This window comes from Actinokineospora sp. (assembly GCF_052390155.1).
Taxonomy (GTDB): domain Bacteria; phylum Actinomycetota; class Actinomycetes; order Mycobacteriales; family Pseudonocardiaceae; genus Actinokineospora.
The window spans coordinates 1-54,797 of the sequence record NZ_JBQTHF010000053.1 but is presented as its reverse complement, the minus strand read 5'-3'; the positions used below and the strand labels follow the sequence as shown (position 1 = coordinate 54,797).

Annotated in this window: 57 protein-coding genes and 2 pseudogenes; 31 read left to right on the top strand and 28 right to left on the bottom strand. The window is 70.3% G+C overall.

What is annotated here, in order from left to right:
- Together ACT4N7_RS18465 and ACT4N7_RS18460 are read right to left on the bottom strand one after the other, a co-directional pair.
- Positions 1-274, bottom strand: a pseudogene (locus tag ACT4N7_RS18465) (hypothetical protein); the annotation flags it as partial.
- Between the two features lie 441 nt (positions 275-715).
- Positions 716-1,009: a hypothetical protein gene (locus tag ACT4N7_RS18460; protein WP_444830005.1), complete on the bottom strand. Its 294-nt coding sequence runs from the start codon at positions 1,007-1,009 to the stop codon at positions 716-718.
- A gap of 362 nt (positions 1,010-1,371) precedes the next feature.
- Between ACT4N7_RS18460 and ACT4N7_RS18455 the strand changes: the two genes are divergently transcribed.
- Together ACT4N7_RS18455 and ACT4N7_RS18450 are read left to right on the top strand one after the other, a co-directional pair.
- A complete protein-coding gene (locus ACT4N7_RS18455) occupies positions 1,372-2,226 on the top strand; it encodes a helix-turn-helix domain-containing protein (RefSeq protein ID WP_444830004.1) in 855 nt (284 codons plus the stop codon).
- Between the two features lie 9 nt (positions 2,227-2,235).
- Positions 2,236-2,442: a DUF397 domain-containing protein gene (locus tag ACT4N7_RS18450; protein WP_444830003.1), complete on the top strand. Its 207-nt coding sequence runs from the start codon at positions 2,236-2,238 to the stop codon at positions 2,440-2,442.
- A gap of 20 nt (positions 2,443-2,462) precedes the next feature.
- Here ACT4N7_RS18450 and ACT4N7_RS18445 read toward each other — a convergent pair whose 3' ends face one another.
- From ACT4N7_RS18445 to ACT4N7_RS18435, 3 genes are all read right to left on the bottom strand, one after another.
- Complete coding sequence (locus ACT4N7_RS18445; protein WP_444830002.1) at positions 2,463-3,350, bottom strand: glycosyltransferase family 2 protein; 888 nt, start codon at positions 3,348-3,350, stop codon at positions 2,463-2,465.
- A 70-nt stretch (positions 3,351-3,420) separates the two neighbouring features.
- The gene (locus tag ACT4N7_RS18440; protein ID WP_444830001.1) at positions 3,421-3,777 is read right to left on the bottom strand and encodes a DUF2304 domain-containing protein; all 357 of its coding nucleotides are present in this window, start codon (positions 3,775-3,777) and stop codon (positions 3,421-3,423) included.
- Position 3,778: 1 nt separating this feature from the next.
- Complete coding sequence (locus tag ACT4N7_RS18435; protein ID WP_444830000.1) at positions 3,779-4,468, bottom strand: glycosyltransferase family 2 protein; 690 nt, start codon at positions 4,466-4,468, stop codon at positions 3,779-3,781.
- Positions 4,469-4,634: 166 nt separating this feature from the next.
- Between ACT4N7_RS18435 and ACT4N7_RS18430 the strand changes: the two genes are divergently transcribed.
- The 8 genes from ACT4N7_RS18430 to lhgO are packed head-to-tail and all read left to right on the top strand — an operon-like array spanning position 4,635 to position 13,379.
- Positions 4,635-5,657 carry a Gfo/Idh/MocA family protein gene (locus ACT4N7_RS18430; protein ID WP_444829999.1) on the top strand — a complete coding sequence of 341 codons (1,023 nt, stop codon included), beginning with the start codon at positions 4,635-4,637 and terminating at the stop codon, positions 5,655-5,657.
- Positions 5,657-6,619: an NAD-dependent epimerase/dehydratase family protein gene (locus tag ACT4N7_RS18425; RefSeq protein WP_444829998.1), complete on the top strand. Its 963-nt coding sequence runs from the start codon at positions 5,657-5,659 to the stop codon at positions 6,617-6,619. The genes ACT4N7_RS18430 and ACT4N7_RS18425 overlap by 1 nt, the downstream gene beginning before the upstream one ends.
- Positions 6,601-7,749 carry a DegT/DnrJ/EryC1/StrS family aminotransferase gene (locus ACT4N7_RS18420; protein WP_444829997.1) on the top strand — a complete coding sequence of 383 codons (1,149 nt, stop codon included), beginning with the start codon at positions 6,601-6,603 and terminating at the stop codon, positions 7,747-7,749. Before ACT4N7_RS18425 ends, ACT4N7_RS18420 begins: the two co-directional genes overlap by 19 nt.
- Entirely contained in the window at positions 7,746-8,432 is a 687-nt protein-coding gene (locus ACT4N7_RS18415; RefSeq protein WP_444829996.1) for an acetyltransferase, read from the top strand. Before ACT4N7_RS18420 ends, ACT4N7_RS18415 begins: the two co-directional genes overlap by 4 nt.
- Positions 8,432-9,547, top strand: coding sequence for a DegT/DnrJ/EryC1/StrS family aminotransferase (locus ACT4N7_RS18410; RefSeq protein ID WP_444829995.1), 1,116 nt, complete (start codon positions 8,432-8,434; stop codon positions 9,545-9,547). Before ACT4N7_RS18415 ends, ACT4N7_RS18410 begins: the two co-directional genes overlap by 1 nt.
- Positions 9,544-10,125: an acyltransferase gene (locus ACT4N7_RS18405; RefSeq protein ID WP_444829994.1), complete on the top strand. Its 582-nt coding sequence runs from the start codon at positions 9,544-9,546 to the stop codon at positions 10,123-10,125. The genes ACT4N7_RS18410 and ACT4N7_RS18405 overlap by 4 nt, the downstream gene beginning before the upstream one ends.
- On the top strand, positions 10,100-12,172 hold the full coding sequence (locus ACT4N7_RS18400; RefSeq protein ID WP_444829993.1) for a DUF6541 family protein: 2,073 nt from the start codon (positions 10,100-10,102) through the stop codon (positions 12,170-12,172). The genes ACT4N7_RS18405 and ACT4N7_RS18400 overlap by 26 nt, the downstream gene beginning before the upstream one ends.
- Positions 12,173-12,197: 25 nt before the next feature.
- A complete protein-coding gene (lhgO, locus tag ACT4N7_RS18395; protein ID WP_444829992.1) occupies positions 12,198-13,379 on the top strand; it encodes an L-2-hydroxyglutarate oxidase in 1,182 nt (393 codons plus the stop codon).
- Positions 13,380-13,551: 172 nt separating this feature from the next.
- Here lhgO and ACT4N7_RS18390 read toward each other — a convergent pair whose 3' ends face one another.
- The 5 genes from ACT4N7_RS18390 to ACT4N7_RS18370 form a co-directional block, all read right to left on the bottom strand.
- Positions 13,552-14,700: a Fic family protein gene (locus ACT4N7_RS18390; RefSeq protein WP_444829991.1), complete on the bottom strand. Its 1,149-nt coding sequence runs from the start codon at positions 14,698-14,700 to the stop codon at positions 13,552-13,554.
- Between the two features lie 75 nt (positions 14,701-14,775).
- Positions 14,776-16,035, bottom strand: a complete 1,260-nt coding sequence (gene serS, locus ACT4N7_RS18385; RefSeq protein ID WP_444829990.1) for a serine--tRNA ligase — start codon at positions 16,033-16,035, stop codon at positions 14,776-14,778.
- Between the two features lie 50 nt (positions 16,036-16,085).
- Positions 16,086-16,556 (bottom strand): DUF350 domain-containing protein, encoded by a 471-nt coding sequence (locus ACT4N7_RS18380; protein ID WP_444829989.1) that lies wholly within the window; start codon positions 16,554-16,556, stop codon positions 16,086-16,088.
- Between the two features lie 37 nt (positions 16,557-16,593).
- The gene (locus ACT4N7_RS18375; RefSeq protein WP_444829988.1) at positions 16,594-17,760 is read right to left on the bottom strand and encodes a glutathionylspermidine synthase family protein; all 1,167 of its coding nucleotides are present in this window, start codon (positions 17,758-17,760) and stop codon (positions 16,594-16,596) included.
- Complete coding sequence (locus tag ACT4N7_RS18370; RefSeq protein WP_444829987.1) at positions 17,761-18,465, bottom strand: hypothetical protein; 705 nt, start codon at positions 18,463-18,465, stop codon at positions 17,761-17,763.
- Between the two features lie 136 nt (positions 18,466-18,601).
- On the opposite strand from ACT4N7_RS18370, the gene ACT4N7_RS18365 reads away from it, so the two are divergent.
- Both ACT4N7_RS18365 and ACT4N7_RS18360 read left to right on the top strand, forming a co-directional pair.
- Positions 18,602-19,570, top strand: coding sequence for a septum formation family protein (locus ACT4N7_RS18365; RefSeq protein WP_444829986.1), 969 nt, complete (start codon positions 18,602-18,604; stop codon positions 19,568-19,570).
- 4 nt (positions 19,571-19,574) lie between these two features.
- Positions 19,575-19,925 (top strand): metallopeptidase family protein, encoded by a 351-nt coding sequence (locus ACT4N7_RS18360; RefSeq protein WP_444829985.1) that lies wholly within the window; start codon positions 19,575-19,577, stop codon positions 19,923-19,925.
- 44 nt (positions 19,926-19,969) lie between these two features.
- Here ACT4N7_RS18360 and ACT4N7_RS18355 read toward each other — a convergent pair whose 3' ends face one another.
- Both ACT4N7_RS18355 and ACT4N7_RS18350 read right to left on the bottom strand, forming a co-directional pair.
- Positions 19,970-21,148 (bottom strand): RtcB family protein, encoded by a 1,179-nt coding sequence (locus tag ACT4N7_RS18355; protein ID WP_444829984.1) that lies wholly within the window; start codon positions 21,146-21,148, stop codon positions 19,970-19,972.
- A 47-nt stretch (positions 21,149-21,195) separates the two neighbouring features.
- The gene (locus ACT4N7_RS18350; protein ID WP_444829983.1) at positions 21,196-22,095 is read right to left on the bottom strand and encodes an AurF N-oxygenase family protein; all 900 of its coding nucleotides are present in this window, start codon (positions 22,093-22,095) and stop codon (positions 21,196-21,198) included.
- 128 nt (positions 22,096-22,223) lie between these two features.
- Here ACT4N7_RS18350 and ACT4N7_RS18345 point away from each other — a divergent pair, with 128 nt between their 5' ends.
- From ACT4N7_RS18345 to ACT4N7_RS18335, 3 genes are all read left to right on the top strand, one after another.
- On the top strand, positions 22,224-23,186 hold the full coding sequence (locus ACT4N7_RS18345; protein WP_444829982.1) for an SDR family NAD(P)-dependent oxidoreductase: 963 nt from the start codon (positions 22,224-22,226) through the stop codon (positions 23,184-23,186).
- Positions 23,187-23,257: 71 nt separating this feature from the next.
- The gene (locus ACT4N7_RS18340) at positions 23,258-23,836 is read left to right on the top strand and encodes a glucosaminidase domain-containing protein (RefSeq protein ID WP_444829981.1); all 579 of its coding nucleotides are present in this window, start codon (positions 23,258-23,260) and stop codon (positions 23,834-23,836) included.
- A gap of 136 nt (positions 23,837-23,972) precedes the next feature.
- Complete coding sequence (locus ACT4N7_RS18335; protein WP_444829980.1) at positions 23,973-24,632, top strand: sigma-70 family RNA polymerase sigma factor; 660 nt, start codon at positions 23,973-23,975, stop codon at positions 24,630-24,632.
- A gap of 68 nt (positions 24,633-24,700) precedes the next feature.
- Here the strand turns inward: ACT4N7_RS18335 and ACT4N7_RS18330 are convergent, their stop codons facing one another.
- The 4 genes from ACT4N7_RS18330 to ACT4N7_RS18315 all read right to left on the bottom strand — a co-directional run bounded on the left by ACT4N7_RS18330 (position 24,701) and on the right by ACT4N7_RS18315 (position 27,289).
- Positions 24,701-25,492, bottom strand: coding sequence for a hypothetical protein (locus ACT4N7_RS18330; protein ID WP_444829979.1), 792 nt, complete (start codon positions 25,490-25,492; stop codon positions 24,701-24,703).
- A 2-nt stretch (positions 25,493-25,494) separates the two neighbouring features.
- On the bottom strand, positions 25,495-26,472 hold the full coding sequence (locus tag ACT4N7_RS18325) for a DNA-processing protein DprA (RefSeq protein WP_444829978.1): 978 nt from the start codon (positions 26,470-26,472) through the stop codon (positions 25,495-25,497).
- Between the two features lie 174 nt (positions 26,473-26,646).
- A complete protein-coding gene (locus ACT4N7_RS18320) occupies positions 26,647-27,006 on the bottom strand; it encodes a nucleotide pyrophosphohydrolase (protein ID WP_444830010.1) in 360 nt (119 codons plus the stop codon).
- A gap of 79 nt (positions 27,007-27,085) precedes the next feature.
- Entirely contained in the window at positions 27,086-27,289 is a 204-nt protein-coding gene (locus ACT4N7_RS18315; RefSeq protein ID WP_444829977.1) for a hypothetical protein, read from the bottom strand.
- A 192-nt stretch (positions 27,290-27,481) separates the two neighbouring features.
- On the opposite strand from ACT4N7_RS18315, the gene ACT4N7_RS18310 reads away from it, so the two are divergent.
- Entirely contained in the window at positions 27,482-29,194 is a 1,713-nt protein-coding gene (locus tag ACT4N7_RS18310; RefSeq protein ID WP_444829976.1) for a sensor histidine kinase, read from the top strand.
- Positions 29,191-29,826 (top strand): response regulator, encoded by a 636-nt coding sequence (locus ACT4N7_RS18305; protein WP_444829975.1) that lies wholly within the window; start codon positions 29,191-29,193, stop codon positions 29,824-29,826. The genes ACT4N7_RS18310 and ACT4N7_RS18305 overlap by 4 nt, the downstream gene beginning before the upstream one ends.
- Positions 29,827-29,842: 16 nt before the next feature.
- On the opposite strand, the gene ACT4N7_RS18300 is transcribed toward ACT4N7_RS18305, so the two are convergent.
- Positions 29,843-30,490, bottom strand: coding sequence for a DUF4232 domain-containing protein (locus ACT4N7_RS18300; RefSeq protein WP_444829974.1), 648 nt, complete (start codon positions 30,488-30,490; stop codon positions 29,843-29,845).
- A gap of 276 nt (positions 30,491-30,766) precedes the next feature.
- Here ACT4N7_RS18300 and ACT4N7_RS18295 point away from each other — a divergent pair, with 276 nt between their 5' ends.
- The gene (locus ACT4N7_RS18295) at positions 30,767-32,014 is read left to right on the top strand and encodes an MFS transporter (protein WP_444829973.1); all 1,248 of its coding nucleotides are present in this window, start codon (positions 30,767-30,769) and stop codon (positions 32,012-32,014) included.
- Positions 32,015-32,126: 112 nt separating this feature from the next.
- Here the strand turns inward: ACT4N7_RS18295 and ACT4N7_RS18290 are convergent, their stop codons facing one another.
- From ACT4N7_RS18290 to pheA, 4 genes are all read right to left on the bottom strand, one after another.
- Positions 32,127-32,933: an ABC transporter permease gene (locus tag ACT4N7_RS18290; RefSeq protein WP_444829972.1), complete on the bottom strand. Its 807-nt coding sequence runs from the start codon at positions 32,931-32,933 to the stop codon at positions 32,127-32,129.
- Complete coding sequence (locus tag ACT4N7_RS18285; protein ID WP_444829971.1) at positions 32,930-33,943, bottom strand: ATP-binding cassette domain-containing protein; 1,014 nt, start codon at positions 33,941-33,943, stop codon at positions 32,930-32,932. Before ACT4N7_RS18285 ends, ACT4N7_RS18290 begins: the two co-directional genes overlap by 4 nt.
- 90 nt (positions 33,944-34,033) lie before the next feature.
- On the bottom strand, positions 34,034-34,636 hold the full coding sequence (locus ACT4N7_RS18280; RefSeq protein ID WP_444830009.1) for a histidine phosphatase family protein: 603 nt from the start codon (positions 34,634-34,636) through the stop codon (positions 34,034-34,036).
- A gap of 5 nt (positions 34,637-34,641) precedes the next feature.
- Positions 34,642-35,556, bottom strand: coding sequence for a prephenate dehydratase (pheA, locus tag ACT4N7_RS18275; protein WP_444829970.1), 915 nt, complete (start codon positions 35,554-35,556; stop codon positions 34,642-34,644).
- 121 nt (positions 35,557-35,677) lie between these two features.
- Between pheA and ACT4N7_RS18270 the strand changes: the two genes are divergently transcribed.
- Together ACT4N7_RS18270 and coaA are read left to right on the top strand one after the other, a co-directional pair.
- Positions 35,678-36,280, top strand: a complete 603-nt coding sequence (locus ACT4N7_RS18270) for a macro domain-containing protein (protein WP_444829969.1) — start codon at positions 35,678-35,680, stop codon at positions 36,278-36,280.
- A 164-nt stretch (positions 36,281-36,444) separates the two neighbouring features.
- Positions 36,445-37,380, top strand: coding sequence for a type I pantothenate kinase (gene coaA / locus ACT4N7_RS18265; protein ID WP_444829968.1), 936 nt, complete (start codon positions 36,445-36,447; stop codon positions 37,378-37,380).
- A gap of 48 nt (positions 37,381-37,428) precedes the next feature.
- On the opposite strand, the pseudogene ACT4N7_RS18260 reads toward coaA, so the two are convergent.
- Positions 37,429-37,503, bottom strand: a pseudogene (locus ACT4N7_RS18260) (cytochrome ubiquinol oxidase subunit I); the annotation flags it as partial.
- Positions 37,504-37,630: 127 nt separating this feature from the next.
- On the opposite strand from ACT4N7_RS18260, the gene ACT4N7_RS18255 reads away from it, so the two are divergent.
- The gene (locus tag ACT4N7_RS18255; protein WP_444830008.1) at positions 37,631-38,215 is read left to right on the top strand and encodes a TMEM165/GDT1 family protein; all 585 of its coding nucleotides are present in this window, start codon (positions 37,631-37,633) and stop codon (positions 38,213-38,215) included.
- Positions 38,216-38,217: 2 nt separating this feature from the next.
- On the opposite strand, the gene ACT4N7_RS18250 is transcribed toward ACT4N7_RS18255, so the two are convergent.
- Genes ACT4N7_RS18250 through ACT4N7_RS18240 form a run of 3 tightly spaced genes read right to left on the bottom strand, consistent with a single transcriptional unit; the run spans position 38,218 to position 40,947 of the window.
- Entirely contained in the window at positions 38,218-38,892 is a 675-nt protein-coding gene (locus ACT4N7_RS18250; RefSeq protein WP_444829967.1) for a helix-turn-helix domain-containing protein, read from the bottom strand.
- 1 nt (position 38,893) lies between these two features.
- Positions 38,894-40,084, bottom strand: a complete 1,191-nt coding sequence (fahA, locus tag ACT4N7_RS18245) for a fumarylacetoacetase (protein ID WP_444829966.1) — start codon at positions 40,082-40,084, stop codon at positions 38,894-38,896.
- Positions 40,081-40,947 carry a hypothetical protein gene (locus ACT4N7_RS18240; protein WP_444830007.1) on the bottom strand — a complete coding sequence of 289 codons (867 nt, stop codon included), beginning with the start codon at positions 40,945-40,947 and terminating at the stop codon, positions 40,081-40,083. The genes fahA and ACT4N7_RS18240 overlap by 4 nt, the downstream gene beginning before the upstream one ends.
- Positions 40,948-41,015: 68 nt before the next feature.
- Between ACT4N7_RS18240 and ACT4N7_RS18235 the strand changes: the two genes are divergently transcribed.
- Positions 41,016-42,197, top strand: coding sequence for a homogentisate 1,2-dioxygenase (locus ACT4N7_RS18235; RefSeq protein WP_444829965.1), 1,182 nt, complete (start codon positions 41,016-41,018; stop codon positions 42,195-42,197).
- Positions 42,198-42,201: 4 nt separating this feature from the next.
- On the opposite strand, the gene ACT4N7_RS18230 is transcribed toward ACT4N7_RS18235, so the two are convergent.
- Complete coding sequence (locus ACT4N7_RS18230) at positions 42,202-43,116, bottom strand: hypothetical protein (protein WP_444829964.1); 915 nt, start codon at positions 43,114-43,116, stop codon at positions 42,202-42,204.
- 175 nt (positions 43,117-43,291) lie between these two features.
- Here ACT4N7_RS18230 and ACT4N7_RS18225 point away from each other — a divergent pair, with 175 nt between their 5' ends.
- Entirely contained in the window at positions 43,292-45,106 is a 1,815-nt protein-coding gene (locus tag ACT4N7_RS18225) for a substrate-binding and VWA domain-containing protein (protein WP_444829963.1), read from the top strand.
- A 10-nt stretch (positions 45,107-45,116) separates the two neighbouring features.
- Entirely contained in the window at positions 45,117-45,857 is a 741-nt protein-coding gene (locus ACT4N7_RS18220) for a hypothetical protein (RefSeq protein WP_444829962.1), read from the top strand.
- A gap of 15 nt (positions 45,858-45,872) precedes the next feature.
- Here the strand turns inward: ACT4N7_RS18220 and ACT4N7_RS18215 are convergent, their stop codons facing one another.
- Positions 45,873-46,982, bottom strand: a complete 1,110-nt coding sequence (locus ACT4N7_RS18215) for a hypothetical protein (protein ID WP_444829961.1) — start codon at positions 46,980-46,982, stop codon at positions 45,873-45,875.
- A 167-nt stretch (positions 46,983-47,149) separates the two neighbouring features.
- Here ACT4N7_RS18215 and ACT4N7_RS18210 point away from each other — a divergent pair, with 167 nt between their 5' ends.
- From ACT4N7_RS18210 to ligD (ACT4N7_RS18195), 4 genes are all read left to right on the top strand, one after another.
- Complete coding sequence (locus ACT4N7_RS18210) at positions 47,150-47,932, top strand: DUF2470 domain-containing protein (RefSeq protein ID WP_444829960.1); 783 nt, start codon at positions 47,150-47,152, stop codon at positions 47,930-47,932.
- A gap of 11 nt (positions 47,933-47,943) precedes the next feature.
- Positions 47,944-48,750: a CPBP family intramembrane glutamic endopeptidase gene (locus tag ACT4N7_RS18205; RefSeq protein WP_444829959.1), complete on the top strand. Its 807-nt coding sequence runs from the start codon at positions 47,944-47,946 to the stop codon at positions 48,748-48,750.
- Between the two features lie 71 nt (positions 48,751-48,821).
- A complete protein-coding gene (ligD, locus tag ACT4N7_RS18200) occupies positions 48,822-50,276 on the top strand; it encodes a non-homologous end-joining DNA ligase (protein ID WP_444829958.1) in 1,455 nt (484 codons plus the stop codon).
- Complete coding sequence (gene ligD, locus ACT4N7_RS18195) at positions 50,245-51,180, top strand: non-homologous end-joining DNA ligase (RefSeq protein WP_444829957.1); 936 nt, start codon at positions 50,245-50,247, stop codon at positions 51,178-51,180. The genes ligD (ACT4N7_RS18200) and ligD (ACT4N7_RS18195) overlap by 32 nt, the downstream gene beginning before the upstream one ends.
- Here ligD (ACT4N7_RS18195) and ACT4N7_RS18190 read toward each other — a convergent pair.
- Positions 51,177-51,773, bottom strand: coding sequence for a DM13 domain-containing protein (locus ACT4N7_RS18190; RefSeq protein WP_444829956.1), 597 nt, complete (start codon positions 51,771-51,773; stop codon positions 51,177-51,179). The genes ligD (ACT4N7_RS18195) and ACT4N7_RS18190 overlap by 4 nt on opposite strands.
- A gap of 198 nt (positions 51,774-51,971) precedes the next feature.
- Here ACT4N7_RS18190 and ACT4N7_RS18185 point away from each other — a divergent pair, with 198 nt between their 5' ends.
- From ACT4N7_RS18185 to ACT4N7_RS18175, 3 genes are all read left to right on the top strand, one after another.
- Positions 51,972-53,156, top strand: a complete 1,185-nt coding sequence (locus ACT4N7_RS18185) for an arginine deiminase (RefSeq protein ID WP_444830006.1) — start codon at positions 51,972-51,974, stop codon at positions 53,154-53,156.
- A 92-nt stretch (positions 53,157-53,248) separates the two neighbouring features.
- On the top strand, positions 53,249-53,797 hold the full coding sequence (locus ACT4N7_RS18180) for a hypothetical protein (protein WP_444829955.1): 549 nt from the start codon (positions 53,249-53,251) through the stop codon (positions 53,795-53,797).
- Positions 53,798-54,150: 353 nt separating this feature from the next.
- Positions 54,151-54,681: a ferritin gene (locus tag ACT4N7_RS18175; protein ID WP_444829954.1), complete on the top strand. Its 531-nt coding sequence runs from the start codon at positions 54,151-54,153 to the stop codon at positions 54,679-54,681.
- Positions 54,682-54,797 lie beyond the last annotated feature (116 nt).

The following is a 54,797-nucleotide window of genomic DNA, read 5'->3' as shown; positions in this document are numbered from 1 at the left end:
CCCGCGCCTGGGCAGGTGTGAACAACGCCGTCTCCGCCGGCGGAGCCACCAGCACCACCCGACCACTGGTCGGAGCCGCCCACAACCCGACAGAGCGCTCCCGGTCGAACCCATCGGTACAGGGGATGCGGGACTTGTGGGGGTGATAGATGTTCGGTGCATGAGTCACGATGCAACGCTCCCGGTGGTTGGTTGGTTGGTCGGTGGTCGCTTCGCGACGTTGGAACCCCAGAGCGGCGAACCCGGGCGCTGTCCGGGTGATCCATTCGGACATGAAACGCCACGGGTTCGTCGCAGCCGCTGGGTTGCCGATCTGACCGTCATGGTGGGCTGTGGTGTGTCCGCTGGCGCGCCAAGACCGTGCGCGGCCACCGGGAGATCGAGCAGAACCCGCAGGTCGCACCATCCATAGTGGACGCCGAAGTTTTGAACGCTCCCGGTTCCCGGTGACTGGCAAGGGCCGTGACGGTGGAACGGCGAACCGCCGCCCAACCTCGTCGCGGTCCCGGAGTTCCCGGCTCGCCCAGCGGACCGGGCCGGCCGACACCACAGAACTGTCGTCCTTTGTGGACGTTGCGAGACAGCAGGACCGGTCGCGAGAGCGGACCCCGTCCCCTGATGCCTGCGGTACTCGTCGCCGCCATCGGACGAGCAGGGCCCCGTCTGGGTTTTGGTCGATGGACAGCGGGACCCCGGATGCCGGGAGTGGAGGGTGTCACCTCGGGTCGCCTCCCCAGGGAAACGTCGGGCGGTCCGAGGGCTGCGGCGCGAGCGGTCCGGTCGGGTACGCGGCTGTGGGGTGTGGGGTGGTGCCGGGAAACGCCGCACGCATGTAGGCCAGGGCGCATTCGGGGCAGATCAACGGCCGGTCGGGGCGTTGCGAGTACACCTGCGCGACCGGGATTCCGCACAGGCCGGTCGGGTCGGGCCCGTCGACCACGTGCGCGCGGCCCGGGTAGACCTGGCTGATACCCCACCGCACACCGTCCACTTCGGACTCGAATGTCATGGTCGCTCTCGATTCCTAGCGCCCGGAGGGTCGACGACACGCCGCGGCGGCTCCGGGTGGACGCGCGTCGCACGCGGCCGGTCCGGGGTTCGCCTGGCTCGTGACGTGGAAAGTCTCACGCACCACGTCAGGCGCGGCCTCCGAGTCACTCGGCATGTCCCGTGATGTGCCAGGTGAATCCAATTCAAACACCTCCTGTAGCGCCAGATGAATCCCCTACCCGATGCTCTACAACGACCCTAGCGTAGGGACCTACACTTAGCCATACACCGTTGGGGTGGCGCGGCTGTCGTGGATCTCCTGCATGTCGCTACCGTTCTTCCGAACGGGCACAGCTCGGGCATCGGAAGATGGAGGCAGCAGTGGCGAGCAGGGATGCTCCTTCGGCGTTGCAGTGGCTGATCGGCGTCGAGCTGAAGCGCTACCGTGATCGCAGTGGGCTGACCCAGCCCCAGGTGGTGAAGGCTGTGGGCGCGGGGCTGACCGTCGGGAAGCTCGGCCACCTGGAGACCGGCGAACGACGCCAGTACCCCGAGGACATCGCGCGGGTGATGGCGGCGTGTGGTGCCGAGCGTCACGAGATCGGCAGGTTGACCTCGCTGGCCGAACTGGCGGACTCGTCAACCTGGTGGGGTAGCTGGAGCGACGTCGTGCCGGACTGGTTCGGCACCTTCGTGGGACTGGAACGCCTTGCTGCCGGCGAGTTCACCTTCGAGCCGCTCGTGATACCCGGCCTGGTCCAGACCCCCGCCTACGCCCAGTCGCTGACGATGCGCGGGCGCCGGGTACGGCCCGACCACAGCAACCGACTTGTCGAACTGCGCATGCAGCGAGCCAGGCGGCTCACCGACCCGGACAATCCACTGACCCTGCACTTCGCACTGACCGATCACGCCCTCGGCCTGCATGTCGGGGCACCGGAGGTCATGGTCGAGCAGTACAACCACCTGATCACCCTTGCCAAGCTACCCAACATCACGATGCAGGTCGTCGTGCCGGAAAGAGGACCCCACGACGCCCCGACCGGGCAGTTCACGGTCTTGGACTTCGAGCACGCTCGATCGATCGCATACGTCGAACTTCAAGACGGCGCGATCTACGCCGCCGGGGCCGGCGAGGTGGACACTTATCGTGAGTCGACTCGAAGCCTGGCGGATGTCGCCCTTCCACCAGAAGACTCTATCGACTTCGTCATCGAGTTGATCAAGAATGTCTGAGGAGGCGCCGTGCCCACCCCGCAACAACCCGTAACCTTGACCTGGCGCAAGAGCAGCCGCAGCGCCCAGAACGGCGCCTGCGTCGAAATCGCACAGACGGACCGGACGCACATCCGCGACTCCAAGAACATCGCAGGCGGGCAGCTCGCATTGCCGCCAGGCCAGTGGTGCACGTTCCTCAGCGCGGTCAAAACGAACGCTGACCATCGCCCGTAGTCGGGCGCGTTTCGGATCGATCAGACGCGGCGCAGGCTGCGGCCGATGAGCGACGACGCCAGCTTCAGGTCGCGCGAGACCAGGGCGTCCAGCGCGGACCGGGTGGCGTGCAGCCGACAGAGCGGGTGCAGCCGGGCCGCGCGGGCGGCCTTGCGCCAGCCGTGTTCGCTGAGTTGGACGGCGGCGGCGCCGTAGTAGCGCTGCTCCTCGTCGAACCGGGCCACGTCTTTGGCGCCGATCGAGGAGTGGCTGCCCTGGTGCCTGCGGTAGCGGAACGCGGGCGTCGGGTCGAGCGCCATGGTGCCGCCGCCGAGCAGCATGTCGATCACCCAGCCGAGGTCGGCGATCGAGCCGAACTCGCCGAGCCGCTGGACCCTGGGCACCACGTCCGTGCGGAAGCACATCGCGGGCACGTAGAGCCAGTTGCCCTTCATCAGGCTGCGCGCGGCGGTCGGGCCGTCGAGTTCGCCCCGGCGCCACGCCGAGCGGCTGGCCATCCGCTTGACCCGGTCGGCCAGGCTGTCGGTGGGGACGCTGTCGTCGTCGACGACAGTGACGCCCGGGTGCACCATGATCGCGTCGGGGTGTCGCGCGAAGGCGTCGAGCACCACCTCGACGTAGTTGGGCTCCAGGGCATCGTCGGCGCCCATGACCGTGATGTAGTCCTCTTGGCCCATGGTCATGCACTGGCACACGTTGCCGGTGGCGCCGAGGTTCTTCGCGTTGCGGACGTGCTCGATGCGCGGGTCGCCGAGTGCGGCGATGTGGTCCGCGGCGGCGGTGCCGGGGTACTGGTCGTCGACGATGGTCAGCCGCCAGTCGTCCCTGGTCTGCTTGCGGACGCTGTCGATCAGCTCGAACAGGTACCGCGGGTCGATGTAGAACGGGACGACGAAGTGGATGCTCATGACTTCCCCTCGCAGGCTCCGTGCTGCCCTTCGCGCACGCCCTGTGACAGTGACTCGCTCGCAAACTCGCTCATGACTTCCCAGGTGACGACGGGTCGGCGGGCTGCTCCGCGTTGCGCAGGGCGATGGCCCTGGCCAGCCGCGCGTAGCGCAGCTCAAGCTCCTTGAACCGCAGGTACGCGTTGACGGTGGCGAAGGTGAACACGACGACCACCGCGTAGAGCAACAGGTCGGTGCCGCGGCCGACGCCGAGCCAGCCCGCGACGACCTGCACGTCGCCGGGGCGGAGCACCGCGTAGGCGCCGAACAGCACGAACACGACGAACGCGAGCTTGGTGCCCGCCGCGGTCTGCGCGCTGCCCCGCTTGCGCAGGAACAACGTCAGCAGCAGGACCGAGGCGACGAGCAGGACGTACTGGATCAACATGTCAGTGCCCCGCCCGACTCTTCAACATGGTGTCGAAGACGATGTTGACGCCGTTGATCACCGACTGCCCCTTGGACATCGAATACTCGGTGTACAGAATCGTCACCGGTTCTTCGATCACGCGCCATTTCCGGCGGTCGATCATCTCCACGATTTCCGAGGCGTGGCTCATCCCGTTGAGGGTGATGTTCATCTGCTCGGCGACAGTTCGGTTGAATACCCGAAGGCCGTTGTGCGCGTCGGTCAATCCGAGCCTGCGGGTGCGCGGGCTCAGCATCACCACGGTCTTGAGGATGACGCGCTTGAGCCACGGAATGTGCGTCGTGTCACCGTGGAAACGAGTGCCGACGACGATATCGACGTCTTCGGCGCGCAGCCGCTCCAGCATCGCCAGCACGTCCTCGACCTGGTGCTGCCCATCGGCGTCGAACGTCACGAAGTAGCTGGCACCGGGCTGTGACCTGGCGTACTGGACACCGGTCTGGATGGCCGCGCCCTGGCCGAGATTCACCGGATGTTGCACCAGGTGCGCGCCCGCCGCGCGGATGTGCGCGGCCGAATCGTCGCGACTTCCGTCGTCCACGCAGACGATGTTGGGAAATGTCTGCCGAGCTGCCTTGACGACCTCGCCGATGACCGGACCCTCGTTGTATACCGGGATGATCAGCCACACATCGGGCCAGTCGGTCATCAGGTCTCCGGGTGGCGTTTCGGGTGGACAAGACGGCCTGAGCGTAGTACAGCCGGGGGCGTCTACGATGCCGTGGGTACCTTCGCGCCCGTCACCCGCTGTGCGCTCGACCGAGCCGCGCGGCGGAGTGCGCAATGCGATCTGTTGATCTCTGGAGAGGATCTAGATGGTTGGCGTAGCCGTCATCGGAGCGGGCTACTGGGGCCCGAATCTGGTGCGCAACATCCAGGCGACTCCGCAGCTTCGGCTCACGTCGGTCTGCGACATGAACCTGGCGCGGGCCGAGGCGGTGCTCGGGCGCTACAGCACGGTCCGCGCGACCTCCTCGCTCCAGGAAGTGCTGGCCGACCCCGAGGTCGACGCGGTCGCGATCGCGACCCCGGCCGCGACCCACCTCGAAGTGGCGATGGCCGCGCTGGAGGCGGGCAAGCACGTCCTGGTCGAGAAGCCGCTGGCGTCGAGCTACGTCGACGGCCACAAGCTGGTCACCACGGCCGAGGAGCGCGGCCTGGTTCTGATGCTCGACCACACTTTCTGCTACACCCCGGTCGTGCAGCGGCTGCGCGAGTTGGTCCGCGGCGGCGAGCTGGGCGATGTGCAGTACGTCGACTCGGTGCGCATCAACCTCGGCCTCGTGCAGCCAGACATCGACGTGCTGTGGGACCTCGCGCCGCACGATCTGTCCATTTTGGACTCGGTGCTGCCCGATGACGTGACGCCGGTCGCGGTCGCCGCGCACGGCTCGGACCCGGCGGGCCTCGGCCGCGCCTGTGTGGCCTACCTGTCGGTGCAGCTTTCCAGCGGCGCGATCGCGCACGCGCATGTGAATTGGCTCTCCCCCACCAAGATCCGCACCACGATCATCGGCGGCTCGCGGCGCACCGCGGTCTGGAACGACCTCGACCCGATCCAGCCGCTCGCCCTGTACGACCGGGGTGTCGACTGGCCCGACGGCACCGAGGACCGGCGCGTGTCCTACCGCATCGGCGACATGGTCGCCCCCGCCCTGCCGACCGGCGAGGCGCTGCGGGCGGTAATGGCGGAGTTCGCCGCCGCGATCACCGAAGGGCGCCCCGCGCTCACCGACGGCCGGTCCGGCCTGCGGGTGCTGGCCCAGCTCGAAGCCGCGTCGGCGAGCCTGGCCGCGGGCGGCGTCTTCGTGCCCGTCGAGAACGGAAGGACCGCCTGATGGACCTGACCGACCGCCAGATCCTGGTCACCGGGGGTGCGGGCACCATCGGCTCGCACGTGGTCGACCAGGCGCTCGACGCGGGCGCCGCGCACGTCGTCGTGGTGGACGACATGACTCGCGGCCAGCTGGGCAACCTCGCGACGGCCCTGGAGCGCGCCCCCGAGCGCGTCGAGGTCGTCGAGGGCGACATCCGCGACATCGCGCTGATGCACAAGCTCGCCGCGGGCAAGGACGTGGTGTTCCACCTGGCCGCGCTGCGGATCACCCAGTGCGCCGCGGAACCCCGCACCGCGCTGGAAGTGCTGGTGGACGGCACCTTCAACGTGATCGAGGCGGCCGTGCAGGCCGACGTCGCCAAGGTCGTGCTGTCCTCCTCGGCGTCGGTCTACGGCCTGGCCGACGAGTTCCCGACGACCGAGAGCCAGCACCCGTACCACAACGACACCTTCTACGGCGCCGCGAAGGCGTTCAACGAGGGGATGCTGCGCAGCTTCCACGCCATGCACGGCCTGGACTACGTGGCGATGCGGTACTTCAACGTGTACGGCCCGCGGATGGACGCGCACGGCAAGTACACCGAGGTGCTGATCCGCTGGATGGAGCGGATCGAGGCCGGTGAGCCGCCGCTGGTGCTCGGCGACGGCCAGGCCACGATGGACTTCGTGCACGTCGCCGACATCGCCAGGGCGAACATCCTCGCCGCGCAGGCCGACGTGACCGACCGGGTCTACAACATCGCCACCGGCACGGAGACTTCGCTGCTGCAGCTCGCCCAGGCGCTGCAGGAGGTCATGGGCTCGACCCTGCCGCCGGAGTTCGGCCCGGCCCGCTCGGTGAACAGCGTCACCCGCAGGCTCGCCGACATCAGCGCCGCCGAGCGCGACCTGGGCTGGCAGCCGTCGATCACCCTGCACGACGGCCTGGCCGACCTGGTGACCTGGTGGAGGGCGCAGCGATGATCCCGGTGATCCGGCCGTGGCTCGGCGAGGAAGAGGCCGCCGCGGCGGCCGAAGTGGTGCGCTCGGGCTGGGTGGCCCAGGGTCCCCGGGTGGCCGAGTTCGAGGCCGCGTTCGCCGCCTCGGTGGGCGCCGCGCACGGCGTCGCGGTCTCGTCCTGCACGACGGGCCTGCACCTGGCGCTGCACCTGCTGGGCGTCGGGCCCGGTGACGACGTCGTGGTCCCGTCGTTCTCGTTCATCGCCTCGGCGAACGCGGTGCGCTACGTCGGCGCGAACCCGGTGTTCGCCGACGTCGACCCGCTGACCGGCAACCTCACCCCGGCCACCGTGGAGGCCGTGCGCACGGCGAACACGGTCGCGGTGATGGGCGTGCACCAGGGCGGTGTCCCGTTCGACGTGGACGCCCTCGCGGCGCTGTGCGCGCGGCACGGGCTGGCGCTGGTGGAGGACGCGGCGTGTGCAGCGGGCTCGACCTACCGCGGCGGGTCCGTCGGCGCGGGCGCCTATCTCGCGGCCTGGTCTTTCCACCCGCGCAAGCTGCTGACCTGCGGCGAAGGCGGGATGATCACCACCAACGACCCGCAGGCGGCGGCCCGGCTCCGCAAGCTCCGCGAGCACGGCATGAGCATGTCCGCCGCCGACCGGCACGCCGCGGGCGGCGTCGTGCTGGAGACCTACGACGAGGTCGGCTTCAACTTCCGAATGACCGACCTGCAGGCCGCGATCGGGCGCATCCAGCTCGACAAGCTGCCCACGGTGATCACTCGGCGCCGCGAGTTCGCCGAGCGGTACCACAAGCTGCTCGCCGAGGTCGACGGTCTGCGCGTGGTGACCGACCCGGACTACGGGACGACCAACTACCAGTCGTTCTGGGTCGTCCTGCCCGAGGACTACGCGGGCACGGTGGCCGACGTCCTCGCCGGGCTGTCCGCGCGGGGCGTCTCCGCGCGGCGCGGCATCATGGCCGCGCACCTGGAGCCCGCCTACCCGGGCGAGCACCCCGCGCTGCCGGTGACCGAGCACCTGACCCGGCGCTCGCTGATCCTGCCGCTGTTCCACCAGATGACCGAGGCCGAGCAGGACACGGTCGCCGGGGGGCTCATCGAGATCCTGCGGGAGACCCCGCGGTGACAACGCGTCCCCTGCTGCTCGTCGGGGCGGGCGGGCTGGCACGGGAGGTGCTCGCCGCGGTCCGGGCGGCGAACTCGGTTCGTCCACAGTGGACTGTTCTGGGGTTCGTCGACGACAACCCGGCCCGGTACGGCACCCGGATCGACGACGTGCCGGTGCTCGGCCCGTCCGACCTGGTCGCCGACCACCCGGACGCGGCCGTCGTCATCTGCACGGCGAGCACAAGGGACCAGGCGAGCCGCAGGCGGATCAGCGCGCGGCTCGCCATCCCGGCGGACCGCTACGCGACCGTGATCCACCCGTCCACCAGCATCGCGCCCGGCACCGACATCGGTGCCGGGTCGGTGCTGCTGGCCTTCGTCGCGGTCACCGCGCCGCAGGCGATCGGCGCGCACGTGGTGGTCATGCCGCACACCACGATCACCCATGACGACGAGATCGCCGACCACGTCACCTTCGCCGCCCGCGTGGCCCTGGCGGGCGGCGTGTCCGTCGGCGAGGCCGCCTACCTGGGCAGCGGCGCCCTGGTCCGCGAGGGCCTGTCGATCGGTGCGGGCGCACTGATCGGCATGGGAGCCGTGGTGCTCGACCACGTACCGCCCTTCGAGGTCTGGGCGGGCACCCCCGCCCGACGCCTCCGCACGCTGAATCCGACCAACCACGTCACCGCGAGGACTATCTGATGAGCAGGCCAGCGCCGATCCCACCCGTCGACCTGAAGTTCCAGCACGCCGAGGTGGCCGAGGAGGTCGCCGCGGGCTGGGCGGCGGTCCTGGGCAAGACGGCGTTCGTCGGCGGCCCGCAGGTCACCGAGTTCGAGGCCGCCTACGCGGCGTACAGCGGCGTCGCGCACTGCGTCGGCGTCGCCAACGGCACCGACGCGCTGGAGCTGGCGCTGCGCGCGGTCGGCGTCGGCCCCGGCGACGAGTGCGTCCTGCCGACCAACTCGTTCATCGCCACCGCGGAGGCGGTCGCGCGCGCGGGCGCCAAGTCGGTGTTCGTCGACTGCGACCCGGACAGCTTCCTGATCGACACCAAGGCCGCGCTCGGCGCGATCACCGAGCGGACCAAGGCGATCCTGCCGGTGCACCTCTACGGGCAGATCGCGCCGGTCGAGGAGCTGCTGACGGTCGCGGGCGAGCACGGCATCGCCGTGGTCGAGGACGCTGCCCAGTCCCAGGGCGCCAAGCGCAACGGCGCGGTGTCCGGCTCGATCGGGCACATCGCGGGCACCAGCTTCTACCCCGGCAAGAACCTCGGCGCCTACGGCGACGCGGGCGCCGTCACCACCGGCGACGCCGACCTCGCGGCCAAGGTGCGGCTGCTGAGCCAGCACGGCTCGGTGGAGAAGTACGTGCACAGCGCGCTCGGGTTCAACAGCAGGCTCGACACGCTCCAGGCGGTCGTGCTGCAGGCCAAGCTGGCCCGGCTCACCGACTGGAACGCCGCCCGCGTAGCCGCCGCCGACTACTACGCCGAACTGCTGGCGGGCGTCGCGGGCGTCACCGTGCCGGGCACCCTGTCGGGCAACGAGCACGTGTGGCACCTGTACGTGATCCGGGTCGCCGAGCGCGACCGGATCGTGGCGCACCTGCGCGACAACGGCGTCGGCGCGGCCATCCACTACCCCACCCCGATCCACCTGACGGCCCCGTTCGCCGACCCGGCGTTCGGCCCCGGCTCGTTCCCCAACGCCGAGCTGGTCGCGGGCGAGATCCTGAGCCTGCCGATGTACCCGGGCATCACCCGGGCGCAGCAGGAGCGCGTGGTCGAGGTGCTGACCGAGGCGCTCGCGTGACCGTCGCCGCGAACGTGTTCGTCCACCCCAACGGCCTGTGCGAGAGCGACGAGGTGGGCGCGGGCACCCGGGTGTGGGCGTTCGCGCACGTCCTGCCGGGCGCGCGCGTCGGGCGCGCCTGCAACATCTGCGACGGCGCGTTCGTGGAAAACGAGGTCGTGCTCGGCGACAACGTCACGGTGAAGAACAACGTTCTCCTCTACAACGGCGTGACCTGCGAGAACAACGTCTTCCTCGGCCCGAACGCGGTGTTCACCAACGACCTGCGCCCGCGCGCGCACCGCAAGCTCGTCGGCGACGCGCTGCGGCCCACGCTGGTCCGCGAGGGCGCCACGCTCGGCGCGGGCGTCGTGGTCGTGTGCGGCACCACGGTGGGCAGCAACGCGTTCATCGGGGCGGGTGCCGTGGTGACCAAGGACGTCCCGGCGCACGCGTTCCTCGTCGGCAACCCGGCGCGGCAGAAGGGTTGGGTCTGCCGCTGCGGAGCCCCACTCGACGAGTCGCTACGGTGCGCGGAGTGCGGCACGGGGCACCGCCTGGTGTCCGCGGCCGATGGTCTGGAAGCTGTCGCGGGCTGATCGGCTCGACGTCACGAGTGAGGTGGACAAGTCGATGACCTGGTTCGAGGCCGCGCCGTCCGCGCTCGCCGCGCTCGCCTGGCTGCTGGCCCTCGGCCTGCCGGTCACCTACGCGCTCGGGCTGCGCGGGATCGCCGCCTGGGCGTTCGCCCCGGTGATCAGCGTCCTGGTGGTGGCGGGCACCGCGGTCGCCGCGGGCATGCTGGGGATCGACTGGTCGGCGCTGCTGCCGATCGCGGTCAGCGCCACGACGGCGGTGGTCGTCGGCGGCGCGGCGTTCCTGCTGCGCAAGCGGCGGCAGGTCGTGTGCGAACGGGACCCGCGCGGGGTGCGGATCGCGGCCGCGGCCGGGCTGCTGCCCGCGGCGGTGCTCGCGGCGATCACGATCGTGCGCGGCTTCGGTCGTCCCGACAACCTCTCGCAGACCTACGACGCGCTGTTCCACTACAACGCCGTCGCGCTGATCCTGGACGTGCGCAACGCGTCGTCGCTGTCGATCTCGTCGTTCGGCAACACGAGCGCGGGCAACTTCTACCCGGCGGCCTGGCACGACCTCGTGTCGCTGATCGTGCTGACCACCGGCGCGGAAATCCCGGTGGCGACGAACGTGCTCGCCGGGGCGGTCGCGGCGGTGGTGTGGCCGCTGTCGTGCGTGTTCCTCGCGCGGCAACTCTTCGGCCGCTCGCCAGCCGCGATGGTCATCACCGGTCTGCTGAGCATCGGGTTCAGCGCGAACCCCTGGGGCCTGCTCGGCTTCGGCGTGCTGTGGCCCAACGCGCTGGGGATGGCGATCGCCCCGGTCGGGCTGGCGCTCATCGTGTCGCTGTCCGGGCTGGCCAAGGACGACGTGATCGGCCGGGGCCGGGCGTGGCTGCTGCTGCCGGTGACGATGGTGGCCGCGGTGTTCGCGCACCCCGGGGTGCTGTTCAGCCTCGTGGTGTTCTCGCTGTTCCCGGTCGGGCAGGCGCTGATCCGGCGGACGCTGCGGCTGCACCGGGCCGGGCAGACGCGGCGCGGTCTGGCCGAGGCGCTCGGGGTGACGGTCGCCCTCGGGGCTGTCTGGTACTGGACGGCCACGACGTCGAACCCGGCGTTCGCCAGCGTCCGCGAGATCGTGTGGACACCGTTCGAGACCCCCTCGCGGGCCGTCGGCGAGGTGCTGCTCAACGCGACCAACGGCCGTGAGGCGCTGTGGCTGCTGTCGGCGCTGGTCATCGTCGGCTTCGTGTCCTCGCTGCGCACCCCCGCGCACCGCTGGCTGCCCGCCGCGCACGTGGCGACCGGCGTGCTCTACCTGTTCACCGCGTCGCTGAACCGGCCGGACACGATCCTGTTCACCGGCTACTGGTACAACGACTCGTTCCGGCTCGCCGCGATGCTGCCGGTCACCGCGGTCCCGCTGGCTGTCGCGGGTGTCCTGTTCCTCACCGACAAGATCACCGCACGGGTCGCGGCGGCCGAGACCGGGCCGCTCAAGCGGGTGGCGGACAACCGGTTCGCGGTGTCCACCACGGCCGTCGCGGGTCTGCTCGTGGTGCTGCTCGCCGTCGTGACGCAGGGCATGCACGCGCCCGACCGGTACGACCGCCTCGCGGGCCCGTACCTGAGCCCGCCGCCGACGAACCTGCTGACCTCCCCCGGCCAGCGCGGCTTCTTCGAGCGCGTCAAGCAGCGGATTCCCGAGGACGCGGTCGTCGCGAACAACCCGTGGGACGGCAGCGGCATGCTGTGGGCGCTGGAGGACCGGCGGACCCTGTTCCCGCACTTCACCGCGCCCGCGACAGCCGACCAGCTCTTCCTCGCCAGGAGCCTGTCCGACGTGACGAGGAACCCGCGCGTGTGCCAGGTCGCGAACTCGCTGCGCGTGGAATACCTGCTCATCGGCGACGCGAAGTTCTGGCCGTGGGACCAGCGCACCCGCGACTACCCGGGGCTCAAGGACCCGCAGAGCAGCGGCGGCTTCGAGCTGGTCGAGTCCGAGGGCGGCAGCAAGCTCTACCGAATCAGCGCGTGCGCTAGCGGTCAACTCCAGTCCGGCGACCGCTAGCGGCCAAGGAGACAAGGATCAGCTCGTGCGGCATGTGATCGTGATCGGCGGGGGCATCCTCGGGCTCGCGACGGCCCGGGACCTGGTGCGGCGCGGCCACCAGGTGACGGTGCTGGAGAAGGAAGCGGGCTGGGCGGCCCACCAGACCGGCCACAACTCCAACGTGGTGCACGCCGGGCTCTACTACGCGCCGGGCTCGTTCAAGGCGCGGATGTCGGTCGCGGGCAACCGCTCGATCGTCGAGTTCGCCCGCGAGCACGGCGTGCCGGTCGATGTGTGCGGCAAGCTCGTCGTCGCCACCAGCGAGAGCGAGTTGCCCGCCCTCCAGGTGCTGGCAGAGCGGGCCGAGGCCAACGGCGTCCCGGCGAAGCTCATCTCCCAGGCGGAGGCGCGGGACTACGAGCCCGAGGTGGCCTGCGTGTCGGCGCTGCGAGTGGAGTCCACCGGCATCATCGACTTCCCCGCGGTGTGCGCGGCCCTGGTCCGGCTGCTCACCGCCGCGGGCGCGGACCTGCGGCTGTCCACTCCCGCGCTCGGCATCCGCCCCGGCCGCCCGGGCGGCGTCGAGGTGGCGACCGGCACCGAGGTGCTGCGCGCGGGCGCGCTGGTCAACTGCGCGGGCCTGCACAGCGACCGGATCGCCCGGATGGCCGGGCTCACCCCCCAGGCCCGCATCGTCCCCTTCCGCGGCGAGTACTACGAGCTCAAACCGGAGCGCGCGCACCTCGTCCGCGGCCTGATCTACCCCGTCCCCGACGCGTCGCTGCCGTTCCTCGGCGTCCACCTGACCCGCATGCTCGACGGCAGTGTGCACGCGGGCCCCAACGCCGTGCTGGCACTGCGCCGCGAGGGCTACCGCTGGCGCGACATCTCGGCCGCGGACCTGCTCGACACCGCCCGCTACCCCGGCGCCTGGCGCCTGGCCCGCAAATACGCCTACCCGATCGGCCTCGACGAAGTACGACGCTCACTGTCCAAGCGCCGCTTTGCCGCGAGCCTGGCGAAGCTGGTACCCGCGGTCGGCCCGGACGACATCGTGCGCTCGGGTGCCGGTGTGCGGGCGCAGGCGCTGCTGCCGAACGGGTCGATGGTGCAGGACTTCGTGATCGAGACCGCGCCGAACCAGGTGCACGTGCTCAATGCCCCGTCACCGGCCGCCACCTGCGCGCTGGAGATCGGCAAGCACGTCGCCGACCAGGTCGGCTAGACCAGAATCTCAGCCCGTCAACCCTCCAACGATGCACCCCATAACGTTGGAACGTTGTACCGACGCTCCAACGACACTTGGATGCGCCCGTCAACGCTCCAACGATGCACCGGTTTGATCGCTGACACAGTGCTCCATGGATCTTGAACCCTTACGACTGCGATCAAACGCCTCACGACACCGCCGCAAAGATCTCGTCTGCCACCCAGAAAATTCTTCCCCCGCGACCGACTTGACCGAGCCTTGAGACGAATCCTCGCTTCTCTAGCGAATCAATCAGATTTCGAGCACCCTGATTTGTCATCCGCAAGGCGTTCTCGACTCTACGGACATTGACAAACGGGTTCGCAAAGAGTAGGTCGACGACTTCACTTGCCCGACTCTTGCTACCCCGGAGTTCGGCTCGAAATCTCTCTCGAATCGCGATAATCTTTCCTGCGCGAGTTTCAGCGTCCACAGCTTGCCGCTGAACAGCAGTCAGGAAGAATTGGAGCCACTCCTGAAGTTCGCCACGTTCTCGAACGGACTGGAGTCGAGAATAGTACTCTTGTCGGTTGTCTTCCATATACGCACTTACGTACAACAATGGAAGTTCAAGGACTTTCTGCTCAAGCAGCATCAACATTATCAAGAGGCGTCCGATGCGGCCGTTACCGTCCAAGAATGGATGGATGGTCTCGAACTGGTAGTGCATGATGGCGCACTTGATCAGCACGGGCATCCTGACATCCTCGTTGACGAAGGATTCCCAGTCTTTCAGGTGCTCTTGCAACGTGCCAGGCAGCGGAGGCACGTACGCAGCCGTTTCCGGCGAGTCAGTTGGTGAGCCGATCCACACCGGCCTGTTTCGAAACTCTCCCGGAAACTTGTCTTCGCCTCGAACCCCGGACAACAGCGCCGCATGAACTTGTCGGACCAACCCGAGCGACACCGGCAACTCCTCCAGCAGGCTCATGCCTACCCGCAGAGCCCGCTGATAGTTCATGACCTCCATGATGTCTTCGTTCTCGGTAGGCGCTTCCGAGGCTTCAGCCTGAAATACGTCGGAAAGGGATGCCTCCGTTCCCTCTATCCGCGAGCTAGCCACAGCTTCGCGAGTCAGGTACGGCTGCACCAGGATTGCGGGGTTGGGAATAAGCCTGCCAACTCCGGTGAGCCTGCCGAGCGCGACATCGGCTTTCGACAAAGCAATCAACGTGTCCGGCGAAACAACGACCTCACGAGAGAGCGCTGCAGGCTCGAAGTGCGGAAAACTCCATCCACTGATTGGGGTGGTAGTCACGACACCAAAGGCAGGTGCAGTGAAACGAGACAGATCCATGACGGCATGCTACAACGGAAATGGCACTTCTGTTGGAAGTTACACAGAGCGGCCGTCCAAGTGCGCTGTGTTCGGCTAGACCGGTTCCAGGACGTCGCGGCCGAGGAACGGGCGCAGGGCTTGCGGGACCACCACGGAGCCGTCGGCCTGCTGGTGGTTCTCCAGGATGGCCACGATCCACCGCGTGGTCGCCAGGGTGCCGTTGAGTGTGGCGGCGACCTGCGGTTTGTTGTGCTCGTCGCGGTAGCGGACGGTCAGGCGGCGGGCCTGGAAGGTGGTGCAGTTCGACGTCGAGGACAGTTCGCGGTAGGCGCGCTGGGTGGGAATCCATGCCTCGCAGTCGAACTTGCGGGCGGCGCTGGTGCCCAGGTCGCCGGTGGCCGTGTCGATGATCCGGTACGGCACCTCGATCTTGGCCAGCATCTCCTGCTCCCAGCCGAGCAGGCGCTGGTGCTCGGCCTCGGCGTCCTCCGGCTTGCAGTAGGAGAACATCTCGACCTTGTCGAACTGGTGCACGCGGATGATGCCGCGGGTGTCCTTCCCATACGACCCGGCCTCGCGCCGGAAGCAGCTCGACCAGCCCGCGTAGCGCTTCGGGCCCGCGGACAGGTCGAGGATCTCGTCGGCGTGGTAACCCGCCAGGGCCACCTCGGACGTGCCGACCAGGTACAGGTCGTCGTCGCGCAGGCGGTAGATCTCGCTCGCGTGGGCGCCGAGGAAGCCGGTGCCGGCCATGATCTCCGGCCGCACCAGCACCGGGGTGATCATCAGGGTGAACCCGGCGGCCGCGGCCTGGGCCGCGGCCATGTTCAGCAGCGCCAACTGCAACTGCGCGCCGATGCCGGTGAGGAAGTAGAACCGCGAGCCGGACACCTTGGCGCCGCGCTCCATGTCGAGCGCGCCCAGGCGCGTCCCGAGATCCAGGTGGTCGAGCGGCTCGAAGTCGAACTCGCGCGGCTCGCCGACGTGTTCCAGCACGGCGTAGTCGTCCTCGCCGCCGACCGGGGCGGCCGGGTGGACCACATTCGGCACCGCCCGGTGCAGCTCGACGAACGCCGACTCGGCCTCGGTCTGCTCGACTTCGGCTGCCTTGACCTCGGCCGACAGCTCCTTGCCCTTGGCCAGCAGCGCCTCGCGCTCCTCGCCGCGCGCCTTGCCGACCTGCTTGCCGAACTGCTTCTGCTCGGCCCGCAGGGTGTCCGCGCGGGAGATCGCGGAACGGCGCCGCTCGTCGGCGGACAGCAGTGCGTCGACCGTCGTCGGGTCTTCGCCGCGGGCGCGCTGCGATGCGCGCACGGTCTCCGGGTCTTCGCGCAGAACCTTGAGGTCAATCACGGTGTGTGAGAGTAGTCCGCACCCGTGATCGACCTCGACCGGTATCCGCCCTACGAGATGGCGACCGCGACGATCAGACCCAGCGCGATGTGCACCGCGGCGACCACGACGCTGGCCGGGGCGAACTTCTCCTGCTCGATGGTGCCGCCGACGTCGAGCTTGGTGACCCACTCCAGCGTCCGCACGGCGAGCACCTGCACGATGATGCCGATCAGGCCGTAGACGACCGAGGTGATCAGGCCCGCCGTCAGGTCGCTGGCGGAGAAGAAGATCGCCACCACGATGATCAGCGCCATGCTGAGCATGCCGGACGCGGTCACGATCACCGCGTTCGGCTTGCCGGTGCGAACCAGGTCCGAGAGCTTGCCCGGGGTGGTCCAGTCGATGGCGTAGAAGCCGATCAGCATCAGGATCAGGCCGACGACCGCGTACAGCACGATCGCGCCGATGCCCTTGCCGAGATCGGCGCCGAAGCCTGCGGGCAGCGCGAGGTTCGACACCGCGGCGAGATGACTGGTCACACGTCCTCCATGAGCTTGCTGGTCTTGCCGGTGGAAATCATGCCTGCGGTATCCGGTGGGGCACGAACGCCGCGCCGTCGTCGGTCACCAGTCCGGCGGTCTCCCGGATGCCGAGGCCCGCTGCGTGGTCCCCGACGATCCAGGCGCCGAGGGCCGGACGATAGCCGTCGAAGTCCGGCAGCGGGTCGAACGCCTGGTAGACGAACCCCTCCTGGCCGTAGACGCCGCTGGTCTGGGTCTCGTAGCCGGGGGCCACGATCTGGATGTTGGCGCCCTCGCGCCCGAGCCGCGGCTTGCGCACGTACTCGGTGAGCAGGCCGGGATCGTCGAGGAACGCGGGCAGCAGGTTCGGGTGGCCGGGGTACATCTCCCAGAGCACCGCGAGGATGGCCTTGTTGGACAGCAGCATCTTCCACAACGGCTCGACCCACAGTGTGCGGGGCAGCGACTCGATCACCCGCTTGCCGAACTCCTCGTCGACGACCCACTCCCACGGGTAGAGCTTCATCACCGTGTTCAGCGGCGCCTCGGCGAGGTCTACGAACCGGTTGAGCACCGGGTCCCAGCCGATCTCCTCGATGGCCAGACCGATGGTGTTGAGGCCGGACTCGGCCGCGGTCTCCTGCAGGTACGCGGTCGTGATGTGGTCCTCACCGCTGGGGTCGGCCTGTGACCAGGTGAAATACACCTCGCTCGACGGGAGCAGGTCGGCCACCTCGGCCCAGCGCTCGACCAGCTTCTCGTGGATGGAGTTCCACTGGTCGTCGTCGGGGTAGACCTCGGTCTTCCAGTACCACTGCACGACGGCCGCCTCCAGCAGGGAGGTCGGGGTGTCGGCGTTGTACTCCAGCAGCCGGGCCGGGCCGGAGCCGTCGAAGCGCAGGTCGAACCGGCCGTAGATGTGCGGGTCGTGCCGCTTCCAGGACTCGCCGACGTGTGGCCACACCCACTCGGGGATGCCGAAGTCGCGGTAACGCTCGGTCAGCACGATGTGGTCGACGGCGTCGAGGCACATCGAGTGCAGCAGTTCGACGTCGGCCTCGATGGAGAGAACCTCGTCCATGTCGAACACGTAGTGCACCGACTCGTCCCAGTACGGGCGGGTGCCGCCGGTGCCGGTGCGCGCGGGTGTGCCGAAGACCAGCCCCTGGGATTCGATCTTCTTGCGCCAGTCGGCGCGGGGCTCGGAGCGCTCACGGCGCACTCAGCTACCCCCGCTCTTTCCGCCGCTGCTGCTGTTGACGCCGAGGCCGCCGCGCTGCACGGACTTGCCCGAGGCCGTCTTGACGTTGGTGTTGCCCGACGGCGCGATGGACGAGCCGCCGGACACCCGCTGGCCGGGAACGCCCGAGCCGCCGTAGTTGTATCCGTACTGCCGGTATCCGCCGCCGCCGATCGGGATGAAGAAGAACCCGCCGCTGGAGTAGCCGCCCTGGCTGCGCACGTAGTTCTCGTCGCAGAGGTTCTCGTCGGACTGGATCACCTGGTCGTCGTTGGCGACGCACTGGGCGGTGACCTCGTCTGGGGTGACCGCGGCGTAGATGACCGCGACAACCGCGACCACGCCGACGGTGACGCCGCTGCCGATGAGGATGCGCTTGCGCAGCTTCTTCTTGCGCGCCGCCTCGCGTTCGATGGCGTACTGGGCTTCGCGCTCGTCGTCCAGCGCCTTGCGGCGGGCTCGGCGTTCGGCGAGCGTCGGCTCCCGCGCGGTGGTGGACTCGTCCTGGTAGGAGACGGTGCCGCGCGTGCGCTGTGGCTCGGCGGCGCGTTCCTGCCAGTCGACGACCTCGGGGTCGGTGGCTCCCGGGGTCTCGGCCTTGGGTTCGATCGTGCCCTCGGTGACCTCGAAGTCCTTCGGCTCCCGGGTGGAGTCGCCGGAGTTCGTCGGCTTGTCGTTGTCAGTCATGCACCCCTCCCGGCGCGAACAGTACCGACACCGGACGGGTGACGTCGGCTGATTGTCCTGATCGCAATCTGAACCTTCCCCTCGATCGCCGCCCCGCCGGGCACGTCCCGGGTCGGGACACGGCATCATGGAGTGGATGTCTGGCAGCGGCGACTGGTTCCGGTCGAACGACAATACGGCGAAGACCCGGCTGATGATGGTCGGGGCGTTCGCCGGTTCGCTGCTGCTCCTGGTCCTGAGCATGCTGTTCTCCTGGCCGATCGCGGTCGGCGGCGGCGCGCAGACGCCCGAGGACGCGCGGGCACAGGCGTTCGACTCACCCACCGGGAGCTGCCTGAACTGGACCCCGCCGGAGGGCACCGACGTGCGCCGGGTCGACTGCGCGCAGCCGCACCTGTTCGAGGTCACCAGCAACGTCGACATCTCCGCCGAACACCCGGACGACGCGCCGCCGCCCGAGCTGGCCCGCTGGCAGGAGATCGCGCTGGCCAAGTGCACCCCCGGCGCGGTCACCTACCTCGGCGGCAAGCTCGACCCGTTCGGTCGCTTCACCGTCAACGCCCTCAAGCCGAGCGACGCCCAGTGGCGCGCAGGCGACCGCAAGCTGCGCTGCGGCCTGCAGCGCGCCGCGCCGTCCGGGGCCCTGCTGACGACCGCGGGCTCGGCGGCCAACCAGGACCAGTCCAACGTCAACGAGCCCGGCATCTGTCTGGCGCTCGACGAACAGGACATCGGCGACCCGGTCGACTGCGCGCGGCCGCACGCGTTCGAGATCGTCGGCAGCGTCGACCTGTCGACGGCCTTCCCCGGCGAGTACCCGACCGAGGAGGCGCAGACCGAGAAGGCGATCGAGCTGTGCGCCGAGGTCACGGGTGCCTATACCGGCGGCGCCGACCTCACGGCGAAGGGGCTTACCCCGTATCCAGACACGCTCAAGGCGGAGAGCTGGGCGGTCGGGTCGCGCAAGGTCGACTGCAAGGTCGGCGCGAAGCTGCCCGACGGCCTGGGCCTCGCCCCGATCACCGGCAGCGTCCGCGCGACGGCCGCGCCCACCACGACGGCCGCGCCCACCTCGACGGCGCCGCCCACCACGTCCGGCGGGTGAGCCGGTGGCCGTGGAGATGACCCGGCAGCGGTTCGACGAACTGGTGGCCGACGCGCTCGACCTGATCCCGGCGGAGATAGCGACCGCGATGAACAACGTGGTGGTGCTGGTCGAGGACCGCGACCCGGAGGAGCCGACCCTGCTCGGGCTCTACCACGGCATCGCCCTGACCGAGCGCACGTCGATGTACGGGGGCGAACTGCCCGACCGGATCTTCATCTACCGCGAGGCCCTGTTGGACTTCTGCGACACGGAGGAAGACGTGGTGGAGGAGGTCGCGATCACCGTGGTGCACGAGATAGCCCACCACTTCGGCATCGACGACGCCCGCCTGCACGAACTCGGCTGGGGCTGACAACGGCCCGCTCACCCGACTTGCCGGGTGAGCGGGCCATTTGCCTAGCCCTTGATGCAGATGACCTGCTTGAGCTTCGCCACGATCTCCACGAGGTCGTCCTGGTCACGCAGAACCTGGTCGATGTCCTTGTAGGCGGCCGGGATCTCGTCCACGACGCCGGTGTCCTTACGGCACTCGACGCCGCGGGTCTGGTCGGCCAGATCCTGGCGGGTGAAGCGCTTGCGGGCCTTGGTGCGCGACATCCGGCGGCCCGCGCCATGCGAGGCAGACTCGAACGAGTCCGGGTTGCCGAGGCCGCGCACGACGTAGGACCCGGTGCCCATCGACCCCGGGATGATGCCGAGGTCGCCGCGGCCCGCGCGGATCGCGCCCTTGCGGGTGACCAGCACCTCCTCGCCGAAATGCACCTCCTCGGCGACGTAGTTGTGGTGCACCGAGATCGGCTCGTCGAACTCGATGAACTCGAACTCGGCGCGCAGCACGTCGCAGATCAGGCGGAGCATGACGGCGCGGTTGCGCCGCGCGTACTCCTGCGCCCAGTACAGGTCGTGCCGGTACGCGGCCATCTGCGGCGTACCCGCGAGGAACACCGCGAGGTCGCGGTCGGGCAACTCCGCGTTGTGCGCGAGCCCACGCGCCACCTCGATGTGGTGCTGCGCCAACAGGTTTCCGATTCCGCGGGATCCTGAGTGGAGCATCACCCACACCCGCTTGCTGGTGTCCAAGCAGATCTCGATGAAGTGGTTGCCGCCGCCGAGGGTGCCCATCTGCTGCAAAGCCTTGGCGCTGTTGGCCTTCACCACCGGGGTCAGGTTCTCGAACGCCTTCCAGAACACGTCCCAGTCGGCGGCGTCGCGGTCGGTGAACGCGGTGCCCTTGTGCGCGCCGAAGCCGACCGGTACCACGGCCTCCAGCTTCGAGCGCAGCTTGCCCAGCCCGGCGGGCAGGTCGTTCGCCGCGAGCGAGGTGCGCACCGCGGACATGCCGCAGCCGATGTCCACCCCGACCGCCGCGGGCGAGACGGCGTCGCGCATCGCGATCACCGAGCCGACCGTGGCGCCCTTGCCGTAGTGCACATCGGGCATGACGGCGACGTGCTTGAAGGTCCACGGCAGCGCGGCGATGTTCTGCAGCTGCCGCATCGCCTGGTCCTCGACCGTGTCCGGTCGAGTCCACAGTCGAATGTCGACGTTGGTTCCCGTGATCGTGGTCGCTGCCATGGCGCCAGGTTAGGACGTGATCACCTCGGCGCACCAACGAATTCCGGCTAGCCGAGCAACTTCGCGCGCCGCCAGACAGTCCTCGACGGACCGCCGATCATGCCGACCTCGGCGAGGAACTCGACGACCTTCTCGACCATCCAGCGCCGGGTCTCGCGGAAGTGCGGGTTGGCCAGCGCCGCCGCCCGGCCCACCCGCGGGGCGATGCCGACCGACCGGTAGACGCGCGGATCGACCAGCGAGTCGATCACCGCGAACGACGTGACCGCGGTGGCCAGCCGGTGCAGTTCCAACTGCGCGCGGTTGAGCTTGGGCACGCCGCGCACCACCGCCTCCCGCGCGTAGCGGACGTGCCGGGCCTCTTCGATCACGTGGATGCGGTTGACCATCCTGATCAGCGGCTGCATGTTCGTGTCGTCCATTGTGCTGCGCTGCAATCGATCCGTGGCTTCCTCGGCCACGAGCACGGCGGCGAACATCGACGGGCCGCCCGCGACCGCCTTGAACACGCGGCCGAGTTCGTGCAGCAGCCGCGACGGGCCGTAGGCAGGCACCTCGAAGCGCTCGATGGCCTTGGCGAACATGATCGTGTGCCGGGTCTCGTCGCCCACCTCGGTGAGCGCGTACTGGGTGTGCGGGCTGCGCGGGTCGCGGTCGTAGGCGTAGCGGACGAGCAACTGCATCAGGATGATCTCGAACCACAGCCCGACGCTCGCGATGCTGGCCATCTCGTGCTTGGACAACTCGGTGCGCTGCTCGGGGCTGAGCCCGCGCCACAGGTCGGTGCCGTAGAGGGACACCCGTTCGAGCGGCATGTACGCCTTGCCCTCGACCGGCGGCGCGCTCCAGTCGATGTCCAGGTGGGGGTCGTAGGTGTTGCGCACCGACGCGTCGAGGAGTCGGGAACCGACCTGGTCGGCGTCTCTGGACTGCCGGGCACGCGCCATGTCCTCCACCCTTCGAGCATGTTACGACAAGTAACAGTTACTTCAGGTTGCGCGATTCGGGCCCTCTTGTCAAGCTTGTCCACTGTGGACATTCAGCGGGCGGCCCGCGCCGCGACTAGCGTCGAGCCATGAGCGTGGGCACGAACATCCTGGACACGGTGCTGGACCGGGCGATCGTGCCCGGGTACACCAAGATCGGCTACGCGATGCGCAGCCGGTTCTGGCCCGCCGACGCCCGCCCGGACGCGCTCGACGGGTGCACGGTCCTGGTGTCCGGGGCGAACTCGGGCCTGGGCAAGGCCGCGGTCACCGGACTCGCGCGGCTCGGGGCCACGGTGCACCTGCTGGTCCGCGACGCGGCGAAGGGCGAGCGCGCCCGGCGCGAGGTTGCCGAGCAGGTACCCGGCGCGCACCTCGAACTGTGGACGTGTGACGTGGCGAACCTGGCGAGCGTGCGGGAATTCGCCGCGAAGTTCCTCGCCGCGCACGGCAGCCTCGACGGGCTCGTGCACAACGCGGGCACGCTCCCGCCGCGGCGGGAGGAGACCGCCGAGGGCAACGAGGTCACCCTCGCCACGCACGTGCTCGGCCCGTTCCTGCTCACCGGCCTGCTGCGGCCCGCGCTGGCGCACGCGCGCGGTCGGGTGACCTTCGTGACCTCCGGCGGGATGTACACCAGCCCGCTGCGCACCGACGACCCGCAGTACACCCGCGGCGAGTACGCGGGCGGCAAGGCGTACGCGCGGACCAAGCGCATGCAGGTGGTGCTGGCCGAGCAGTGGGCCAAGCGGCTCGCCGACGACGGTGTGATCGTGCACAGCACGCACCCCGGCTGGGCGGACACCCCGGGCGTCAGCGCGTCGCTGCCGGGGTTCACCAAGGTCATGGGTCCGCTGCTGCGCAGCCCGGAGCAGGGCGCCGACACCATCGTGTGGCTGGCAGGCGCGGTCGAGCCGGGCCGGGTCAGCGGCAAGTTCTGGCACGACCGGCGGGTGCGGCCCACGCATTACCTGCCCTGGCAGCACGACGACCCGCAGACCCGCAAGGAACTGTGGGACCTGTGCGTACAGCGCACCGGGCTGGTCGTCTGACTCGACCGGGTGACGTCGGGTTGCGGCTCCGGTCGACGCCGTCAACGCTCGGATCGACGAGCGGAGGCACGATGCGCATCTGGCTGACCATGGTCGGGGTTCTCGCCGCGCTGCTGGTGGCGCCGGGAACGGCCGCGGCCACGATCGACCAGGACCGGGTGCGCGCCGAAGCGCTGCGCGGCACCGACGACGAATACCTGGCCATTGCCGGTCCCGCCGCCCAGGCGGTCGCCGCCGAGTACGGCATCCCGGCGTCGGTCACCGCCGGACAGTCCATTCTGGAGTCGGCGTGGGGCCGCAGCAGGCTCGCGCTCAACGACCTGAACTTCTTCGGCTTCAAGTGCACCGCCGCGGGCCCCGGCCCGATCGCCGTCGGCTGCCACGACTACCCGACCATCGAGTGCACCCCGGACTGCCACCCCGCGCAGGCGCTGTTCCGGGTCTACACCTCGATGACGGACTCGTTCCGCGACTACGGCCGGTTGATCACCAAGAGCCAGTACTACGTCGCCGCGCTGCCGCTGGCCGCCGACCCGGACGCGTTCGTCACCGAGGTCGCGAAACGGTACGCGACCGACCCCGAATACGCGGCGAAGGTCATTCGGATCATGCGGGAAAACGACCTCTACCAATTGGACCGCCCAGTGTGATCAGATGTACGCGGTGTGCAACGGGACCGAGAAAGACGCCGTAGCGCCGAAATAGAGGCTTCCGACCTGTATTTCGGCGAACCTCCCGCGCTCTGTTAGGGGTGAGAGTCACCGCCCTTGGCGCAGGAGGTACCCGATGTTGTGCACGGTGGAGCTGGACGAAGAGCTCGCGGCGCTCGAAGCCTCGCTGAAGGACATCGCGAAGCCCGTCCGGTTCGGCCCGCGCCCCGTTGTCCGCGTCGAGCGGGACAACCTCGATGTCGTCGTGTCCGCCGCGATCGCCGGGGACGCCACGGCGGTCGACCAGTTGCTGGTGTTCCTGCGCCCGCTGGTCGTGCGGTACTGCCGGGCCAAGCTCGGCCGCATGCCGCGCTCGTTCAGCAGCGCCGACGACGTCGCCCAGGAGGTGTGTGTCGCGGTGTTCCGCGCGCTGCCGGGCTACCAGCAGCTCGGGCGCCCGTTCCTGTCGTTCGTCTACGGCATCGCCGCCCACAAGATCGCCGACGTGCACCGCGCCAACGCCCGCGACAAGTCCGACCCCACCGCCGAGGCCCCCGACGTGATGAGCCTGGAGGACGGCCCGGAGCAGATCACCCTGCGCCACGAACTGGTCGAGCAGACCGGCACGCTGCTGCGCGCTCTCACCCCCCGCCAGCGCGACATCCTCATCATGCGCATCGTGATGGGCATGTCCGCCCAGGAAACCGCCGACGTCGTCGGCACCACCCCCGAAGCCGTCCGCGTCGCGCAGCACCGCGCGCTGAACCGCCTGCGCAAGACGGTCACGCGCGGCTGAGACTCCCGCACAGGGGAGCCGCCGGTCGTGTCCCGCCCGGGGAGGGACGGGACACGACCACCGCGGCCTCAGGCCAAGCAGTCGCCACCCGCGACTGGACAGACCATCGCGTCATACGGGTCGGCACAGCGATCGAGCAGGAGCTTGTGATCTTCCCAGTCGTCCCGGCACCACCGAGCGACACAAAGCACCGTCACCCACTTGGCCCCAGCGTCGTGCAGCGTCACGGCAGCCGACTGCGCCTTCGCTCCAGATGTCCAGGTGTCCTCGACCAGCAGGACATGGCGGTCACGGACGCGGTCGGCGTACTCGGCGGGAACGACGAATCTGTCCTCGCGAACGGTTCGGTCGGGCATGGCGGCGAAACCCGGACCGATACCCAACAGAAGGCGATTGCGACTCTCGTTGTTCGTTTGGATCTGACGAGCCAATGCCGCCAACGGATGCGTGGCTCCCGGGCGTTTGTCCGACGGCACGAAGGTCACCGCTGACCACGGCTCTCCTGCGGCCCTGGCAATGCATCGGCCGTGCAGAGCCTCGGCAACGCCGATCATCATCGCCATGTCTTTCGCGCACTTCGGTGCCGGCTGAGGTTGCTGCCGCTTGTAGGTTACAACCGTGTGGGCGGACTGATGTATCGATCCGACTGTCCGCCCACGGACGTAAGTCAGGATGACGACCACGTCGGCTAATCGGTCAGCGAACCCGGCGGCGTGCTCTCGACATTTCGGACACAATGCTCCGGCGGCAGGCCCCGTGCACACAGCACAGGTCTCGCCGTCGACCCGGATGGTGTTGCGAAAGAATGCGCCAACCCGCTGCCGCAGCATCTGTTGGAGCTGGACCGCCACCGTGTTCATGACTACCCGCGCGCCGATGCCAGTAGGCGAGCGAACTCCTGGTCGTGCCGAATAATCGAGTCGACATGGCCCACTACGTCCGCCGGTGTCGATGCAACCAGCACACCCGGCTGCCCGTGCAAAGCTCGTCCCCATTGGGTGCCCAAGGCGACGGAGTCCATCAGGATAACCGGCCTCCCGTGTGCGACTGCTGTTCGGGCTTGGATCCGGGCACCGCTCTTCTCGCCTGCCTCGACAATTACCGTCGCTCGCCCGTACGCGCTCATCGTGGCGTTCCGCATCGGGAAACTCGACTTCGTCGGCGGCGCATCCGGCCAGAACTGGGAGAGGACAAGTCCATTCGTCGCAATTCGATTCTGCAGGTCACGGTTCGCGGCCGGATAGTGCCGCTCGATTCCGGTGCCGATGACGGCGACCGTCCGTCCGCCGTGGTCCAGTGCCGACACATGCGCCGCTGTGTCGAGCCCGGCAGCCAAACCCGAGATGACCGTGAGGTCCCGCTCGACGAGCAATCGCGCGATCTGCGCGGCGTTCGACAATCCAGTGGACGAGGCCGTGCGTGCGCCCACGACGCAGACGCCGACATCATCGGCACGCAAAGTCCCACGCGCGAAGATGACCGGCGGAAACTGGTGGACTTCGCGCAACTGCACCGGGTAGTCGTGATCAGCAAAGGTGAGGAACCGATAGTCCCCGTCATTCCACGCGATGATGTCGCGTCGCGCTTGGACTATGACATCGTCGGAGGTGAACAGATCCGGCGGACACCGCTGGTCCCAGATCATCCGAGCACTGTCCGTACCCGCGACCTCCGCGGCGACCTCGGACCAGGACAACCCAGACGGGCGCACCCGCAGGAGTGCGACCAGCGCCGCTCGCTCCTCGTCGTCCCACCGGGCCATGCCGGACACTTTAGAGCCGGCGGGGCGGATCTCTCGATCAGCCCCGCCGAACGGATCGGCCACCGTCTCGTTGGTCATCGCCCCTTCGCCATCTCCTCCCGTCAGTCATGCTCGAACATATGTTCTATCATGCACTATCATCACCCTGAGATGGCCCTTCAGGCAACACCGCGACGTTGCAGGTGCGTGGCATCTGGTCACCCGCGAGTCGCACCTCTCGACGGCACCTTGCCTGCCATTCGGGCGCGACGGTTATTCGGGGCTCTCGGTGGGGAGTCTGCGCAAGCCCGATGGGCCCGCGGACACCGGAAAGCGGACCTCGTTGCGGTCGATCTTGGCGTTGGCGGCCGCGATGAGGTCGACGTCGAGGACGTCGGCCAGGCGGATCAGGTAGAGGAGGACGTCGGCCAGTTCGTCGGCGATCTTGGGGCCGGTGACCGGGTCGGTCGACGCGGCGGCGGCCTGGTCCGGGGTGAGCCACTGGAACAGCTCGGTCAGTTCGCCGACCTCGCCGGTCAGGGCCATCACCAGGTTCTTCGGGGTGTGGAACGGGCCCCAGTCACGGGCCTCGACGAAGGCGCGTTGGCGGGCGGTCAGCTCCGCCAGGGTCATCGGTCCGATGTCGGCTTGGTGCGCGGCACGATCCACCGGGTCAGTCTCGCAGACTTTGCCGGGGGTTCTGCCAACCCGGCTAGACCGCGGGCATCGGGCGGCGGCGGGCCGCGCGGGCGTCCTCGGCGGCGCCGACCTCGGCCTGGCGGGCCGCCCGGGTGCGGTTGTGCTTGCGTTCGTAGAGCTTGGCGTCGAGGTCGACGATCACCGGGCCGATGGCCATCACCAGCAGCAGGCCGAGCCCCAGCACGATCCCGATCCAGACGAGCACCGCGGTCACCATCTTCGAGCACCTCCAGGTGTTGTTTCGCTGCTCACAGCCTCTCGCCGAGACCGGGTCCGGCGGATCGGTCGGACGGGTGGGACACGGTGGCCGACCGGCCCGCGCTGGGGCGGCGGGCAGTGGCCGATCGGCCGACCCGCGCGCGCCACTCGGCCGAGGCGGGGGCGGGCGCGCGGCCCTAGGTTCTCCGCCATGGACTCCCAAGCAACCGCGCGCCGCTGGTTGGCGGGCCTGCTCGCCCTGGCCTACCTGTTCGACCTGCTCGTGTTCGGGCTGGGCGGCGGCGACGTGCTGGCCGCCGCGCTGCCGCTGCCGCTGATCGCGTGCGTGTTCCTCGCGCTGCGGCTGCCGGTGGTGGGCGCGCTCGCCGGGGTGGCCGCGGTGCTGGGCACGTCGGCGCTGTTGCGCGGGGTGGGCGCCGTCGACCGGGGGTTCCCCGGGATCGATTACCTGATGCTGACCGAGGGGCTGGCGGGTGCGGCTTTGGTGGTCATCGTGGTGTGGCGGTGCGGGCGCTGGGTGGCCGCCGGGTGCGCGACCGCACTCGTGCTGGCCGCGGTGGGCTCGATGGCCATCCGGGCGCCGCGGCTCGGCACGATGGTGGACCGGGGGCTGGTCTACACCCTGTTGACCGGGCTGGTCGTGGTGAGCGGCGCGGTCGCGCTCGGCGTCCTGTTGCGGATGTCGAGCGAACAGCGGCTCGACCAGCCGACGCGCGAGTTCCTGCGCGGGCAGTGGCCGCTCGGCGCGGCGCTCACCTTCCTGTTCTTCATCGACCTGGTGGCCGCGGTCGACTACTTCCAGTTCCGCGACGCGCGGGCGTTGTTCGCGCTGGTGCCGGTGGTGGCCGCGTTGGCGACGGCGGGCTGCGCGTTCCTCGGTCCCCGCGCGGCTGTCCGCTGGACGATCACCGCGGCGGTCGTTGCCGCGGTGGCCGCGCTGACCCTGGCCCCGCTCGGGCTGGTGATGGGCACCTTCTCGGTGTTCCCCGCGCCGCTGACGATGGCCGCCGCGCACATGGCGCTGGTGGCCTACGTCGTGCGCTACGCCGACCGGCAGCAGGCCGCGATCAGCGTCGGCGCGCTGGTCGGCGCCGACCTGCTCGCGGTCGCGATGACGGCGTTCGTGGGCGGCAGGCCGAGCGAGCTGCGCGAGTTCCTGCTGATCGCGGCGTTCCTGCTGCTGCTGTCGCTGGCCGCCGGGCAGTACTTTCGCGCGCGCGACCGGGAGCGCACCCAGACCGTGCACGTCGCGGTGACGGGCGCGCAGCAGGCCGAGCGGATGGCGCTGGCCCGCGAGCTGCACGACGTGGTGGCCCACCACGTGACGGGGATCGTCGTGCAGGCGCAGGCCGCGTCGCTGGTCGCGACGGCGAACCCGACGGCGGCGGTGGTCGCGCTGGGCAAGATCGAGCGCAGCGGCACCGAGGCGCTGGCCGCCATGCGGATGCTGGTGGGCAGCATGCGCGGCGCGGCGCCCGCGGGCAGTTCGGCGGCGGCCAGGCAGGCGACCACGGATCTGGCGGCCGACCTGCGCGCGCTCGCCGACGACTTCACCGGACCGACAGTCCACATGGAACTGGACCTGCCGAGCACGCTGCCGCCGGAGGCGGGCGGCTCGGTGCTGCGGCTCGTGCAGGAATCCCTGACCAATGTGGGCAAGCACGCGGCGAACGCCCGGACGGTGCGGGTCGACATCAAGACCACAGTGGACGAACTGCACGTGCGGGTGACCGACGACGCCGAGACGGCGGCGGTGCGGCCGACCGGCGGGTCCGGCGGCTACGGTCTGGTCGGCATGCGCGAACGGGTCGACCTGCTCGGCGGCCGGTTCGCCGCAGGCCCGGGCGAGACCGCGGGCTGGACCGTGGACGCCCGGATCCCGCTGCGAAAGGACGAACCGTGATCCGCATCCTGATCGCCGACGACCAGGAGATGGTGCGCGCGGGCTTCCGAATGATCCTGGAGACCCAGGACGACATGGAGGTCGTCGCCGACGTGGCCGACGGTCTTGCCGCGGTGGCGCGGGCGCGCGAACTGCGGCCTGACGTGTGCCTGCTCGACATCCGAATGCCCGGGCTGGACGGCCTGGAGGTCACCCGGGCGCTCGCGGGTCCGCAGGTGGCCGACCCGCTCAAGGTCGTCGTGGTCACCACGTTCGACCTCGACGAGTACGTGCACACCGCGCTGGCCAACGGCGCGAGCGGGTTCCTGCTCAAGGACGCGGGCCCGGCGCTGCTGATGGAGGCCGTCCGCGCGGCCGTGCGCGGCGACGCGCTGGTGTCGCCGCAGATCACGGTGCGCCTGCTGCGGCACTTCGCGGCGAAGCCTGTCGAGCCCGCGGTGGCGCTGACCGAGCGCGAGACCGACGTCGTGCGCGCGGCGGCCCGCGGGCTGACGAACACCGAGATCGGGACCGAGCTGTACCTGTCGCTGTCGACGGTGAAGACGCACCTCGGCGCGGTGCAGGCGAAAATCGCCGCCCGCAACCGGGTCGAAGTGGCCGCCTGGGCCTGGCGAACCGGACTGATGCGTTAATGCGGCGACCACCGCACTAGCGGACGGTCTTCACGGTGAGCTGGTTGCCCGGGGGCGATCCGGCGCAGCCCAGGCCGGGCAGCGGCAGGAACATCGACGCCGTGTCGTGCGGCGGGTAGACGCGCAGCCCGCGCACTTCGGTCGGCTTGCACACCGCGGCGTCGTAGTTGCGCACGTTCACGAAGCCGATGTCGGCAGCGGCACTGTCCCCGGGCGCCAGGTTGATCGGCGCGCCCTTGGTGCCGACCCGGTAGGCCGCTGGGCCGACCTGCTGACCGTCTTCCCCGGTGACGTAAGAGACGCCAGGGAAGCCATGGATGGTGCACGTGCGGGAGCCCTTGTTGGTGAAGACGACCGAGCGGTAGACAGTGCCTGCCGCGGCGTCGCCGTCCTTCGCCGCCAGGGTCAACTCGGCCGCCTTGCAGTCGGTGGACGGCGACGCCTCGACGGGCGCCGGTGCGGGCACCTGGCCCCCGGCCGCACTCGACGGCGGCGGCGCCGCCTGCTCGACGGTGGTCGACGGCGGTGCGGCGGCGACCTCCGACGGGGTGAAGGACGGAATCGGCGGCGCGGCGGCGGGCTCGGCGGTGCCGCCGCACCCCGCGAGCGCGGCGAGCAGCAGCACCCCGCTCGCGGCGAATCGCCTGGTCGTGTGATGGTGCATGGTGACCCTGCCTCCAGACATGCCCCGAACGGCTGGATGGTCCACTGGAAGGACGGACGAAACGGCCCGAGGGTTGCTTGCCCACCTCATACCTCCACAATGGGGCAGGATCCAACCGAGCGCATGTCGGGCAGCTGATTCCCAGGGAGCACGCCCCGGGTGGGAAGACTCCCGCCCATTCGGAGGTACTGGCCCGGCGAGAGCGGACAGTAGCGTCGCGACCATGGTGGGTGCTGGGTCGGCGCGATTATCGCTCGTGCCGACAGCGGTGAGCACGTGAGCGCGGACCGCCGACTGAGCTGGCTGCTCGGGTCGAGCGCGTTGTCCAACCTGGGCGACGGCATCGGCAAGGTGGCGTTTCCGCTGCTCGCGGCCAGTCTGACCCGTGACCCGATCCTGATCGCCGGGCTCTCGGCGACAGCGTTCCTGCCGTGGCTGCTGTTCGCCCTGCTCAGCGGCGCCCTGATCGACCGGGTCGACCGGCGCCGGGCGATGCTGCTCGCCAACCTGACACGCGCGGCCATCGTCGGCGGCCTCGGGGTGCTCGTGCTGGTCGACGCGGTCTCGATCTGGTTGCTCTACGCCACCGCGCTGCTGCTCGGGATCGTGGAGACAGTGGCCGACAGCGCGGCGCAAGCGCTTGTCCCGGCCGTGGTCGACCGCGCCGAGTTGGAGTCGGCCAACGGCAAGCTGCAGTCGGTGGAGATCATCGGGCAGACGTTCCTCGGCGGCCCGCTCGGCGGTGTCACGTTCGCCCTGTTCGCGGCCATGCCGTTCCTGCTGAACTCGGCCGGGTTCGCGATCGCGGCCGTGCTGCTGGTCGCCCTGCACGGGCGCTTCCGCCCGCAGACCACCGGTCCGGCGCCGCGACTGCGGCACCAACTCGGCGAGGGGCTGGCGTGGCTGCGCGGCAGGCAGCTCATGGTGCGGCTGGTGGTGTTCGCCGCCGCGATGGCGTTGGTCAGCGAGTTCGCCCAGGCGCTGCTGGTGCTCTACGCGCTGCAGGACCTCGGCCTGAGCGCGGCGGCGTTCGGCGTGTTCGCGCTGGTCGGCGGCGGGGGCGGGCTGTTGGGCGCGTTCGTGGCACCCCGGCTCACCCGGGTGCTCTCCCGGCGCGCGGTGCTGACCTTGGCCGTAGTCGCGTGTGGCGCGGGCTTCGCCGGGATGGCCGTGGTCACCGAGCCGATCTTCGCGAGCCTGCTGTTCGGCCTGTTCGCGGCGGCGGTCGTGGTGGTGAACGTGATCCTGGGCGCGCTGCGGCACACGATGGTGCCCGAGCACCTGTTCGGCCGAGTGCTCGGCGTGTGGCGGACCGCGGTGTGGGGCGCGATCCCGATCGGCGCCCTGATCGGCGGGCTGCTGGCGGCGGGGCTCGGGACGCGGGCCGTGTTCGCGATCTCGGGGGCACTGCAGGTGCTGCTGGCCTGCTTCGTGTGGGTGGCGCTGGCGCGGCACATCGACGCGGCGGACTCGCCGGAGGACGCGCCCGTGCGGGTGCCCGAGGACGAGGCCGCGACCGCCTGACCCACGTGGCGCCCCCGTTGCACGACACGGGCGGGACGGAAGGCTGTCGATCTGCCTTCCGACCCGCCCGACTCAGTCGTCGTCCACGCCGCCACCAACGACCGGGTGGGGCCTACTTCGCTGCCACCTTGCGGTACTTGGCGACCGCGATCGGCATGAAGATCGCCAGGATGGCCAGGCACGAGACGATCGCGTAGAACGTCGCGTGCTGGGACGGCCAGGTGTCCGAGCGGCCGAGGATGCCCGGGCGGGGGTTGCCGAACAGGTCCCGGGCCGCGTCGGCGACCGCGGTGACCGGGTTCCACTCGGCGAACACCTTGAGCGGGCCGGGCATGCTCGACGCCGACACGAAGGCCGACGAGATGAACGTGACCGGGAACATCCAGATGAACCCCGCGCTCTGCGCGACCTGGACGTTGCCCGACAGCAGGCCGATCCACGCGCCGATCCACGACATCGCGAACGAGAACAGCAGCAGCATCCCGTAGGCCAGCAGCGCGTCGAACAGGCTGCCGCGGATGCGCCAGCCCACCAGCAGGCCGCAGACCGACATGACCAGCAGGCCCAGCGCGCTGACCACCAGGTCGGACGTGGTGCGCCCCAGCAGCACCGCGGCCCGGGACATGGGCAGCGACCGGAACCGGTCGATCACGCCCTTTTCCAGGTCGGCGGCCATGCCGATGGTCGTGTACGCGGAGTTGAACGCGACCGTCTGGGCGAAGATGCCGCCCATCAGGAACTCCCGGTAGGCGTCCGGGTCCTGACCGATGCTGCCACCGAAGACGAACGCGAACAGCAGCACGAACATGATCGGCTGCAGGGTGGCGCCGAGCAGCAGGTCGGGCTGGCGGCGCACGTTCATCAGGTTGCGCCAGGTGACGACGCCGCTGTCGCGCACGTTCGCGCTGACCACACTCATCGGGAAGCCCCCTTCTTGCCCTTGCGCTTGCCCGCGGGCTCGGCCGCGGGCTCGTCCTCGACCGCGTGGCCGGTCAGCGACAGGAACACGTCGTCAAGCGTCGACCGGTGCAGCGCGACGTCGAGGACCCCGACACTCTCCTGATCGAGCCTGCGCAGCGCCTCCACCAGCGCCTTCGGGCCCGTGTCGACGGTGACCGAGACGCGGCGCGCGTGGTCGTCCACGGTGGGTTCGTCGCAGCCGACCGCCGCCAACACCTGGCTGGTCATGGCCAACTCGGCGACCTCGGCCACCACGATCTCCAGCCGCTCGCCGCCGACGGTGGCCTTGAGCTGGTCGGCGGTGCCGCTCGCGATGACTTTGCCGCGATCCATCACCAGGATCGTGTCGGCCAAGTGGTCGGCCTCCTCCAGATACTGCGTCGTGAGCAGCACGGTGGCGCCGTCCGCCACCAGTTCGCCGATCACGTCCCAGGTTTCGAGCCTGCCGCGCGGGTCCAGGCCCGTGGTCGGCTCGTCGAGCACGACCACGGCGGGCTCCGCGACCAGCGCCCCGGCGAGGTCGAGCCTGCGGCGCATGCCGCCGGAATAGGTCTTGGCGGTCCGGTCGGCGGCCTCCTGCAGCCGGAACCGGGACAGCAGCTCCCGGGACCGGGAACCCGCGGCCGAGCGGCTCAACCCGTAGAGCCTGCCGACCATGTAGAGGTTCTCGTAGCCGGTGAGGTACTCGTCCACCGCGGCGTACTGCCCGGACAGGCCGATGCTGCGGCGCACGGCTTGGGGATCGGCGACAACATCGTGACCGGCGACGAACGCGCGCCCGGAATCGGGGCGCAGCAGTGTGGTCAGGATGCGCACCGTGGTGGTTTTCCCGGCCCCGTTGGGGCCGAGCAGACCTAGCACGGTGCCCGCGGGGATCTCCAGGTCGACGCCGTCCAGGGCGCGGGTGGACCCGAAGGTCTTCACCAGCGCCTCCGCGCGCACAGCGACCTGAGACGCGGACGGGGGCATGGGGGCCTCCATGGCGTTTGCAAGTGGCGGAAAGCTCTTTCGTGGCGAGGGTAGACCGGGCCACCGACAGTTCCGACGGATTTACCCGCCCTACAGTTCGACGCCAGTCCACTCGACACAGTGCCAGTCGGTGTCGCGGGCCTGCAGCAGCACGTGTCCGGTGTTGGGGATCAGACCCGCGCTGGCGAGCTGGGCGCCGACGTTGTCGGCCAGCATCTCCGCGATCAGCCGGATCACACCACCGTGGGTCACCAGCACGACGAGCCCGGTCGAGTGCGCCGCGCGGATCGCGGACACCGCGGCGAAGAAGCGCTCCACGATCTGCTCACCGGTCTCGCCGCCGGGCATCGCCGCCGCGAGGTCGCCCCGGGTCCACCGGATGAAAACCCCGCCGAACGTGCCGAGCGCCTCGGCGTCCGAGCGGCCCTCAAGCTCGCCGACCTGCACCTCGTGCACGCCGTCGAGCACCTCGACGGTCAGTCCGTGCGCCTTGGCCACCGGGTCCGCGGTCTCCTGCGCGCGGACAGCCGTGCTCGCGTAGACGGCGGCGACCGGCTCGTCGGCCAGCCGCTCGGCCAGCGCCTCGGCCTGCCTGCGGCCCAGTTCGGTGAGCGGCGGGCCGGGCGGTTTCGAGTCGAGGAGGTGTCGGACGTTCGACGGTGTCTCGCCGTGGCGCACCAGCATCAGGCGCAGGCCGGTCACACCCACTCCCCCCGGCGCAGTCCCGCGAGCCACGCCGCGGACGAGTCGTAGTCGGCGTCGAGGTTGGCGGGCGGCGCGGGCGACTGCACGCAGTCGGCCTTGGGGTAGGAGCCGAGGAAGCGGACCTGCTGGCTGCGCCGGTGCAGCGCGGCCAGCGCGTCGCCGATGCGGCGCTCGGCGATGTGGCCGTCGAAGTCCAGGTAGAACCGGTATTCGCCGAACCGGGCGCGCAGCGGGCGCGACTCGATGCGCGAGAGGCTGACCCCGCGCAGCGCGAACTCGGTGAGCATCGCGGCCAGCTCGCCGGGCCGGTGCGAGACGACGGTGATGATCGAGGTCCGGTCGGCGCCGGTCGGCGCGGGCAGCTCACCCGGCCTGCTGAGCAGGAGGAACCGGGTGACCGCGTCGGACTCGTCGGCGATGTCGGCGGCCAGCACGGTCAGCGGGTAGTGGGTCGCGGCGACGGGCGCGGTCACGGCGGCGTCGAACGCGCCGTCCGCCACCCCGACAGCCGCGGCGGCGGTGGACGTGGCGGCGACCCGGGTGGCGCCGGGCAGATGCGCGTCGAGCCACCCCCGCACCTGGGCCAGCGCGTGCGGGTGGCTGGCGACGACGCCGACGTCGGCGGCCGCGATCCCGGGCCGGACCAGCAGCGAGAACCGGATCGGCAGCACGCACTCGGCGATGGCGACCAGCGGCTCGTCGACGGCCAGCGCGTCCATGGTGGCCGACACCGCGCCCTCGACGGAGTTCTCCACCGGGACGCACGCCAGGTCGGCCGCGCCGGACCGGACAGCGGCCACGACCTCGGGGATGGTGGACAGCGGGATCAGCGCGGCCCGCTCGTCGAACGCGCGAGCGGCCTGCTCGGTGAAGGTGCCCTGCGGTCCGAAGTAGGCGATTCTCGGCACCGGCCCACCCTACGCACGACCCCCGACACCGCCGTCGGCGCCCGCGACAGCACCGCTGGTTGTGTTGCCAGTTACCAAATGGCGGTTACCGCGTGCGTCACCGCAATGCCATGCTGGGCTCGTGACCGCCGATTCGGAGACCGAGACGGTGACGGGCCCCCGTCCGCTGTCCGGCGCGCTGGACCTTGTCCTGTGCGCGGTGAGCGAGCCGCTCGCCGCCGCGTGGGACGCCGCGGCGCAGGGCAGGCCGGACATCCGGGTGCACCGCGGTTCGCTGCTGGACGTCCCCGCGCAGGCAGTGGTGTCCCCCGCGAACTCCTACGGGTGGATGCGCGGCGGGATCGACGCCGTCTACGCGCAGACGTTCCCGGCCGTCGAGCAGCACGTGCGCAGCGCGGTGCTCGCCTACCACGGCGGCGAACTGCCGGTCGGCGAGGCGCTGATCGTCCCCACCGACGCGGCCCGCCCCGCGTGGCTCATCAGTGCCCCGACAATGCGGGAGCCGTCGCAGGCGCTGGCGCCCGACACGGTGCACCCCTTCCTGGCGGCGCGGGCGGTGTTCCGGCTGTGGCGCGACGGCGTGCTCGACAACGGCGTCCCGGTGCGCGCGGTGGTCCGCACGATCGCGATGCCCGGCCTGGGCACGGGGGTCGGCCAGGTCCCGCCGGAAGTCTGTGCCCGCCAACTCGCCGCCGCGTGGGACGAGGTCTTTCCCGCCCGGTGAGCCGTTCGCGCTGGTCACGCGGCCCGTCGCGCGATCAGAGTTCACCCGGACGTCATGTGCGCCACACGAACTGTCCCTCGAACGGTGTAATCGGTCACAGCGAAAACACCGCCCGAACACCTACGTTGACGCCATACGTCCACACACGTCGCGAGGAGTGGGACATGGCACGGGTGCGCGAGCTGAGCCCGTACGTCGAACTCCGCCGCGAGCAGTGGCGCGAGCTGCGCAAGTCGACGCCGCTGCCGCTCACCCTCGACGAGCTGGTCCAGCTTCGCGGCCTGCGCGACCCGGTGGACCTCGAAGAGGTCATCGACGTCTACCTGCCGATGTCGCGGCTGATCTCGCTGCAGGTCGCCGCCCGCCAGCGGCTCTACGAGTCCACGACAGCGTTCCTCGGCGAGGACACCCACGAGGCGGGCAAGGTGCCGTTCGTCATCGGCATCGCGGGCAGCGTCGCGGTCGGCAAGTCGACCACCGCGCGGCTGCTGCGCACCCTGCTCGCCCGCTGGCCCGACCACCCGCACGTGGACCTGATCACCACCGACGGGTTCCTGTTCCCCAAGGCCGAGCTGGTCAAGCGCGGGTTGATGAGCCGTAAGGGCTTCCCGGAGAGCTACGACCGCCGGGCGCTGCTGCGGTTCGTCTCGGAGGTGAAGTCGGGCGCGGAGGAAGTGCGCGCGCCGGTCTACTCCCACCTGGCCTACGACATCGTGCCCGGCGAGGAACAGGTAGTCCGACGACCGGACATCCTCATCGTGGAGGGCCTGAACGTGCTCCAGCCCGGCCCCCGGCTCGCCGTGTCCGACCTGTTCGACTTCTCCATCTACGTCGACGCGCACCCGGACGACATCGAACGCTGGTACATCGACCGGTTCCTGGCGTTGCGCGGCACGGCGTTCGCCGACCCGGCCTCGCACTTCCACCACTACGCGTCGCTGACGGACCTGGCGGCGCAGGAGGAGGCCGCGCGGCTGTGGAAGCGCACCAACGAGCCCAACCTGATCAACAACATCCTGCCCACCCGGCCGCGCGCCACCCTGGTGCTACGCAAGGGCGCCGACCACCGGATCAGCCGCGTCCGACTTCGTAAGCTCTGAGCCATGATCCGCGTCCCGCTGGTCGACGACCACGGCCCGGGTGCTCGACCCGAAGATCCACAGACCGAGGAAAGTGGACTCGACGAAGAACGCGACCAGACCCTCCATCGCCAGCGGCGCGCCGCGCGGACGGGACGTAGGTCCCGTGATCAGGCACACGTCAGGCCCGCCGTCGCCCGAGAGTTAGGATCGCTGGGCGGGCGCCGTTCTCCGTCCGGGCCGGACGGAGAGGACTGTCGTGGGAACTGCTCTGATCGCGTTCGCCAGCGCCTTCGCGCTGGTGTTCGTCGTCGAGCTGCCGGACAAGACCCTGGTGGCCACCCTGATCCTGACCACGCGGTACCGCGCGTGGCCCGTGTTCGTCGGGGTGAGCGCCGCGTTCGCGCTGCAGGTGGTGATCGCCGCCGCGTTCGGCGGGGTGCTGACCCTGCTGCCGGAGCAGGCGGTGGCGGCCGTGGTCGCCCTGCTGTTCGCCTCAGGCGCCTTTCTGTTGCTGCGCGAGGGCTTCTCGAAGCAGGTCGCGGACACTGTGGACCAGGGCACGGGCACCGGACCCGTGTCGTTCCCGCGGGCCGCGCTGACCTCGTTCGGCGTGCTGTTCGCCGCCGAATGGGGCGACGCCTCCCAGATCGCGACGGCCGGTCTGAGCGCGCGGTACGCCGAACCCGTGTTGGTCGGTCTGGGAGCGTGGCTCGCGCTGGTGTCCGTCGCGGGAATCGCGGTACTGGTGGGCAAGCGGCTGGCCGAGCGCATCAGGGCGCACCTGATCCAGCGGGTGGCCGGGCTGGTGTTCGCGGCATTCGCCGTGTTCGCGGGCGTGCAGGCGATCGCCTGAGGTCAGCGCAGGGCTTCGGCGATGGCAGCGGCGGCGAGCAGCACCTGGGGGCCCACCACGTCGCCGTCGAGGGGCTCGAAGGTGACCACCCCGACGCTCGCCCGCAGACCGGACACCCCGCGCACGGGCGCCGCGATCCCGTACGCCCCCGGCTGCAGCTCGCCCGTCGTGCCGATCCAGGCCGGGTCGTCGGCGCGCAGGCCGATCGCCTTGCCCGCCGCGCCTTTGTGCAGCGCGTGCCGGGTGCCCACGCGGTAGGCGACGTGATAGGCCGTCCACGACGGCTCGACCACGGCGACCGCCTGCGCCTCGTCGCCGTCGGCGACCGTGAGATGGGCCGTGGCGCCGACCGCCTCGGCCAGCTCGCGCAGCGACGGCAGGGCGGCGATCCTGAGCTGCGGCGCCACCTTCGCGGCGAGCTGGAGCAGCCCCAGCCCAAGCCGGACCTTCGAGCCCTCCCGGCGCACCAGGCCACGCGCCTGCAACGGCACGAGCAGCCGGTAGACCGCGGCCCGGCTGGCCCCGATCGCCACGGCCAGGTCGCTGATGGTGGGGGCTTCCGTGTCGGAGTCGGCCACGGCCTGCAACAGCGCCAGGCCGCGGTCGAGGGTCAGCGAACTCTCCTTGCCCGCCGGGCTCCCCTGCGGGACCGGACCCGTCGACCGGATGCCCGGCACGTCAGTCCTCCGCCGCCACGATCGTCCCCCGGACCTCGGACAGCCCGACGACCGAGCCGTCCGGCCCCGGCGCGGTCGCGGTGATCACGACCGTGTCGCCGTCGGCCAGGAAGGTGCGCTCGCTGCCGTCGTCCAGGGTGATCGGCTCCGTGCCGCCCCAGCACAGCTCCAGGAACGACCCCCGCTGGTGGCGCTCGGGGCCGGACACCGTGCCGGAGGCGAACAGGTCGCCGGGGCGCACGGTGGCGCCGTTGACCGTCAGGTGCGCGAGCTGCTGGGCGCACGAGTACGCCATGCCCGCGAAGTCGGGCCGGGACACCACGGTGCCATTCCACTCGACGACCAGGCGGATGTCGAGGCCCCAGGACTGGTCCTCCACCAGGTAGTCGAGCCGCGGGTGGCCCGGGTCGGGCACCGGAACGCGGGCAGCGGCGAAGGCGTCGAGCGGGGTGATCCAGGCGCCGATCGACGTGCCGAACGACTTGCCGAGGAACGGGCCGAGCGGCACGTACTCCCACGCCTGGATGTCGCGGGCCGACCAGTCGTTGACCACGGCGACGCCGAAGATGTGGTCCGGCGCGGCGGAGGTGGACACCCGCCGGGCCACCGGGCCGCCGCAGACGAAGCCGATCTCCGCCTCGACATCCAGCCGCCCGCTCGGGCCGAACACCGGGCCGTCGTCGCCCTTGCGCTGCCCGTGCGGGCGGACGATGTCGGTGCCCGAGACCACCACGGTGCCCGCGCGGCCGTGGTAGCCGACGGGCAGGTGCGTCCAGTTCGGCAGCAGTGGGTCGCTGTCGGGGCGGAACATGCGGCCGACGTTCTCGGCGTGGTCGCGCGAGGAGTAGAAGTCGACGTAGTCGCCGACGGTGAACGGCAGCAGGTTGCGCGCGTCGGCCAGCAGCACCGCGCCGTCGGGCGGCGCCGTCGCCGTCACCAGCTCGCGCAGCCGCGCGCGCAGCGCCGACCACACCGGCCGCCCGGCGGCGAGCAGCGGATCGAGCGAGTCGGCCGACACCAGCTCCGCCAGCTCACCGAACGCTCCGGCGATCGGCCGAAGCGGCAGTGCGTGGTCGCCCACCCGCACCGCCACGACCGGCCCGTCCCGGCCCTCCACGACGCCGTACGGGAGCGTCTGGGGGCCGAACGGTCTGTCGGCCGCGAAAGCCGGATCGTCGATCCAGGACGTCACAGCAGCCCCAGTCCTTCGAGGTCGGCGATCGGCTCGGCCAGCGAGCACGAGCCGTACGAGCCGAACACCGCGCGGACCGCGTGCGCGGCCTGGTCGGTCAGGTCGCCCGCCTCCTTGGCCAGCGCGGCGCCATCGGTGGCCGACAGCGCGCCGCGCACATCGCCGCCGGACAACAGCCGCGACGTGGCCACCAGCAGGTTGAGGAAGCCGTGGTGGGTGAACCCGGTCGCCTCATCGGTGTGCCGGATGGCGTTGTGCAGGCCTGCGGTCGCCTTGAACGACGCCTCGCCCGCGCTGATCACCGCCAGGAAGTCGGCGACCTCGTCCACGCTCGGGAACGCCTCGCGGCTGAGCCCGCCGCAGCGGATCTTCGGCCAGCTCCCGTGCTCGACCACGCGGCGGATGCCCTCCAGCCACTCCGGGCCGCCCCGGCGCGGCTCGACGACGCGGATGACGTCTTCCGGCACGAACTCGTTGACTCGCTCCAGCCAGACGTCGTCGACGTCGGCCGGGGCGGGCATCTCGACCATGCGCAGCGCGAGCAGCTCGGCTCGCGACTCCACGATCGACAGTGCCTTCGGCACGCCGCCCAGCCCGGTGTCGATCAGCAGCGAGAGGGCGACCGGTTTGGCCGGTTTCGCCTTCACCAACTCCGTGATCAGCTCGGGCAGGCGGGAAGCCTGGCACAGGAATACACCCATGAAGCCCGCGTGATCGCCGTCACGTCCGTCGAGGTGCGAGCGCACCGCGGCGGACATGGGGGCGTTCCCCGGGGGGAACAGGGCGGCGTCGTCGACAAACCGCGCGAACAGGGGCGGAATGCCGCGAGGACCGGGCGGCGGGAGAGGAACGGCGCTTGACACGGCTGACACGCTAGTAGCGTACCGGCTAATGAACAAAGATGTCCGGTATACGGACACCGGGAGGAGCAATGGCGTACTACCGCAGAGTCGGGGAGATTCCCCCGAAGAGGCACACCCAGTTCCGCTCTGCGGAGGGCAAGCTCTACGCCGAAGAGCTCATGGGCGTCGAGGGTTTCTCGTCCGACTCCGCCCTGCTCTACCACCGCCATCTGCCCACCGCGATTGTGAACGCCGAGGTCGTCGCCGACTTCCGCGGCCCGCTGGTGCCCAACCACCCGCTCAAGCCGCGGCACTTCCGCAGCCAGGACCTCAAGTGGTCCTCACCCAGTGAGGTGAACGCCGTCACCGGGCGCCGGACGCTGCTCGGCAACGCCGACGTGGTGATCGGCTTCGCGGTGGCCACCGAACCCAGCCCGCTCTACCGCAACGCGGTCGGCGACGAGCTGTTCTACGTCCAGGGCGGCACCGGCACCGTGGAGACCGTCTACGGCGCGCTGCGCGTCGAGGACGGGGACTATCTGGTCATCCCGACCTCCACCACCTACCGCGTGGTGCCCGACGGCGAGCTGCGGCTCTACATCGTCGAGGCGAGCGGCCACATCGGCCCGCCCCGGCGGTACCTGTCGACCAAGGGCCAGTTCCTGGAGCACGCGCCGTACTGCGAGCGCGACCTGCACGGCCCGAGCGAGCCGCTGCTGGTCGAGGGCGAGGACGTCGAGGTGCTGGTCCGCCACCGCGCGGGGCTCACCCGGTTCACCTACGCCAACCACCCGTTCGACGTGGTCGGCTGGGACGGCTGCCTGTACCCGTGGGTGGTCAACATCCGCGACTTCGAGCCGATCACCGGCCGGGTGCACCAGCCGCCGCCGGTCCACCAGACCTTCGAGGGCCCGAACTTCGTGGTCTGCTCGTTCGTGCCGCGCAAGGTCGACTACCACCCGCTGTCGATCCCGGTGCCCTACAACCACGCCAACGTCGACTCCGACGAGCTGATGTTCTACGTCGGCGGCAACTACGAGGCCCGCAAGGGCTCCGGCATCGACATCGGCTCGCTGTCGCTGCACCCGTCCGGGTTCACCCACGGCCCGCAGCCGGGCGCGGCCGAGGCGTCCATCGGCGCGGACTACTTCGACGAGACCGCCGTCATGGTCGACACCTTCCGCCCGCTCGACCTCGGCGAGGCCGCGAGCGCGTGCGAGGACCCGCGCTACGCGTGGTCGTGGAGCAAGCGGGGACCGGACTGGGACTGAGGTCTCACGCCACCGCGGCGTGCCAGCGCTCAAGCTCGCGCAGGGTCTGTTCGGGATGCCCGCCGAACCCGGCCCCGACCGCGAGCTGTCGGGAGCCGCGGCCCGCGAGCACGACCCGGACGGCCCCACCCGCACCGCTGGGCACCAGCACGAATCCCTCGATCCCGACGGCGGCGAAGGCGACGGTGTGGAAGTAGCCGTGGTTGACGAGCCCGGCAGCGGTGAGTTCCACCCTGGCCCGGAACGCGCGGGCCGCGGGCCACAGCGCCGCCACGGCGAGCAGCAGCAGCACGGTCGCCACTACCGCCCAGGCCGTGCCGTCGTACCGCAGACACGCCACTGCTCCGACCACGCACGCCACGGCGAATCCCGCGATCAGCGCCAGGTAGATCGCCACCAGGTACCCCGGCGGACGAAGGCTGGTCAGCACCGGGAGCCGGGCGAGACCGACCCCGCCCGGCAGCCACGGTGCCGGTTCGGGCAGTCGTCGGTGCTGCGGGTGCCACCCGGGCAGCCAGCTCTGCACGGTGTCCCGGCCCACGCTGCCCGAGCGGTAGCTGGAGGCGACCTTCACGGTGATCACGCGGCCGTCTCCCGGACGGCGGAACGTCACCCGGACCTGGCTGAAGGAGAACGAGCGACCGACCGACTCGAACTCGGTCGAACTGACGTCGACCACGTCGGTCCAGGGCACTCGATAGCTCCGGCGAAACCCGCGCACCAGCAGGCCGTCCGGCAACCGGGTGCACGACCGTCCCATGAAGCGCCATCCCAGCCACCACAGCGCTGCCGCGAGGACCGCGGGTATCGCGACAGCGAGCCACTCCTCGCTGTCGGCTGTATCGGCCACGCTGAACGCGACGATGATCGTCAGGAGAGTCGGCCAGCCCGTGGGCAGCACCAGCCACATGAATGCCACGTATCCGAGATACGACCAACTGCTCGTCACTTTGGTCCCCGAACCAGTCACGCGGGCCATTATGGGTGGCACCCCGGGTTCCGGCACGCGGACGGACCGGGATCCAACAGTTGTGCACAACTTCTGATCACCGACCCTCGCCGCCCGCATAATGACGGTCTAACGGGGAGGCCAGATGACCATCGCACCGGACAGCCGCGCGAAGCGACGGAAGATCATCTCTTTCGTCGTGGCCGCCGCTGTCGCTGTCGGGCTGATCGTCGGCCTGCGCGCGATCACGTCGTCCTCCGACGACGACGAGGCGGGCGAGCAGACCAAGTGCGGCGGCGACTCGGTGCAGGTGCGGGTGGCGTCGTCGCCGGAGAAGGTCGGCCTGGTCGAGCAGTTGGCCCGCGACTACAGCGGGCGCACGGTGGCCGGGCGCTGCGTGGACGTGCTGGTCGAGTCGAAGAGTTCCGGCGCGGCGATGCAGGCCCTGGCCAAGGGCTGGGACGAGACGGTCGACGGACCTCGACCCGACGTGTGGACGCCAGCCGCGTCCGGCTGGGTCACGCTGCTGCGGCAGCGGCTCGCGAGCACCGACCGCTCCGGCGTGCTCACCGCGGACACACCCGAGTCCATCGTCACCGCGCCCCTGGTGATCGCGATGCCGCGGCCGATGGCCGAGGCGCTGGGCTGGCCGGACAAGAGCCTCGGCTGGCGCGACCTCGCGGGCCTGGCCACCGACCCGCAGGGCTGGGCGAAGTACGGGCACCCCGAGTGGGGCGCGTTCCGGCTCGGCAAGACCAACCCGAACCTGTCGACCTCCGGGCTCAACGCCACCATCGGCGCGTACTTCGCGGCCACGGGCACCTCGTCCGACCTGACCGAGGCCGTGCTCGCCCGGCCGGACGTGCAGGCGTTCGTCCGCGGCGTCGAGCAGTCGATCGTGCACTACGGCGACACGACGCTGACGTTCCTGTCGAACCTGCAGCGCGCCGACGACCGGGGCGCCGCCCTGTCCTACATCTCGGCCGTCGCGGTCGAGGAGAACTCGCTGGTCGCCTACAACCAGGGCAACCCGACCGGCAACCCGGCCACCGCGGGCCAGCACGCCAAGCCGAAGGTGCCGCTCGCCGCGATCTACCCGAGCGACGGCACGCTGGTGTCCGACCACCCGTTCACTGTGCTGGCGTGGGCCGACGACGTGCGGAAGCAGGCCGCCGTGGACTTCCTCGGCTACCTGCGCGGCGCCGAGCAGCAGCAGCGCTTCGCCGACCAGGGGTTCCGCTCGTTCGACGGCAAGGCGGGCGGCCAGGTCACCCGGGACAACGGCGTGCTGCCGGACATCGCGCTGAGCCCGCTCACCCCGCCGTCGCCGCCGGTGCTCGACAAGCTGCTGGCGTCGTGGGCCCAGTTGCGCAAGTCCGCCAACGTCCTGCTCGTCGTGGACGTCTCCGGCTCGATGAGCAACCCCGTCGAGGGCACCGGGCAGACCCGCCTCGACCTGGCCAAACGGGCCGCGATCAGCTCACTCGGGCAGTTCGCCGACACCGACAAGGTGGGGCTGTGGATGTTCTCCACCCAGCTCGACGGCGCTAAGGACTACCGCGAGCTGGTGCCGATCGGCCTGGTCGCGCAGAACCGCGACCAGTTGCGCGGCAGGCTCGACGGCCTGGTGCCGACCGCGGGCACGGGCCTCTACGACAGCACCCTCGCCGCCTACGACTTCCTCAAGGCCAACCTCGACCCGGCCGCGATCAACGCGGTCGTCGTGCTGACCGACGGCCGAAACGAGAACCCGAACGGAATCGCCTTGGACAACCTGATCGGCCGATTGCAGGTGGAGGGAACCGGCGAGACCGTGCGGGTGTTCACCATCGCCTACGGCGGCGAGGCGGACCTCGACGTGCTGAAGCGCATAGCCGAGGCCACACAGGCCACGGCCTACGATTCGTCCGAGCCGGGCACCATCGACCAGGTGTTCACCGCGGTGATCTCGAACTTCTGAAGAGACGGCCATGGGATACGCGAAGGAACTGGCAGATCCGTGGGGCCTGCTGCTGGCGGCCAGCTCGGCAGGCGTCGCCTGGGCGATCCACCTGCCCGGCGTGGCCGCCGCGGGGGTGGGCGCGGCGGTGCTGCTCGCCCGGGCGGGCATCGCGGGCTGGCAGCGTCGCAACCAGGAGCCCGCGGCCGGACCAGCGCCGATCGAGGTCGACCCGGGCACCCAGGAGGCCCGCTGGCTCGGCCGGGCCACCGCCGCCGAGGCCGACTTCGACGCCGTCGCGGGCTCGTTCGCGCGCGGCCCGCTGGCCGACCAGATCGCGGGCATGCGCGAGGCGGTGGACGAGACGGTCGGCACCCTGCACCGCCTCGCGGGCCGCGCCACCATGACCGGCCGCGCGCTCGCCCGGGTCGACCCGGGGGTCCTCGCCGCGGACGAGCGCAGGTTGCGTACCAACCGCACGGACGCCGACCCAGACCTGCACGAGGAGATCGACCGGTCGCTGGAATCGGTCCGCGCCCAGCGCGACGTCCACCGCAGACTCACCGGCGCCCGCGACAAACTGCTGGCCCAGCTCGAATCCGGCGCCCTCGGCTTGGAGGGCCTCGTCGTCCGCGTGGTCGAACTCACCACCACCGCCGACGCCCTACCCGGCGCGAACAGCGACCTGGTGACCGACCTGACCGACCAGTTGGAAGGCATCCGGCGCGGCGTGGTGGAGACCGAGGAAACCACCCGCCGCACCGTCACCTGACCCGAGCGCCCAACCTCAGGGGCCGAACTTGGCCAGGTTGAGGAACGGGTAGCCCGGCAGCCCGGCCACCGCCTCCCCGCCTGCCCGCGGTACGCCCGCCACCCAGAGCTGACCGGTCCCCGCCACGTTCGCCAGCAGCGCGTGGCTCGCCCGGGGCAGCGTGACCGACACCGCCTGCCCACCCGGCAGCGTCGCCCGCGCGGTGACCGTCGCCCGGCGGACGTCGTCCGGCTCGGGCAGGTCGACCGGCACCGACGTCCACGGCCCGGCGCCCAGCAGCCGGTCCACCTTCGCCCAGTAGCGCACCTTGCGGACCCGCCACCCCAGCAGCGCGGCGATGCCCAGGGTCGCCAGGCCGACGAACACGGCCAGGTCGACCTGGTCCGCCCGGATGCCGCGGCGGACCAGGTCGACCACGACGACGATCGCGAACACCAGCAGCAGACTCGGCGCGATCAGTTCCGTGCGGGAGCGCCTGCGGGGCGCGGCGATGATCCGCGACAGCACGGCGTCGTTCGCGGCGAGCGGGATGCGCACCGGGGCGGGCTGCTCGACGTCGATCTCGTAGCCCGACGCGACGTCCTCCTTGGTCACCCTGGCCTGGCCGAGCGGCAGGGCGAGGCCTGCCGAGCGCAGCGCGACCCAGCCCTTGGCGTCCGGCCCGACCAGCCAGAGCTTGCCGGTGCGGGCGAAGAGCTGCTGGACGGGCCACGGCAGCGCGGGCGCCAGCAGGTTGAGCGGCTCGCCGTCGGCCTCGCGGACGACCAGCTTCGCCCGCGGGAAGCCCCGGGTGGGTCGGAAGACTTTGACCGTGGCGGGCCGCCAGGGGTGCGCGCGCAGCAGGCGGGTGGCTGGGCCGATCCAGAAGCCGCTGATCGCGATCGTCAGCATGGTGGCGATCACGAAGGCCAGCGCGGCGATCGTCAGCAGGGCGATGACGATCCAGCCGATGTCGAGCACGATCGCGGGGACGCCGAACAGCAGCGCGGCGAACGGCAGGACGAACAGCGGGATTCGCAGCGAACGCAGCGCGCGGGCGGTCGGCTGGTCCTCGATCGCGGGGCGGTTCGTTGGCGGTTCCACCGCGGGTGCCTCACGCTGGGAATGCCGGTCGACCTTACTCATGCCATCCCCTCGCAGGCTCGGCAATGCCGCTCGCAAGCTCGCTCATGGCCTCTCCCGATCCGTCTCGCCGGATCGGCAGCGTAACCAGTTCGTGGGAACTCCGGGCCGCCGACTTCCCTCGGCGCACCGATCCAAGTTAGGGTGACCTAACCACAGGAGGTAGAGCCGTGACCAGAGCGCCGCGCCCGCCCGCGCCGCACCCGGCCGAGCGTGCTCGCACCATCGCGACGCTCGGCGGGCGGGCCACGCTGGCACTGACCGGCGACGAGCCGATGGCCGCCGAGCGCGTCGTGCCGCTGCTGCACCACGTCCACCCCGACGCCACCGTCAGTATCCTGCTGCCCGCCGACCACGCGCTGGTCACGGCGGCGTGGCAGGCGCACCGCGGCGAACTGGCCACCATGGTCGAACTGGCCGACCCGGCGCCTGTCCCGCTGCGCGAGCCGATCCGCGGGCTGCTGTGGATCACCGGCTGGCTGCGCGCGCTCGACGAGCAGGCGTCCCGCGACCTGGCACTGGTCGTCGCCGACAGCAGGCCCGACCCGCGACTGCTCGACCTCGGCCACGGCGCGGCGCTGCTGCGCCTGGTACCCGTCGCGCTGGTCCTGGCCGACGCCGACGGCACCCACCCGGTGCAGGCCGAGGAGTTCGCCGCCGCCGAGCCCGACCCGTTCGCCGCGCAGGAGGCGGGCTGGCTGCGCCACCTGGAGGTCTCGCACACCGACGTGGTCGGCGCGCTCGCCCGGCACCTGCCGGAGCACCTGCGCGGCGGGCACGTGCGCCCGCTCGGCCTCGACCGGTTCGGTCTGCGGCTGCGCGTGGAGGCCACCGACGCCGACCACGACATCCGGCTCGCCTTCGCCCGCCCGGTCGGCACGGCCAAGGAACTGAGCGCCGAGCTGCGCAGGCTGGTGGGCTGCCCGTTCCTGGCCGCTCAGCACAGCGGGTAGCTTCGGCGTCCGTGCCCACCCTGCGTGCCTGGTTCGCCCCCGAGCGACCCGGCGACGACCTGATCACCGACCCGCGCGAGCGGCGGCTGGTGTGGGTCGAACTGGTCATCGTCTTCGCCGTCACGCTGGGCCTGTCCGGGCTGAGCAGCCTGCTGTCCCTGGTGGACGCGCTGCTGGCGCCTGTCGCGCTGAACGAGCAGTCGGTGGCGATCAACGTCCCGCAGGCGGACCTCGACGTAGTCGACCTGCTCAAGCAGGTGCTCGGCGTGGTCCGGCTGACCGCGTGGGGCGCGCTCGGCCTCTACCTGCTCTACCGCGCGGGCATCCGGTTCGCCGCGGTCGGGCTCGACGGCGGACGCAAGCGCGCCGACGCGCTGGCCGGGGTCGGGCTCGCGGCGTTGATCGGCGTACCCGGGCTGGGTTTCTACCTGGTGAGCCACGCGCTCGGCTACAACCTCGCCGTCGCACCGTCCACTTTGGACGACACCTGGTGGCGCCCGGTGGTGCTGACGCTGCTCGCGGCGGGCAACGCGTGGGCCGAGGAGGTGCTCGTCGTCGGGTACCTGATCAGCAGACTGCGCCACCTGGGGTTCCGGGAGAACTCGTCGCTGGTCGTGGCGGCGGTGGTGCGCGGGTCGTACCACCTCTACCAGGGCTTCGGCGGGTTCGTCGGCAACGTGGTGATGGGCCTGGTGTTCGGCCGCGTGTGGCAGCGCACCGGCCGCCTGTGGCCGCTGGTCCTGGCGCACACCCTGCTCGACTTCGTCGCCTTCGTCGGCTACACCCTGTTGCGTGGCAAGGTGTCCTGGCTGCCCTAGCGCCCTGTTGTATAACGGCGTTTCACTAGCTGGTATGGCATGTTCCGGCAGCCACCGGTACCAATGGGGGCATGGCAGGACTCGGCGAGTACCGCAGGAAGCGGAACGCCGGGCGCACCCCGGAGCCGGTACCGGCCGACGACGCCCTCCCCCGCGGCAACGACGACACCTTCGTGATCCAGGAGCACCACGCCAGCAGCCTGCACTGGGACGTGCGGCTCGAACGCGGCGGCGTGCTGGTGAGCTGGGCGGTACCCAAGGGCCTGCCGACCGAGCAGGGCGACATCCGGCTGGCCGTGCACACCGAAGACCACCCGATGGAGTACGCCACCTTCGAGGGCGACATCCCCAAGGGCGAGTACGGCGGCGGCCGAATGGTCATCTGGGACCGCGGCCGGTACGAGACGATCAAATGGAGCGACCGCGAGGTGGCCGTCGTGTTCGACGGCGAGCGGGTGCAGGGCCGGTACACGTTCTTCACCGGCGGCAGGCCCGGCCGCAACTGGATGGTGCGCCGGTCCGAGCCGCCGAAGCGCACCGACTGGGTGCCGCTGCCCGCGACCTTCGAGCCGATGCTCGCCACCCTCGGCACCCTTCCGTCCACAGTGGACGACGAGCTGTGGGCGTACGAGTTCAAATGGGACGGTGTGCGCGCGCTGGCCCGGGTCGAGGGTGGTCGGCTGCGGCTGTTCGCCCGCAGTGGCAACGAGATCACCGCGGGCTACCCGGAGCTGCGCGCGCTCGGCGAGGAGCTGGGCAGTACGCAGGTGTGGCTCGACGGCGAGATCGTCGCGTTCGCCGACGGCAAGCCGTCGTTCGCCGCGCTGCAGAAACGGATGCACGTCAATGACGAACGCCTCGCGCGCAGGCTGGTCGCCGACGTGCCGGTCACCTATGTCGCCTTCGACGTGCTGCACCTGGAAGGCGCGTCGTGCCTCACGCTGCCCTACACCGACCGGCGCGCCCTGCTGGAGCGGCTGGAGTTGCGCGGGCCGCACTGGAACACCTCGCCGAGCTATCCCGGCGAGGGGCCCGCGGTGCTGGAGACCGCGCGCGAGCAGTCCCTCGAAGGCATCATCGCCAAGCGGCTCGGGTCGCGCTACCACCCGGGCAGGCGTTCGCCGGACTGGCTCAAGATCCCCGACCTGCGCACGGTCGAGGTGGTGATCGGCGGCTGGCGTCCGGGCGAGGGCAGGCGCAGTGAGGTGTTCGGGTCGCTGATGATCGGCGTCCCGTCGGCGGCGGGGCTGCGCTACGTCGGCCAGGTCGGCACCGGGTTCACCGACGACATGCTGGACCTGCTGATGACGAAGCTGCGCAAGCTGGAGCGCAAGACGACGCCGTTCCACAACGAGGTGCCGCGCGAGCGGGCGCGCGGCGCGCACTGGGTGCGGCCGACGCTGGTCGGCGAGGTCGTCTTCCGCGACTGGACGAACGACGGTCGGCTGCGCGCTCCCGCGTGGCGCGGCCTGCGCCCGGACAAGGGTCCGCGGGATGTCGAAGGGTGGCACGGCGATGGCGGGTGACGTGCTGGTGGAGGTCGACGGCCAACGCCTTCGACTGTCCAATTTGGACAAGGTGCTGTACCCGGCCGACGGCTTCACCAAGGGCGAGGTGATCAACTACTACAGCCGGGTCGCTCCGGTCCTGCTGCCGCACTTCGTCGACCGGCCGGTCACGTTCCGCCGCTATCCCGACGGTGTGGACAAAATGGGGTTCTTCGAGAAGAACGCCTCCCGACACGCGCCGGACTGGGTGCGCACGGTCACCATCGACACTCCGGGCAGCACGACCGGCGCGGAGAGCCTCGATTTCGCCATCCTGCGCGACCTGGCGTCGATGGTGTGGGCGGCGAACCTCGCCGGGCTGGAGCTGCATATTCCACAGTGGACAGTCGGCCCGCGCGGCGGCAGACAGCACCCCGACCGGCTCGTGTTCGACCTCGACCCCGGCGCGCCCGCGACGATCGTCGAGTGCTGCGAGGTGGCGCTGCGGCTGCGCGAGGTGCTCGCCGAGGACGGTCTGACCGCGGTCGCGAAGACCAGCGGCTCCAAGGGAATGCAGCTCTACGCCGCGGTCACCACCAGCTCGGAGACCCGCACGTCGGACTACGCGAAGACGCTGGCCGAGCGGCTGGAGAAGGAACTCCCCAAGCTGGTGGTGTCACGGATGGCGAAGAACCTGCGCCCCCGCAAGGTGTTCATCGACTGGAGCCAGAACAACCCGAACAAGACGACCGTGGCGCCGTACTCCCTGCGCGCCCGGCCGCGGCCGACCGTGTCGACCCCGCTCACCTGGGACGAGGTCGCCGCGTGCCGGTCGGCCGACGACCTGGTGTTCACCGCCGACGACGTGCTCGACCGGGTCGCGGACCACGGCGACCTGTTCGCCCCGCTGCTGGCCGGGAAGGCGCCGAAGATCCCGCGTTAGAGCGCGAGCGGGGCGGAGCCGAAGGCGACGTTGAACCGGTCGCACCAGATGACCACGCTGCGCAGGCCGGAGAGGTCAGCGTCGGCCGGGATGGCGTAGTTCTGGTTGCCGTCGGTGGCCTTGAGCTTGCCGAGCTTGACGTAACGGCCGTCGTCGTACTTGCCCCACTCGCCGCCCGCGGTGGCGTCGCTGAGCCAGACGTGCAGGTCGGGGCCGTCGGAGGTGGACAATCCCTCCAGCCGCAGCAGGCGCTCGCCGTTCTGCTCCAGGACGCGGGCCGTGCCGGTGGTCTTGTGCTCCTGGGTGACGAAGGCGCCGCTGGCGAGCACAGTCGGGCCCGCGGGCTTGGCCTTGGCGATCGCAGACGCGGGAGCGGGCGCCTTGGTGGTGGTCACCGGCGGCGCGGCGACCGGCGGCGGCGTGGTCGCGGACGCCGCCGGGGGGCCTGTCGTGGTCTCGACAGTGGTCGTGGCCTCGACGGGAACCTCGAAGGCCGCGGGAATCGCCTCGTCGACAGTGCTGTGCGTGAAGAGCCTCCAGGGCTGGAACGCCCACAATCCGCCGGCCAGGAGGACCAAGGCAACCGCAACCACCGGTAGCACAACCTTCTTACGCAACAACCTGCGCATCAAACTCGCCTTTCGTTTAACGAATCGCCCTCAGAGCCCACGATGCCTGGCTTTGTCGTCCATTCTGCCCGGTCGCGGGCGGCGTTTTCCTTACCGAGTGGTTACGCTGCCGACGTGACCGCTCAGATCCCGGACGCCGAGCTGCCCGCACCCGCACCGCGCGTGGACAGTGAGGTCGGACCGCTTCGCACGGTACTGCTACACCGGCCGGGCAACGAGCTCAAGCGGCTCACTCCGCGCAACAACGACCAACTGCTGTTCGACAGCATCCCCTGGGTTGACCGCGCCCAGGACGAACACGACGCCTTCGCCGACGTGCTCGGCTCCCGCGGTGTCGAGGTGCTGCTGCTCTCCGACGCGCTCGTCGTCGCCCTCGCCGACGAGCGCGCCCACGCCGCCGCCGCGACGACCGCCGTCGACCGCCGCAGGCTCGGCAACGAACTCGCCGACGCGCTGGCGGGCTATCTGTCCACTGTGGACGCCAAGAGCCTGGCCGACGTGCTGATGGCGGGGATGACGTTCGAGGAACTGCCCGCCGCCGATGGCGCGTCGCTGGTCCGCAAGATGCACCACCCGCACGATTTCGTGGTCGACCCGCTGCCCAACCTGCTGTTCACCCGCGACTCGTCGGTGTGGATCGGCGACCGGGTGGCGATCGCGTCGCTGTCGATGCCCGCGCGCGCAAGGGAAACCGCGCTGCTCGACCTGATCTACGCCTACCACCCGCGCTTCCGTTCGGCGGGCCGCGCGTACGGCGCCCACTCGGCCCCCGTCGAAGGCGGCGACGTGCTGCTGCTGGCCCCGGGCGTACTCGCGATCGGCGTCGGCGAGCGCACCACCCCCGCGGGCGCGGAATCCCTTGCGCGGTCGGCATTCTCGGACGGACTGGCGCACACCGTGCTCGCGGTGCCGATCGCCCAGGACCGCGCCACCATGCACCTGGACACCGTGTGCACCATGGTCGACCGCGACGCCGTGGTGATGTACCCGGCGGTGCGGGACACGCTGCGCGCGTACACGTTGCGCCCCAACGGAATGAACGGCGTCCAAGTGGAGGGACCGGCCCCCTTCCTGCACGCCGCCGCCACCGCGATGGGCATCGACCGGCTGCGCGTCATCGACACCGGCCTCGACTCGGTCACCGCCGAACGCGAGCAATGGGACGACGGCAACAACACCTTGGCGGTCGCCCCGGGCGTGGTCGTCGCCTACGAGCGCAACGTGGAAACCAACGCCCGCCTGGAGGACGCGGGGATCGAGGTCCTGCGCATCAGCGGCGCCGAACTCGGCACCGGCCGCGGCGGCCCCCGCTGCATGTCCTGCCCGGTGACCCGGGACCCGTTGTGAGGTCCTAGGTCGAAAGACCTAGGACCGCTCTTTCGGGCGAATACCGCCGAAAACCGTGCGGTTGCGTCGGTCCCACCCCCGATGCTGACCCCGTGAACCTGCACGTCTTCGTCGACGAATCCCGACGCAACAGCACCTACCTGGTGGCCGCGGCCCTGATCCAGGAGAACCACCAGCTCCGGCACGTCCGCGCCCTGATGCGCCGACTCAGGATGCCGGGCGCCCGGCGCATCCACTTCAAGCACGAGCGCGACTCGGTGCAGAAAGACATCGCGGCGGCGGTGGTGGATGCGCAGCTTCGCGCCCGAATCTACGTTGGCCGAGGCAAAGCCGAAACCGTGCGGCGAAAGGCGCTGCGGGCGATGGTGCTGGAACTGGAGCCCCTGCACCTGCGCAGGCTGGTGTTCGACTCGCGGGGCCATGCGCTCGACCGGTCGGACCGCCAGGTGATCAGCTCCTGCCTGCCGTACTCGGCTGATCTCACGCCGTTCTCCTACGAACACATGCGCTCGCACGAGGAGCCTGCCCTGTGGGTACCGGATGTCGTGGCGTGGTGCTGGGGGGCAGGTGGCGAGTGGCGGCGGCGAATCGAGCCGATCGTGGAGAACGTGTGCGAGGTGACCACATCGTCGCCTGGATAGCGCGAAACCCGGGCTCTCGCCGTCCGACGAGTCCTGCCCGGGCTCACTTCCTCGGCCTAGCGGCCTCGGCTGAAACCAACTCTACACCAGACCCCCGCCCCTGCCAGTCACGAAATCGGGTGACCCGCCGCCGACCACTGCTGGGTGACTGCCGGGCAGGTCCCACCCTGCGCCGCCGTCGACCCGCGCCGGGGTTCGCCCAATACGGTGAACACCACAGGATTAGTCGGTCTCGCGGTTAGGAATGCCTTACCTGAATCGCCTTTCCATAGCCTTGCCTAACGTGACAGAAAACGGTGCGAAAGGTTCCGCCGATGGCACTCGGCGACGTCAGCAGGCGTATTGTCGGGCTTATGACTTCCAAGTTCCACAAGCTCCTGCAGGTCCAGATCCGCAACGAGTTCACCGCGTCCCAGCAGTACGTGGCACTCGCGGTGTGGTTCGACGGTCAGGACCTCCCGCAGTTGGCGAAGCTCTTCTACCGGCAGTCGCTCGAAGAGCGGAACCACGCGATGATGATCACGCGGTACCTGCTCGACAACGACGTCGCGGTCGCCATTCCCGGGATCGACGAGGTGCGCAACGAATTCGCCGGGACGATCGAATTGATCACTCACGCGCTGCAGCAGGAACGTGCGGTGACCGACGACGTGGTCGCCCTGGCGAAGGCGGCTCGCGACGAGGACGACTACACCGGCGAGCAGTTCATGCAGTGGTTCCTCAAGGAGCAGGTCGAGGAGGTGGCGCAGATGTCCACCTTGCTCACCGTGGTCAAGCGCGCCAACGGGAACCTGTTCGACATCGAGAACTTCCTCGCGCGCGAGGCCGTCGGCGAGAGCGGCGGCGACCCGACGGCGCCCCGGGTCGCGGGCGGCGCGATCTGAAGTGACGAACCGGTGCGGGGTCCGCCAGAGGGCCGACCCCCCACCCGTCGGCGCCATAACAGCCGAGCCGGGGCAGGACGGGGCAAAAGGTGTCCGCGGCGGCCATTCAGGTGTCC

Coding starts and splice junctions, on each gene's coding strand:
- ACT4N7_RS18460 (WP_444830005.1), bottom strand. CDS start 1,009: ATGACATTCGAGTCCGAAGTGGACGGTGTGCGGTGGGGTATCAGCCAG.
- ACT4N7_RS18445 (WP_444830002.1), bottom strand. CDS start 3,350: ATGAGCATCCACTTCGTCGTCCCGTTCTACATCGACCCGCGGTACCTG.
- ACT4N7_RS18440 (WP_444830001.1), bottom strand. CDS start 3,777: ATGTTGATCCAGTACGTCCTGCTCGTCGCCTCGGTCCTGCTGCTGACG.
- ACT4N7_RS18435 (WP_444830000.1), bottom strand. CDS start 4,468: ATGACCGACTGGCCCGATGTGTGGCTGATCATCCCGGTATACAACGAG.
- ACT4N7_RS18430 (WP_444829999.1), top strand. CDS start 4,635: ATGGTTGGCGTAGCCGTCATCGGAGCGGGCTACTGGGGCCCGAATCTG.
- ACT4N7_RS18425 (WP_444829998.1), top strand. CDS start 5,657: ATGGACCTGACCGACCGCCAGATCCTGGTCACCGGGGGTGCGGGCACC.
- ACT4N7_RS18410 (WP_444829995.1), top strand. CDS start 8,432: ATGAGCAGGCCAGCGCCGATCCCACCCGTCGACCTGAAGTTCCAGCAC.
- ACT4N7_RS18400 (WP_444829993.1), top strand. CDS start 10,100: ATGGTCTGGAAGCTGTCGCGGGCTGATCGGCTCGACGTCACGAGTGAG.
- ACT4N7_RS18390 (WP_444829991.1), bottom strand. CDS start 14,700: ATGGATCTGTCTCGTTTCACTGCACCTGCCTTTGGTGTCGTGACTACC.
- ACT4N7_RS18370 (WP_444829987.1), bottom strand. CDS start 18,465: ATGACTGACAACGACAAGCCGACGAACTCCGGCGACTCCACCCGGGAG.
- ACT4N7_RS18365 (WP_444829986.1), top strand. CDS start 18,602: ATGTCTGGCAGCGGCGACTGGTTCCGGTCGAACGACAATACGGCGAAG.
- ACT4N7_RS18355 (WP_444829984.1), bottom strand. CDS start 21,148: ATGGCAGCGACCACGATCACGGGAACCAACGTCGACATTCGACTGTGG.
- ACT4N7_RS18350 (WP_444829983.1), bottom strand. CDS start 22,095: ATGGCGCGTGCCCGGCAGTCCAGAGACGCCGACCAGGTCGGTTCCCGA.
- ACT4N7_RS18345 (WP_444829982.1), top strand. CDS start 22,224: ATGAGCGTGGGCACGAACATCCTGGACACGGTGCTGGACCGGGCGATC.
- ACT4N7_RS18340 (WP_444829981.1), top strand. CDS start 23,258: ATGCGCATCTGGCTGACCATGGTCGGGGTTCTCGCCGCGCTGCTGGTG.
- ACT4N7_RS18335 (WP_444829980.1), top strand. CDS start 23,973: ATGTTGTGCACGGTGGAGCTGGACGAAGAGCTCGCGGCGCTCGAAGCC.
- ACT4N7_RS18330 (WP_444829979.1), bottom strand. CDS start 25,492: ATGAACACGGTGGCGGTCCAGCTCCAACAGATGCTGCGGCAGCGGGTT.
- ACT4N7_RS18325 (WP_444829978.1), bottom strand. CDS start 26,472: ATGACCAACGAGACGGTGGCCGATCCGTTCGGCGGGGCTGATCGAGAG.
- ACT4N7_RS18320 (WP_444830010.1), bottom strand. CDS start 27,006: ATGACCCTGGCGGAGCTGACCGCCCGCCAACGCGCCTTCGTCGAGGCC.
- ACT4N7_RS18315 (WP_444829977.1), bottom strand. CDS start 27,289: ATGGTGACCGCGGTGCTCGTCTGGATCGGGATCGTGCTGGGGCTCGGC.
- ACT4N7_RS18310 (WP_444829976.1), top strand. CDS start 27,482: ATGGACTCCCAAGCAACCGCGCGCCGCTGGTTGGCGGGCCTGCTCGCC.
- ACT4N7_RS18300 (WP_444829974.1), bottom strand. CDS start 30,490: ATGCACCATCACACGACCAGGCGATTCGCCGCGAGCGGGGTGCTGCTG.
- ACT4N7_RS18290 (WP_444829972.1), bottom strand. CDS start 32,933: ATGAGTGTGGTCAGCGCGAACGTGCGCGACAGCGGCGTCGTCACCTGG.
- ACT4N7_RS18285 (WP_444829971.1), bottom strand. CDS start 33,943: ATGCCCCCGTCCGCGTCTCAGGTCGCTGTGCGCGCGGAGGCGCTGGTG.
- coaA (WP_444829968.1), top strand. CDS start 36,445: ATGGCACGGGTGCGCGAGCTGAGCCCGTACGTCGAACTCCGCCGCGAG.
- ACT4N7_RS18235 (WP_444829965.1), top strand. CDS start 41,016: ATGGCGTACTACCGCAGAGTCGGGGAGATTCCCCCGAAGAGGCACACC.
- ACT4N7_RS18225 (WP_444829963.1), top strand. CDS start 43,292: ATGACCATCGCACCGGACAGCCGCGCGAAGCGACGGAAGATCATCTCT.
- ACT4N7_RS18220 (WP_444829962.1), top strand. CDS start 45,117: ATGGGATACGCGAAGGAACTGGCAGATCCGTGGGGCCTGCTGCTGGCG.
- ACT4N7_RS18215 (WP_444829961.1), bottom strand. CDS start 46,982: ATGAGTAAGGTCGACCGGCATTCCCAGCGTGAGGCACCCGCGGTGGAA.
- ligD (WP_444829958.1), top strand. CDS start 48,822: ATGGCAGGACTCGGCGAGTACCGCAGGAAGCGGAACGCCGGGCGCACC.
- ligD (WP_444829957.1), top strand. CDS start 50,245: ATGTCGAAGGGTGGCACGGCGATGGCGGGTGACGTGCTGGTGGAGGTC.
- ACT4N7_RS18175 (WP_444829954.1), top strand. CDS start 54,151: ATGACTTCCAAGTTCCACAAGCTCCTGCAGGTCCAGATCCGCAACGAG.